The sequence below is a fragment of the Variovorax sp. YR634 genome (genome assembly GCF_900106655.1).
Classification (GTDB): domain Bacteria; phylum Pseudomonadota; class Gammaproteobacteria; order Burkholderiales; family Burkholderiaceae_C; genus Variovorax.
In genome coordinates this window covers 1-54614 of sequence record NZ_FNOL01000034.1, presented here as the reverse complement: position 1 = coordinate 54614, position 54614 = coordinate 1, and the positions used below count along the sequence as shown (strand labels likewise).

The window sequence follows — 54614 nt, the reverse complement described above, 5'->3', positions numbered from 1 at the left end:
CCATCGCCCAGTTCTACGACGACGGGCAAGCCATCGACGAGATCAATGGTGTTTGACGCGGTATCCGCGTCAAGATGACATGACCGGTCGCTTACCTGGCTTCCGCCTAGTGGTCACACTCTCCGCCAGCAACCCAGTATTCACGCGGGTTTGCGGGCAGGGCGGATACTTTGCCCCTTTTTTGCCCCTTTTATTGTTGTACTGAGCTGGTTCGTTTTGGGCTGCTTTGCACAAGCGTGGTTGACCTCCAGCGGGGCAGATGACACGGGACTGCCTGGCCCCCGCCTGCGCAGACGGCAATTGGACATGCCCGGGCGAAAATCGGCCACGCCAAGCCCGCTCTCTTGCCCTATCCGATTCGCCAAGCTCTCGTGACGTCCACCGAACTCAAGGGCTTCATCCTCACTCGCCACTGGCGGGATGCTCCCGCCGGCACGGAGATCGAGTACTGGCTGGCAACAGATGCGGGGCCGGTGAAAGTGATCCTGACCTCCCAGACCTCCGTCGCATTCGTCGCAACCCGGCACAGGGCGGCGGTAGAAGCGCACCTCATGGCCATGCCAGGCCTGCAGATGCGTGAGCTCGAGCTGAAGACTTTTCATCAGGAACCCGTCACTGGTGTCTATGCGAAGCACTTCCGCCAGCTCGGCCGGTTGATGCGCGCCCTCCAGGCACAGGGCGTTCCCCTGCTCGAAGCCGATGTGCGCCCGCACGATCGCTACCTGATGGAACGGTTCATCACCGCTGGCGTGCTGGTGGAAGGAGGGCGGGCAGACCGCTCCACCATCGTCGACTGCAAGCTCAAGCCAGCGCCCGAGTTCCGGCCGGTGCTGAAGGTGGTGTCGCTGGACATCGAGACCAGCCAGCACGAAGCGCTCTATTCGATTGCGCTGGACGGTACGCAAGACCGTGTCGTGTTCATGTTGGGCGAGCCGCCACCCGAGCCGAGCGAGCAGTCATCAGGGTCGGGTGGGCTCATGGACTTTTCGCTCATCTATTGCCCGACCCGCAAGGCCATGATCGAGAAGCTCAACGACTGGTTCGAGCGAAACGACCCGGACGTCATCATCGGCTGGAACGTCATCCAGTTCGACCTGCGAGTGCTTCAGAAGACAGCCAACGAGTGTGGGACGCAGCTCCTTCTGGGGCGGGAGCGGCGGCCCATCGAATGGCGCACCCATCCGGGCAAGCAGGGCTACCTGTTCGCGCCCATGCCCGGCCGGGTGATCATCGACGGCATCGACGCCCTCAAGGCCGCCGTGTGGAGCTTTCCCTCCTTCAGCCTGGAGACCGTCTCGCAAACGTTGCTGGGCGAGGGCAAGGCCATCGGCGACGAGTACGACAAGATGGCGGAGATCGAGCGGCGGTACCAGGAAGACAAGCCCGCGCTCGCGCTCTACAACATCCGGGACTGCGAGCTGGTCCTGCGCATCTTCGACAAGGCGAAGCTGCTTCAGTTCGTGATGGAGCGGGCCCAGACCACAGGCCTGCAGGCCGACCACTTCGGTGGCTCCATCGCCGCGTTCAGCCACCACTACCTGCCGCGGATGCATCGCCAGGGCTACGTGGCGCCGAACGTGGGCGAGATTGCGAGCAAGGCCTACCCCGGCGGCTACGTGATGGACTCGAAGCCGGGGTTCTACGACTCCGTCGTGGTGCTGGACTACAAGAGCCTCTACCCCTCGATCATCCGAACCTTTCTTGTCGATCCGGTCGGCTTCATCGAGGGCTCGAACGCTGGCGACGTGACCACACTCGTCAAGGGCCCGCAGGGAACTGTCTTCTCGCGCGAGAAGCACTGCCTGCCGGAAATCGTGACCACGCTCTGGCGCGCCCGGGACGAAGCCAAGCGGACGAAGAACGAGCCGCTGTCCCAGGCCCTGAAGCTGCTCATGAACTCCTTCGCCGGCGTGCTGGGTGCAGCCGACTGCCGTTTCTTCAATCCCAAACTGGTGTCCGCCATCACCCTTCGTGGCCACGAGATGATGAAGCTCACGCGCGAATTCGTGGAAGACCGGGACTACGAGGTCATCTACGGCGACACCGACTCCATCTTCATCTGGCTCAGGCGTACCCACACCAACGAGAACGCGCACGCCGTCGCGACCACCTTGGTGAGAGACATCAACGCGTGGTGGACGAACTCCCTTCGCGAGGAGCACGGCCTGCAGAACTTCCTCGAGATCGAGTTCGACACCCACTACAAGAAGTTCTTCATGCCGACCATTCGCGGCTCGGACGTGGGCAGCAAGAAGCGGTACGCGGGCCTGAGCGTCGACGCCAACGGCAAGGAGGAGATGGTCTACCGCGGTCTCGAGATGGCCCGCAGCGACTGGACCCCGTTGGCGCGCCAGTTCCAGGAGGGCCTGCTTTCGCGCATCTTTCACGACGAGCCCTACAAGGAGTTCGTGACCGACTATGCAGAGGCGCTGCTGGCGGGCAAGATGGACGACCTGCTCATCTACAGGAAGCGCCTGCGCCACCGCCTCGATGCTTACCTGGTCAACGTACCGCCGCAGGTACGTGCGGCAAGGATTGCCGACGATCACAACAGTCGGGTCAACCGACCCAGGCAGTATCAGAACGGCGGCTGGATCCGGTATGTCATGACTCGCAGCGGCCCTGAACCCATGGAGATTCGTCAGTCCCGAATCGACTACGAGCACTACCTGACCAGGCAGCTTCAGCCGATTGCCGATGCCATTCTTCAGCCCATTGGAGAAAGCTTCATGGCTTTGACGACGTCACAACGCGGGCTCTTCTAGCGAGATCGAATGGAAGTGCTCAAGGCCTCTTTAGCTTTTGAGGCGGCCGGTTGCCACTTCGACTGCGCGCTCCAGGAAGCAGCGAGTGCAGCCTCAGCTCCAGCGCGACCCAAGCGTAAGATTCCGGACTCCCCCTACAGACTCAAGAGAGGTCTCGTGCCTTCAATCGTCTCGGTCAATCAGCTTTCCAAGACTTACGCGTCGGGATTCCAGGCACTCAAGCGTGTCGATCTGGACATCCACCAAGGAGAGATATTCGCGCTGCTCGGCCCCAACGGGGCGGGCAAGACAACGCTGATCAACATCATCTGCGGCATCGTCAACCCGAGCGAAGGCACGGTGCTGGCCGATGGGCACGACATTGTCACCGACTTCCGGGCCGCACGCACGAAGATCGGGCTGGTGCCCCAGGAGCTGGCCACCGACGCTTTCGAAACCGTATGGGGCACGGTGAGCTTCAGCCGCGGCCTGTTCGGCTACTCGCCCAATCCGGCCCATATCGAGAAGGTGCTTCGCGACCTTTCCCTTTGGGACAAGAAGGACTCCAAGATCATGGCGCTTTCGGGCGGCATGAAGCGTCGCGTGATGATCGCCAAGGCGCTGTCGCATGAACCCCGGATTCTTTTTCTCGACGAGCCCACCGCCGGCGTCGACGTGGAGTTGCGGCGCGGCATGTGGGAGATGGTGCGCAAGCTGCGGGAAAGCGGCGTCACCATCATCCTGACCACGCATTACATTGAAGAGGCCGAGGAGATGGCCGACCGCATCGGCGTGATCCGCAAGGGCGAGCTCATCCTGGTGGAGGACAAGGCCGTGCTGATGAAGAAGCTCGGCAAGAAGCAATTGACGCTGAGCCTTCGGAACGCGCTGGCTGCCATTCCCGAAGCACTCGTCGGCCGCTACCAGCTCGATCTGGCCGACGACGGCCACTCGCTGATCTATACCTTCGACAAGCAGGGCGACGACAACCAGATCGCCGGCCTCTTGCGCCAGCTCGGCGAGCTCGGCATCGACTTCAAGGACCTGCACTCCTCCGAAAGCTCGCTGGAGGAAATCTTCGTCAGCCTCGTGAGGGGGCAAGCATGAACATGTACGCAATCCGCGCCATCTACCTGTTCGAGATGGCGCGCACGTGGCGCACGCTGATGCAGAGCGTGGCCTCGCCCGTGCTCTCCACGTCGCTCTATTTCGTCGTTTTCGGTTCGGCCATCGGCTCGCGCATGGTGGATGTCGACGGCATCGCCTACGGCGCCTACATCATCCCGGGCCTGGTGATGCTCTCGCTGCTGACGCAGAGCATCGCCAATGCCTCGTTCGGCATCTACTTTCCCAAGTTCTCGGGCACGATCTACGAGGTGCTGTCCGCTCCCGTCTCGTATGTCGAGGTCGTGTGCGGCTACGTCGGCGCGGCGGCGAGCAAGTCGATCATCCTCGGAGTCATCATCTTGATCACCGCCCGGTTGTTCGTGTCGTACGAGATCGCGCACCCGCTGTGGATGGTGGCGTTCCTCGTGCTCACCGCGGTGACGTTCAGCCTGTTCGGCTTCATCATCGGCGTCTGGGCTGACGGCTTCGAAAAGCTGCAGATCATTCCCTTGATGATCGTCACGCCGCTGACCTTCCTGGGTGGGAGCTTCTATTCGATCAACATGCTGCCGCCGTTCTGGCAGAAGGTCTCGCTGTTCAATCCGGTGGTCTACCTGATCAGCGGGTTCCGGTGGAGCTTCTACGGCGTCTCCGACGTGAGCCTGCCGATCAGCATGAGCGTGACGCTGGTTTTCCTGGCGCTGTGCCTGATCGCCGTGCGCTGGATCTTCAAGACCGGGTACAGGCTCAAGGTTTGACTACCGGCATGCGTAGCTGCCAGCGGCAAAAATATCCCCTGACTGGTAGGTCGCCTTCAGCGGATAGACGCAGAACGGCTGACCTTTGGCTGGCGCGGTAGCTGTCGCCGTGCTTGTCACATCGACGCGCCCGGGCTCGATGCCCTTTTCTACCCAGTCGGTCAACATCGCGTACTTGAGCGCCTCGCCCGGAACCGGTGGATTGGCGTCGACGTTGACGGTCCCATTCGTTCCGTAGTGACCCATCCCGGGAACGAGGTAGAGCTTGTAGAAAGAATTCACCGCAGCAAAAGTGCCGGCGGGTGGCGACTTCAATGAAGCGTTGAGTTGATTCGCCACGGCGGCGTAGTACTGGAGCAGCCCCTGATGGGGAATCAGATCGTCTGACTGGCCGACAAAGGTAATGAGCTTCCCGCCACGCGCTTGAAACGCCGTCAGATCCGGGTTGTCTGTGTTGATGCGGCTGAACTCGGTTTGAAGCGAATTTCCGCGATCGAAAATGCTGCCGAGGTCGGAATAGCTGAGGTTCTTCCAGCCGTCGACCCCGTTCCCCGTGGCATTGAGAAAACTCGGCGTTCCCAACGTGGGGTCCTGCCGAATAAGCGCAACCGTGTCCGTTGCCAGAGTCTGCGGATTCACCGGACCCAGAATCGCGCCGCCGCCAAATGGCGAAGTCGCAAGCGGCGCGCCGCGTGGATAGCCGTACCAAAGGTGCGACCCCGTCAGGCCGACGGCATATCCCGTGTCCGTCGCCGGAGCGGGCACCGATCCGTCCCGCGTCGGTCCGTACCAGACTTTATTGAGGCTCTGTGCTTGCGCACTTGAAATGCAGGTAGTCGGGTCCGTATTGCTGCCCCCGCTGCCAGTGCAAAGCACCTGCGGGTCCTGCTGCGGGTCGTATGTGCACTGAGAAGGGTCGATCAGGAACCCAAGATGTTTGCCACCGACCAGATCGCATGCGTTGAGCGCAGCAGAAGATACCGCATTGACTTGTGCAACGCTCATGGCGACACCGCCAAGATCGCGCTGCGTGATCAATTGGCCATAGAGCATGGCGGTGTTGAACCTGGTCCAGTTGATGGCCGGCGAGCTGGCAATGATTCCGTCGAAATCGCCGGGATACGCCTGAGCCTGCTTGAGCCCTTGGCGACCTCCCGTCGAGCTGCCGTGCCAGTAGGCGTATTTCGCGTCCGATCCGTAGTAGGCCCTGGCGAGCGCCTTGGCCTTTACCGTCATTTCATGAATGCCGCGCTCCGAGAAATCGGACCATCCGACGGTGTTCACTGTTCCATCGGGGTTCATCAGGAAGTCGCCGTTCGACACGGTGTGCCCTGTATCGGTCGTTGCGGATACGGCGCCCTCCACGCCGGCCACGTCCCAGGGGCTGGCGAGTGGACTGAACGAGATCACGTCCGGGGTGGTTTGGGTTCCACCCGCCCAACCGGTGCCGCCGATCAAATGAATCTTCTTGTTCCAGGCGACCTTGCCAGGCAGCCATATTTCGATCCCGATCCCGGTCGAGGTGGAGGGGGCGTCCGAAGGTCCGGTGTGTCCCGGCCCCACGATCAACTTCACCAGGCACAGGTCGCTTTGCGCAATGGGAGTCGTCGACGTTGCGGTGCCGGAAAGAAGGAGCGGGTCTCCCTTCTTGAATGACTTCGCCAGCAAGACCGAGGTGTTTGCGTCCGGCGTGAAGCCGGTCTTCATCGAGTCGTCGCATTCGAGGCTCTGAGCACCCGATACAGCGGCCGGAGGTGGCGCGGGAGGCAAGACCAGGCCGGGTGTCGAACTGCCGTCCCCGCTTCCGCCGCATGCCGTCAAGCCTGCAAGCAAGAGTGCGACCGCTGAAAGATGCCACTGATTGCAACGCCGATACCGCTCACTGGTCATTGTCTATCTCCGAGTTTCTTGTTCGGCGGGCAGAAATTGCACGGCCGCGCGGCGTGATTGACCGCCGCCGGCCGATTTCAATGTGCAAGCGAAATCCGGTCTTGCTCGTTCGACTCACTTTTGAACAAACGACCCTCATCGAAAACACTAGAGTGGCGGGGTTGTCGCGTCGGATCGCCCACGTCCTGGAGGAAATATGGTGTTCAAGCTAGGTCGGACTGCACTAGACGAAGCAGCGCGGAGTCGCGAGAACGCGAGTCTTCTTGCGCCATCGCTGACCGCCGCCTGGAACGGCCTGCCTTTCGCGTGGGTCGGTACCCCGGAGGGCCCCTGGACAAGCAGTTTCACCACGTTGGCGCCGACGCTGTCGCTGATCGAGTCCGGCGCCGTCACGTCACGCATGACCGTGGGCGGCCGCGGGTACGACCTCAATGCAAGCGCTGGCTCGTTGACGCTGTTCAATGCAGAAACACGAGTTCGGGTGAACCAGGTCGACTGCCGGGACGCCCGCCGACTGCTGCTTCCGCTCGATCTGACCGCGCTCGAACATCAAGGCCTGGAGCGAGAAGACCTGCTCGTGAATCTTCGGCAGGCCGTCGAGTTCTACGATCCCGCCCTGACCGCGGTGCTCCGGGCGATGCTGCGGGAAGTCAAGCGCGGCTGCCCCAACGGGTCTCTTTACGCCGAGTCGCTGAGCTGCGGCGTGCTGGCACACCTGATCCGAAGCCGCGGGCAGGCCCCGGTAAGAGAGCGCGGGAAACTGACGGAATGGCAATGGTCGCGACTGAACGAACTGATCGCGGAAAAGCCGATGAGTGAACTGACTCTCATGGAGCTATCGACAAGCGTCGGCATGAGCAAGTCGCAGTTTGTTCGCATCTTCAGGAAGTCCACGGGGACTTCCCCTCACCAGTTCATCGTTCACAAGCAACTCGAGGTCGCACGCGGGCTGATTCGTTCGTCGAACTCCACGTTGGTGGACGTGGTGGCGAAGGCGGGGTTTGCGAGCCAGAGCCACTTCACCCGCCTGTTCCGCGATACCTATGGCATCACGCCGGGAGAGTTCCGGCGAAAAGCTGGCAGTGCCCCCTCCCGTTGAGGCCTGCCAGCCTTGCCAGGGAAAACCTACTCGGCCGCCTCGTCTTCCTCTTCGTCGTCGGCTTCTTCAGCGCGACGAACCGTCACGAAGTTGGTAGCGTCTTCCACGAACGCCATGAGCTTTTCGTCGGGCGCCATTCCGCGCACTTCGGTCTGGATGCCGTCGCCATTCTTGTAGTCGACCTGCACCAGCGCAAAACAGGCCAGCGGCTCTTCCATTTCTCCTTCATCGCCGCCGTCGTACACGGCGACCCACCCTTCGGCGGGCATGATCTGAAGGATCTTCACGTCTTCCATCGAGTTACTCCAAGTTCAAACAAAGATTGCGCGGCGCAGCATATCCCATGGAAAGGGCTCCGAAGGGCCCGGGATCGGCACGCAGGATCAATCGCCATGCATGCAGGGACAAGAGAAATGCCACCCCCATTTCTAGAATTGCCGCAAAAGGGGCATCCATGTCACCGCAGCTCGTTCTTACCCACGCAAGATTGTTCGACGGCGATCGCTACTTCGGTGACGACCACCACGCCATCGGGATTTCAGACGGGAAGATTTCTTCCGTCGAACGAGGTGACGGCGAGGGGGCTGCAGGCCCAGACGTCCGTCGCGTGAACCTTGGGGGCCGGCTGGTGATGCCGGGCCTCATCGACGCGCACACGCATGCCACCGGAGCCAGTCTCGACGTCGGCGGCCTCGACAAGCTGCAACCGTCCTACCTCGCCCACTATGCCGGGCGCTATCTGCGCAACATGCTGCAGCAGGGCTTCACCAGCATCCGTGATGCTGGAGGAGGCGAGCAGGGCCTTGTCCAGGCGCTGCAAGAAGGGCTGCTCGAGGGGCCCCGCTATCTGATTGCAGGCAAGGCGCTGTCCCAGACCGGCGGACATGGCGACATGCGGGGACACCGGGCCGCCTCGCCTTGCAAGTGCGATCTTGTCGGGGCCTTCACGCGCGTGGTGGATGGAGAAAACCATGTTCGGGAGGCGGTGCGCGACCAGTTTCGCCAGGGCGCGAACCACATCAAGATCTTCGTCTCCGGCGGCGTGCTGTCGCCCACCGATCCCATCTGGTCGCAGCAGTTCAGCAACGCCGAAATCGCGGTTGCCGTGGAAGAGGCGGCGCGGTGGCGAAGCTATGTCATGGCGCATGCGCACACGAAGGAAGCCATCGTGCGGTGTGCCGAGCACGGCGTTCGCTCCATCGAGCACGCCAGCATGATGGACCGCGAGGCCGCGGAGATCGTCGCCCGCAAGGGCGCCTTCGTGGTCCCGACCCTGGGCATCGTCAAGCACATGCTCGACGGCGAGGTCCGGTTGCCTGCCGGCGCGCTCGACAAACTCAAGTACCTGGTGGACGCCATGTACGCAGCGATCGGGCACAGCGAAGAGGCGGGCGTCAAGGTCGGCCTCGGCACCGACTTGCTGGGTTCGCTACAGGGGCGGGAAACCCAGGAACTCGTCCTGCGCGGAGAACTGAGTTCATCGCTGAATGTGCTGCGCTCCGCGACCTCGGTGAATGCCGAACTGCTGGGCATCGGCGAGCAGGCGGGACGGATCAAGGCGGGCTTCGATGCCGATCTGATCGTCATGGACAAGAACCCCGTCGAAAACATCACGGTCTTTCGCGACCCCGCATCCACGGTGGTTCTGGTGATGAAGGCCGGCGCCGTGTGCCGCGACACATTGCGACTCCTTCCCGCCGATTCCGACGCCGGAATCGAGTCGTCGGCGGTGTCATGACTGTCTCCGCTGCAACCCCACAAACCGACTTGCTGACCCCATCCAGAGGCTGGTATGTCGTCTGCGTGTTCTGGCTGTGCGCAATCATTTCGTACATCGACCGGACGGTGGTCAGCATCCTCGTCGACGCGCTGAAGCACTCGTTCTCCATCGACGATGCGCAGATCGGATTGGTGCAGGGCTTTGCGTTCACGGTGTGCTACGCGGTAATGGGCATCCCGCTGGCACGGGCGCTGGACAAAGGGAACCGCGTGAGGATTGCCGGCGTCTGCGTGCTGGTCTGGTCCCTTGCGACCATTGCGTGCGGACTCGCTCCCAATTTCCATGCCTTCATGGCGGCGCGGGCGGTCACCGCGGTGGCGGAAGCCGGGCTGATCCCGGCCGCGCTGTCGATCTTCACCGACAGCTTCTCGCCGCGCCGGCTGGTGGGCAGAACATCCGTCTTCATGACCGCGCCCTTCGTGGGAGGCGGCCTATCGCTCGTGCTGGGCGGCCTTCTGCTCAGGGGGTTCACGCAGTCCGGCGGTCTGTCGCTGCCGCTTGTCGGCGCGTTGGAGCCTTGGCAAAGCGTTCTGGTGTGCGTGGGGGCGCCCGGCCTGCTGCTCGGCGCGGTTCTTCTCGCGACCGTGCGCGAGCCCGTTCGCCAGCAGCCATCGGCGCTGCCCACGGCCAGTGCCACTTTCCCCGGGGCTGTGAAGGACCGCGTCGGCTTCTTCGCGCCGTACCTGATCGGCGGCATGCTCGTCACGGTCGGCTTCTACTCGCAGTCGGCATGGGCGCCTTCGTTCTTCATTCGCGTTCATCACCTGGGCGCGGCCGATGTCGGGCGCATCCTGGGGCCCATCAACATCTTTTTCGGGTTGGGCGGTGCCTTGCTGGGCGGGGTGCTTGCAAGCAGGGCGCCCGACGAACTGGCTGCCCGGCGTATCGTCCAGATCGCAATGGGCGTGACGCTCGCGGTCGTTCCGCTCATTGCAGGAACCTACCTGGTGGCGAGCACGACATTGGCGATGGTGCTCTACGCCAGCACGGCGCTTTTGTTCGCGATGTACCTGGCGCTGTCGGCCATCCCGATTCAGGTGCTTGCGCCGAGGGCTTTCAGGGCGCAGGTCATCGCGGTGGCTGCATTCCTGAACACGGTGGGTGGGGGCGGGAGCGGTCCTTTCTTCACGGGCTGGGTCAGCGAGCGGATCGGGGGCCCGTCGATGATCGGCCATGGACTGCTGATCGTCGCCATCCCCAGCGCGCTGCTTGCCGGCGCGACGTTGTGGATGGCGTTGCGGTGGCTCAAGGCAAACGAGGACAGCTTCAGCCGAGCCGGGCGCGGCGACATGGCCGCCGAGCCTTCACCCCCCGAAGTCCATCAGCCTGCTCGCGCATAGCGGCGGCTGTAGCCTGGTCGGTCGATGCCCGCCTCTGACAGTCATCGATCTGCCTTCTGGCATGAGCGTGAAGCCCTCAGCCCTGCTTGCGCATCGCGAAGCAAGCCCCGGCCACGAGGATGAAGGCTCCGATGATGACCTTCTGCCAGGTGCTGGGCACTCCCGCCAGGATCAGCACGTTATTGATCAGCGTGACCAGCACCACGCCGAGCAGCGTGCCGCCCACGGTGCCGCTGCCGCCGGTGATGCGGGCGCCGCCGAGGATCACGGCGGCGATCACGTCCAGTTCGTTGCCCACCAGGTCGAAAGGATTGGCCAGCCGCGTGCTCGACACATGCACGATGCCCGCCAGGCCCGACAGGAAACCCGCGTACGCGAACACGAAGACGTGAACGGTGCGCAGGTTGTAGCCCAGCCGCTCCGCGATTGCCAGGCTGCCGCCGATGGCGTACACCGCGCGGCCGATCAGCGTGCGGTTCAGCAGCCACCAGGTCAGCACCGCCGCGCCAGCCAGCACCAGCACGGTGGCCGGCAGCACCGCGTGCAGGCCCTGCGGCGTGTCGAAGCGCCAGAGCGCGAGCTTGCCGAAGGCATCCATCGGCAGCGGCACGTTCATGAAGAACACGGTGCCGACAAAGGTCAGCAGGATGCCGCGGTACAGGTACTGCGTGCCGATGGTCACGATCAGCGAGGGCGCCTTGAGCCAGTGCACCAGCAGGCCATTGAGCACGCCGAGCACCGCGCCGCTGGCCGCACCCGCCACCAGCAGCAGCGCGATCGGCGCTTCCGGAAAGTAGTTCAGCACGAGCTTGGTGATGCTGTACATCGTGAGCGCGGCAATCGCCGCGAACGACACGTCGATGCCGCCCGCGGCCAGCACGATCAGCACGCCGAGCGCGAACAGGCCCAGCACCGTGCAGGCGCGCACGATGTCGAACAGCACCGGCAACTGGAAGAAGCTCGGGTTGATCGCGCCCACCACCAGGCTCACCAGCACGATCAGCGCCAGTGTGAAGACCGAGGGGCGCTGCGCGAGCCAGTGGCGCCAGGACGTGCGGGCCCGGGGCTCGGGCGCTGCGGGCACAGCGGTGGTGTGCGCTTGCATGGTGGAAGCCGTCATGAGAATGCGGGAGAGGGGGTGTCGGAAACCAGCGCGCGGTACAGCTCGCTTTCGGCCAGCCCTTGCGCGTCGAAGTCGTGGGCGATGCGGCCCTTGCGCATCAGAAGGATGCGGTCGCAGTTCTGCAGCAGTTCCTGCAGGTCGTCGCTGACCAGGATCACGCCCAGCCCCTGCTCGGCCAGCCGCTGCACGATGCGGTAGATGGTGTCTTTCGAGCCGACGTCCACGCCCACGGTCGGGCCGTGCAGGATCAGCACCCGCGGATCGATGGCGAGCCAGCGGCCGATGAGCACGCGCTGCTGGTTGCCGCCCGAGAGCGACTGCACCGGGCGGTCCACGTCGGGCGTAGCGATCTGCAGGTCGGCCACGGTGCGTTCGGCCAGCGCCTGGCACTGGCGCGCATCGAGCGCGCCGAAGCGCCCGCGCAGGCGGCCGAGCACGGCCGTGACGATGTTGTCGCGGATGGGCTTGTCGAGAAAGAGGCCTTCGCTGAGCCGGTCTTCGGGCACATAGCCGATGCCCTGGCGGATGCCGTCGGCCGGTGTCTTCAGCGTGATCTCCTTCGCTGCGAGCGAGATGCGGCCGCGGTCCGCGGCCTGCACGCCCGCGAGCGCCATCGCCAGCTCGTTGCGCCCCGAGTCGAGCAGCCCGGTGATGCCCAGGATCTCGCCCTTGTGCAGCGTGAAGCCCACGTCGCTGAATTGCGTGCCGCGGCCCAGCGCCTCGACCTCCAGCAGCACGTCGCCGTCGTGCGAGCGGTGACGGTAGCGGGCGCCGTCGAGCTGCTTGCCGGTCATCCAGTGCGCGAGCTCGGCCTTGGTGAAACCCTTGATCGGTCCCTGCGCGACCTTGGTGCCGTCGCGGAACACGATGGCCTGGCCGCCCATGGCCATGCACTCGTCGAGCTTGTGGCTCACGAACAGCACCGCCACGCCCTGCGCGCGCAGCGCCTCGACCACGTGCACGAGGTTGTCCACTTCCTTCTGCGTGAGCGAGGTGGTGGGCTCGTCCATGATGACCATGCGCGCGCGCGTGGCCACGGCGCGCGCGATCGCCACCAGCTGGCGCGTGGCAATGGGCAGTTCGTCGACGCGGCGCGCCAGGAAGGCTGCGTCGGTCGGCAGCTTCACCGTCTCCAGCGCACGCACGGCCGTGGCCGCGACCGCCTTGCCGTCGAAACGGCGCGCCAGCTTGCCGCCGGTGCTCACCAACTGCTCGCTGAGCGCGACGTTCTCGGCCACGCTCATGTTCGGCAGCAGGGACAGGTCCTGGTAGACCGTCTCGATGCCGAGCGTGAGCGCCTGAAGCGGCGACAGCGCATCGTGCGGCCTGCCGTCGATCACGATGCGGCCCTGGCTCGGCGGCTGCGCGCCCGAGATGATCTTGATCAGCGTGCTCTTGCCGCAGCCGTTCTCGCCGAGCAGGTGGTAGATCTCGCCGGCCTCGATCGTCAGGTCGATGCCGCGCAGCGCGTGCACGCCCGCGAAGCGCTTGTGCACGTCCTGCACCTCGAGAAAGACGCGGCGCCCCGTCGGCGCGGCCGGAAAGTGCGGAACGGGCGTGGAGGGCGCTGCTGCAAGGGTCATGGTTCGCAGGCTCAGAAGGCGTACTTCTTGTAGTTCTGCTTGTCGACCTCGACCCAGGCCTGGCCCGTGACGACGATGCCGACGCCTGGTCCCTTCTTGACCGAGACCTTGTTGTAGCCCGGCACGCCCATGTCGGTGCCGTCGGTGATGGTCTTGCCGTCGATCAGCATCTTGGCTGCCTTGTTCATGACGAGGCCGGCATCCTTCGGGTCCCAGAAGGCGATGCCACCGACCGCGCCCGACTCGAGGAACTTGGCCGCCTCGCTGGGCAGGCCCGTGCCGAACACGCAGACCTTGCCCTGCAGGCCGGCTTCTTCCACCGCGCGGCCGATGCCCAGCACATCGAGCGACGACGAGCCCTGGAAGCCCTTCAGGTCGGGGTGCTTGCGCAGCATTTCCTTGGCCTTGCCGTAGGCCTTCTCGGCGTCGTTGAGCGATTCGTTCTTGGCATCGACGAGCTGCATCTTGGGGTACTTCTTCGCGTTCGAGGCGCCGCCGTCGGCCCACTGCACCTGCGACTGGCTGCCCAGCGAACCCACCAGCGAGGTCCACTTGCCCTGCTGGCCCATGCAGGCGGCCAGGCGCTCGTTGATGCGCGCGCCGTAGGCCGTGTTGTCGAAGGCCTCGATGTCGACCATGGTGTTTTTCTGGTTGTCGGCCTCGTGCGTCACGACCTTGATGCCGCGTTCCATCGCGCGCTTGAGCACCGGCTCCAGCGTGGGCGGGTCCATCGAGACCACGGCGATGGCGTCGACCTTCTTGGCCACCAGGTCTTCGACCAGGCGCTGTTGCTGCGCGGCGTCCGACTGGGCCGGGCCGATCTGGCGCGTGGTCACGCCCGGCGTGCTCGCGCCGAATTCCTTCACCCCCACTTCCATGCGGTTGAACCAGCTGATGCCGGTGATCTTCACCACGGTGACGATGTCTTGCGGCTTGCCCTGCGCGTGCAGTGCCGAGGCAAAGGCCACGGTGGTGAGGGCGAGTGCGGTGCAGGCGATCTTTGTTTTCTTCAGCATGTTGTCTCCTAGCCCTCGGGGTTTCTTTGCGCCGCGCCAGGAGGGAGCTGGTGCGGCGGTGCGCTGGAGCGCGAAGTGGAAAGAAAGATGCGCAGGTCCTGCAGGCCGAAGCGCCCGTAGGCCAGGAAGAACAGCAGCAGCAGGCCCCAGGCGCAGTCGCGGAAGAAGTTGGAAATGCCCAGCAGGTTGAAGGTGCTCGACAGCAGCTGCAGCGCCACCGCCGAGAAGAACAGGCACACCATGCGTCCGTAGCCGCCCTGTGGCCGCACGCCCGCCATCACCGTGATGAGGATGGCGATCAGCAGGTAGGAGTTGCCGTAGTCCGACTTCACGCTCGCGGTGCGCGCGGCAATGATCACGCCGGCCACGGCTGCGAGGAATCCGCACAGCGCGTAGGTCGCGATCAGCATGCGGGCCTGCGAGATGCCGGCGTAGCGCGCCGCCTTGGCGTTGGTGCCGAGCAGGAACAGGCGGATGCCGAAGGGGCTTTGCCGCAGCAGCCAGCCGACGGCCAGCAGCATCACTAGGAAGATCACGAACGGAATCGGCACGCCCAGCACCATCTCGTTGCCGATGGCCGAGAGCGCCTCGGCATCGCCCACGCGCAGGCTGGAGCCACCCGTGAGCACCACTGCCAGGCCGGTGTAGAGCAGCTGCGTGCCCAGCGTGCAGAGGATGGGCGTGAGGCCCGCCTTCGCGATCAGCACGCCGTTGAGCAATCCACCGGCCAGGCCCACCGCCAGCGCGATGGCGGCGAACCAGCCGGTGTAGAGCCAGGGCGACACATCGGGCGCGGCCAGCTGCGGCGCGAGGGTGGCGGCCACCACGCCCGCCAGGTTGGCCAGCGCCACGCCCGACAGGTCGATGCCGCCGTTGCCCGAGATCATCGACAGCGCCACGCCCATGGCCAGCAGGCCGAGTTCGGGCAGCTGGCCGCCCATGGACTGGAAGTTGTAGACGTCGAGAAAGTCCCCCTTGGACAGCACTGTCGCCACCACGAGGATGAGGACGTTGATGCCGACCAGGAAGTTGAGTTCGCGGTCTGAAAACCTGAGCTTCATGGGCAGGGTCCTGTCAGGCGACGCGAGCCAGCAGCGCATCGACCTCGGCGCGCGTGGGCATCGAGGGCGCCGTGCCGGCACGTGTCACGGAGATGGCCGCGACCGCCGCGCCGAAGCGCGCCGCCTCGCGGGCAGTGGCGCCCTCGGCCAGCGCGGCCGCAAAGCCGCCGTTGAAGGCGTCGCCCGCGCCGGTGGTTTCCTTCACCGCGCCGGCGCGGAACACCGGAATGTGCTCGGAGCCGCTTGCGCTGTGCAGCAGGGCGCCCTTGTCGCCGAGCGTGATGAGCGCGCAGCCCACGCCCTTGGCGAGGAAGAAGTCGCCCGCGCGGCGCGCGTCCTCGATGGTTTCGACGGGTATGCCGCTCAGGGCTGCGGCTTCGTGCTCGTTGGGTGTGATGTAGTCGCACAGTGCGTAGAGCGCGTCGTCGAAGGGCAGGGCGGGCGCGGGGTTGAACACGGTGAGCGTGCCGGCCTCGCGGGCAATCTCCAGCCCGCGGCGCGCGGCGGCGGCCGGCTGCTCGAGCTGGGTGACGAACACGCGTGCGCCGCGGATCGCATCGGCTGCCGCGTCGACGTCGGCGGCGTCGATCAGCATCGCGGCGCCTGGCACCACGATGATGGCGTTGTCGCCGGTGACTTCATGAACGTAGATGAACGCCGCGCCGGTCGGCTGCGCCGTCACCTGCGGCGCGCGCGGCGTGATGCCCTCGCGCGACCACAGGGCGAGCGCGTCGTTGCCGAAGGCGTCCTGCCCCAGCTTGGAGATGAACGTGACCCCGGCGCCTGCGCGTGCGGCTGCCACGGCCTGGTTCGATCCCTTGCCGCCCGGGCCCATTGCGAAGCCAGAGCCGGCGATGGTCTGGCCCACGCCCGGAAGGCTGGACGCGCGAAACGCAAGGTCGGCAACGAAGATGCCGAGCACGGCGACGCCGTGCTGCCTGGAAGTGAGGACGGTCATGGGGTCAGGCCTGCGGCGCGAGCACGCCCTTTTTGAAGATGAAGCAGCCGTAGAAGCGGCGCTCGCCGGTGGCGATCACGCAGTAGGCGCGGCGCGCGGCTTCATAGAAGGCGAAGCGTTCGATCGAGCCCAGCGGGCGCGCGCGCCCCTCGGCGGCGTCGATCTCGCGCTGCATTTCCTGCTGCACCGGCGGGATCTCGTGCGGCTGGCCCATGATTTCCATGCGGCGCGCCGGATCGTCCACCGCCTCGTCGAGCGGCAGCACCGACAGGATGGCGCGCGCCGCTTCCGTGGTGCCCACGCCGTCGATGCGAAGCAGCCGGCCCAGCGTGGTCTGGCGCGCCACCGAGTCGGCCGGAAAGTTGGCATCGCACAGCACCAGTTCGTCGCCATGGCCCATGGCGCGCAGGGCGTACAGCACGTCGGCATTGAGCAGCGGATGGATGGACTTCAGCATGCGGACTCCTGGCGATGGAACGGTTCGGTTGGCTGCGATCTTAGGGAAAGAAAACGTTTGCGCAAACGTTTGCTATTGAGGGATTTCCCTTGGTTTTCGAGGCTTTGGAAGCACTGACAGCGCTCATTCGCCATAGGGAATCCAGATGTTCTTGACCTGCGTGGCATGCCGCAGGAACAGCGGGCCTTCGGCCGCCGCGCCGTCGTGCCAGTCGGTGGCCAGGCCGTGGTCGACCAGCGTGCGCTTGAGGTTGCCGATCGACAGCCGCTCCGCGGTGCGCGACAGCTCCTTCGCACCGAAGACCCACAGCGCATCGACGTCGTCGTGCTCGGCCAGCGTCTGCGCAAGGCCGGCGACAGGGCCGGTCACGAGGTTGACCACGCCGGCCGGCAGGTCGGAGGTTTCGAGCACCTGGTAGAAGTCGGTCGCGATCAGCGGATGCTTCTCGCTCGGCACGATCACCGTGCGGTTGCCCATGGCGAGCAGCGGCGCGAGCAGGCTCACGAAGGACAAGAGCGGCGCTTCGTCGGGGCACACCACGCCGACCACGCCGATGGCCTCGACGGTGGCCAGTGCCACGCCGCGCAGCGGCGGCATGTGCACCGTGCCTTCGTACTTGTCGGCCCACGCACCGTAGGCGAAGAGGCGGCTCACGGCGGCGTCGACTTCGGCCTGTGCGGCGCGCGCGGCCGCGCCGGTCAGGCTTGTGAGGCGCGCGGCGAATTCGCCGGCGCGCGCCGAGAGGTTTTCGGCCAGGTAGTAGAGCGCCTGCGCGCGGCGGTGCGGCGTGGCGCTCGACCAGCCCGTGGCGGCGCGCGCGGCGGCCACGGCGTTGCGGATGTCCTTGCGGTTGCCGGTGCCCACCTCGCCGAGCCGCTGGCCGGTGGCGGAGAACACGGGGTGCGAGAGCTCGCCATCCGGGCGCACCTGCTTGCCGCCGATGAACAGCTTGGCCGTGCGGTCGATGGCCGGAAGCCCCGCGGCGACCGGTGCCTTGTCTGCCTCGTTCGCAGCTTGGGCAAATGCAGTTGCCGGACGCGGCTTGCGCTCGGCCCATGCGCGCGGCTTCAGGTATTCGTAGCAGCCCTCGCGTCCGCCTTCGCGGCCGTAGCCCGATTCGCGGTAGCCGCCGAAGCCCACGCCCGCGTCGAACAGATTGGTTGCGTTGACCCACACCACGCCGGCCTGCAGCTGCGGCGCGATACCCAGCGCAAGGCCGATGGTCTCGCTCCACACGCTGGCCGCGAGACCGTAGCGCGTGTTGTTGGCCAGTGCCACGGCCTCGTCGGGCGTGCGGAAGGTCATGGTCACCAGCACCGGGCCGAAGATCTCTTCGGTCGCAACGGTGGAGGCAGGGTGCACACCCGTCAGCAGCGTGGGCGGAAAGAAGCTGCCGCCCGCGGGCAGCGCGCCCGGCGGCTGGTAGCAGACTGCGCCTTCGCGCACGCCGGTGGCCACCAGCGAACGCACGCGTTCGAGCTGCGAAGGGTCGATCAGGCTGCCGATGTCGATCGCCTTGTCCAGCGGCAGGCCCACGCGAAGGCTCTGCATGCGGCGCTTGAGGCGTTCGATGAAGTCGGCCGCAATGCCTTCCTGCAGCAGCAGCCGCGAGCCGGCGCAGCACACCTGGCCCTGGTTGAACCAGATGGCGTCGACCACGCCTTCCACGGCGGCATCGATGTCGGCGTCGTCGAACATGATGAAGGGCGACTTGCCGCCCAGCTCCAGCGTGAGCGACTTGCCCGAGCCGGCGGTGGCTTCGCGGATCAGGCGGCCCACGTCGGTCGAGCCGGTGAAAGCGATCTTGTCGACGCCTTCGTGCGCCACCAGCGCCGCGCCCGTGGCACCGTCGCCGGTCACCACGTTCAGCACACCGGCGGGCAGGCCGGTCTGCGCCGCGAGTTCGGCGAACAGCAGGGCGCTCAGCGGCGTGAACTCCGCGGGCTTGAGCACCACCGTGTTGCCCAGCGCCAGCGCGGGCGCGATCTTCCAGGCCAGCATCAGCAACGGGAAGTTCCAGGGAATGATCTGGCCGATCACGCCCAGCGGCACCTGGTCGGCGAACTCGCGCTCCTGCAGCTGGGCCCAGCCGGCGTGGTGATAGAAGTGGCGCGCCACCAGCGGCACGTCGAGGTCGCGGCTCTCGCGGATCGGCTTGCCGTTGTCCAGCGCCTCGACCACCGCGAGCAGCCGCGCATGGCGCTGCACCATGCGCGCCAGGGCGTACAGATGCCGTGCACGGCCGTGGCCGCCGAGCGCCAGCCAGCCGGGCTGCGCGGCGCGCGCCGCGGCGACGGCGGCGTCCACGTCCTGCGCGGACCCCTGTGCGATGCCGGCGAGCCGCTGGCCGGTGGCTGGTTCGGCCGTGTCGAAATGCGGGCCGGCCGATGCGGGGGTGAAGTGCCCGCCGATGAAGTGGCCGAAGCCTTCTGCATGGCGCGAGAGCCATTGGCGGGCGTCGGTGTCGCTCTCTGGCGCGGGGCCGTAGTCCATGGTGTCGAAATAGCGTGCGACGCTGCTGTTGCTGCTCATCGGGTCATCCGATCGGGTGGCGGTGGAAGGCCGAGTAGCGGCCCGTGACGTGGTGTTCCAGCTGGCGCTCGATGTCGGCCAGCAGGGTGGAGGCGCCGATGCGGAACAGGTCGGGCTCGAGCCAGGCGCGGCCCAGCTCTTCCTTCATGAGCACCTGGTAGTCGAGCGCGGTCTTGGCGGTGGAGACACCGCCGGCGGGCTTGTAGCCCACGCGAAAACCCGTGCGGGCTTCGTACTCGCGGATCATGCGCAGCATCACCAGCGTGACCAGCGGCGTGGCGTTCACGCCTTCCTTGCCGGTGGAGGTCTTGATGAAATCGGCGCCGGCCATCATGCAGACCATCGAGGCCTTGGCGACGTTGCGCAGCGTCTTCAGTTCGCCCGTGGCCAGGATGGCCTTCACGTGCGCATCGCCCGCTGCCAGGCGAAAGTCGCGCATCTCGTCGTAGAGCTTTTGCCACTGCCCGGTGAGCACGTGTTCGCGCGTGATGACGATGTCGATCTCGGCCGCGCCGTCGCGCACCGATGCTTCGATCTCCTTGAGCTTGAGCTCGTGCGGAATCAGCCCCGCCGGAAAGCCCGTGGACACCGCCGCCACCGGAATGCCGGTGCCCGCGAGCGCATCCACGGCCGTGGCCACGAAGCGGTGATAGACGCAGACCGCGCCGGTGTGCAGCGTGCGATCTGCAAAGCCCAGCGCGGCCAGCAGGTCGGGGCGCACGGGGGTCGCGGCCTTGGCGCACAGCCTGCGCACGCGCTCGGCCGTGTCGTCGCCGTTGAGAGTGGTCAGGTCGATGCAGGTGATGGCCTTGAGCAGCCAGCCGGCCTGCGCATCTTTCTTGACCGAGCGGCGACCGGGCAGCGTGGCCACGCGGCGTTCGGCGGCCGAGAGGTTGACGCGGATGTTGTCGAACCAGCCGGTGTCGAAGGGTTGCGCGGTGTTGCGCGCGATGGTGTGCGGCTTCTTGTCGGGCGCCATCGCCGCGGCGCCGGCAACGGCAGCCGGGGGCGAAGCGGCCGCGACGGTCGAGACGGGGCGCGAGCGCACCGCGCCGCTGGCGCGAACGAGGGAAGTGGAGGTCATGGAGTGAAGGGCGCCGGGGCGCGCAGGCGCCGCGTGAGCGGCAGGCAGGCAAGGGGCATGTCTTTGTCTCCGATCGTTGTGCAGACCGCCGTGCAGGGCCGGTGGCGCATTGGCGTGAATGTTATTTCAATAACATTTATCTGCGCAAGATGTTTTTGAAATAACATTTTTGATGCCCGATACTCAGGCGTGTGGACCAGAGGAACCAGAACATGCGAAAGACCGCCGGCGCCGAGGCCCGGGCCTTGCGCCTTGCAAAGATGCAGGAGCTCGTCGAGGCCGGCGGACCGTTGCCGATCAAGCAGGCCGCCCAGCGGCTGGACGTGACGGAAATGACGATCCGCCGCGACCTGTCGGCCGCCGACTCGCCGCTCACCGCCCTCGGCGGCTACGTGCTTGCGACCACGCTGCCGGGCGCCGACAGGTACTCGCTCGACGAGGCCAGCGACCAGCACGCAGCGCACAAGCGCGTGGCCTGCGAACGCGCCGCCACGTGGGTGCAGGCGCACGACAGCCTGTTCATCGACTGCGGCACCACCATGGTCCATTTCGCGGAGGCCTTGCCGCCCGACATGCCATTGAGCGTGGTGTGTTACTCCACGAACATCGCGTCGATCCTCAGCCGCCGGCCGAACACGCAGTTGATGCTGCTGGGCGGGCTGTACCACGCGTCGTCGGCCACGTTCTTTTCCGACGAGGGGCTGCAATATCTCAACCGGCTGGGCGTGAACAAGGCCTTCATCTCGGCCGGCGGACTGGACCTGGAGCGGGGCGCGAGCTGTTCCAATTTTCACGAAGTACCGGTGAAGCAGGCGGCGATCCGCAGCGCGTCGCAGAGCTTCCTGATCGTGGATGAAAGCAAGCTCAATCGCCTGCGGCCCGCTTTCTTCAGTCCGCTCGATGCGTTTGCGCGCATCGTGGTGGGCGGGGCGCCCGTGCCGGGTCTGCGCAAGCAGTTCAAGGATTTGCCGATCGAGTTTGCGCGGCCCACAACCGCTTGAATCAAGACGCGCCCGCAGTCGGCCGCAACGCAAAAGGCGGCTACAGCTTGAAAGCCTTCGCCATCTCCACCACCGCCTGCTTGTCGAAGGCATTGATCTCGTCGATCAACTCGTTGGTGAACAGCCGGTTCGGATCGCCCAGCTCTTCCGCCAGCTTGGGGTTCTTGCTGCTCTCGGCGGTCATCTCGATGTTGGCCTTCCACTCGGCCAGCGACGACGCGCCGATGCGCTGGTCGGGATCGTCCGGCCGGCGCATCCAGCTGTTCTTGCGGTCCTTCAGGACGAACGCCAGTTCCTTGCGAACCTCTTCCTCGCTGCGGCCCTTGGGCCGGCTCTCGGGGTACACGGCCCAGTGCAGGTCGATGCCGGCATCGAGGTTGTTGTGCGCAAAGATCGTGGACTTGGCGATACCGCGGAACAGCGCCACCAGCGCCTTGCGCTCTTCCTTCAACAGCTTGCGCGGCACGCAGATCCAGCCGGACCCCACCTGGGCGAACTTCGGCGTGATCGGTACGTAGCGCAGCCTGGTGCCGATCAGCTCGACGCGCGCCGCCGCGGTGTCGAAGCTCACCATCGCATCGACGCGGTCGTTGTCGATCGCCGCGCCGGCCGGCGCGCCGTCGCCGATGGCGATGTATTCGCACTTGTCGTCCTTCAGGCCCAGTTCGGCGAGCATGGTCCTGGTGACCACGATGCCGCTGTCACCCTGGCTGCGCACGCCGATGCGCTTGCCCGCCAGGTCTGCCGCCGACTTGATCGGGCTGCCCGGCTTCACCACGATCACGTTGGCATTGCGCGGCAGCCACTTGTACACGCTCACCAGGTCCAGCGTCGGGTCCTTGGCCATCGCCGGCAGCAGGATGCCGGGCACCGCAGGCCCGAAATCCACGTGGCCGCCGCGCAGGCTTTGCAGCGCCTGCGTCATGTTCGACATGTTGACGTACTCCACGTCCACGCCGCCGCGCTTGTAGAAGTTCAGCTTCGGATGCTGGCCCGCAGTCACGAAGCACTGCTGCGGGTCGTTGACCGCCGCGGTGTTCGCCACCTTCATCACGCGCAGGTTCTGCGCCAGTGCCGGCGGCCCGCCGGCGAGCCCGAGGGCACCCAGCCCCAGGCCGAAATCGCGTCGCGTCAACATGGTCCACTCCTTGCCGGCAGGGCGCCGGCCACGTTGGAAGAAAACAGTCGTGCGGCTGAGGCGCCCGCCGCACAAGGGCGGATCAAACGTTCACGGTGCGCTGCGAGGTGTCGGCAGGCATCCAGTGCAGCACCCGCCGCTGCACGCGGCGCAGCAGCCCGGTCAGCAGGATGCCGATGACCGAGAGAACGACGCATACCGCAAAGCTGCCGCCGGTGTCGGCCTGCGCCTCCATCTGCAGGATCAGCACGCCCAGCCCGGCCTGGGCGCCCACGAACTCACCCACCACCGCGCCCACCACGCTGAAGGCGGCGGCCATGTTCAGGCCGGCGAAGATGTAGGGCAGGGCGCTCGGGAACTTGGTCTTGCGGAAGATCTGCCAGCGCGTGGCGGACAGCGACCGCAGCAGGTCGATGCGGTCCGGGTCCACCGCCTTGAAGCCCGCGATGCCAGTCACAAGCACCGGAAAGAAGGTGAGCAGGCAGATGATCACCACCTTGGAGCTGATCCCGAAGCCGAGCCAGACCACGATGATCGGGGCCACCGCCACCTTGGGCACGCTCTGCAGCGCGGCCACGTAGGGCTCCAGCAGCGCTTCCAGCTTCGGCATTTGCGAGACCACGATGCCGATCGCCAGGCCGATGCCGCTGCCGATGAAGAAGCCCAGCAGGATCTCGGCGAGGGTCACGCCGCCGTGGTACCAGAAGCCGTCCTTCGCCATCGGCCCGGTGGCGAAGCCACGCCAGAGCGCGACTGCGATGTCGCTGACCGGCGGAACAAGGTGCCTGGGCAGCTTGAACCACCGCACGGCCGCTTCCCACGAGCCGAGCAGCGTGATCAGCAGCAGGATGGACTGCACGCGCGTGGAGGCCAGCGGGTTGGCGCGGCGCTGGCGCGGCGCCTTCTCGGGCCGGGCGACGACTGCGTCGGGCTGCGCGGTGGAATCGGAGGTCAACGTGGCGGTCGTCATGGCAGCGTCCTTTCAGTCGAATGAAGCGGCGTGCGAGAAGCGCTCGCGGATCGAGGCGGAAGCCGACGCGAAGGCCGGATGCGACATCGCTTCCATCGTTCGCGGCCGCGGCAGGTCGATGGGCAGCACGCGCTCCAGCGTGCCCGGGCGAGGCGACATCACGAACACCTTGTCGCCCAGGAACACGGCTTCGGGAATGGAGTGCGTGATCAGCACGACGGTCTTGCCGCTCTCCATCCAGATGCGCTGCAGCTCGAGGTTCATGCGCTCGCGCGTCATCGCGTCCAGTGCGCCGAAGGGCTCGTCCATCAACAGGATCTTGGGGTCGTGCAGCAGCGCCCGCGCGATCGAGGCGCGCTGCTGCATGCCTCCGCTCAATTGGCGCGGCAGCTTGTGCTCAAAGCCATCGAGGCGAACCATGTGCAGCAGTTGCATGGCGCGCTCGCGCGCCTTCTTCTTGTCCAGCCCGATCACCTCGGCCGGCAGCATCACGTTCTCGAGCACCGTGCGCCAGGGCAGCAGGATCGAACTTTGAAACACGACGCCCACGTCGCGCCGCGTGCCCTGGATCGGCTGGCCGTCGAGCATCACGCTGCCGACCTGGTAGTCGAGCAGCCCGGCCAGGATGCGCAGCAGCGTGCTCTTGCCGCAGCCGCTGGGGCCGACGATGGTGACGAAGCTGCCCTGCTGGATGCTGCAGTCGATCTGCTGGAGCGCGAGCACGCCTTCGCTGCCTGCGCCGAAGTGCTTGGACAGCCCCTCGATCCGGATGTAGTCGGCGCTGCTCTCCGCCTTGGGTGCCGCCTGCAAGAGGGTGGTGTTCATGCCTTGGCTCCTTCGGGCTTCAGGAAGCGGATGAGGTGATGGGCGAGAACCTCCGGCGCCTGCATGGCTGCCACATGGCCGATGGCCGGCAGCAGCACGGCATCGGCCCCGTGGATGCGGCCGGCCATGGCCAGCGTTACCGCAGCCGGCACCACGCGGTCGAGTTCGCCGGCCAGCACGAGCGTTGGTGCCACGATGTCCGCCACGCCGTTATCCAGGGCAGTCGCCACGGTGGCCGTTCGTCGCCGGGAGCGCGCCGACTCCGGCCGGGCATTCGCGAACACGCGCCGCAGTTCGGGCCGCTGCTGCAGATAGGCCTCTGGAAAGAACCAGATCGCCAATTCGTCGGCCGTGCCGGGCAGCCCGTGGCGCAGTTCGGCCAGGCGGCGCGCTTCAGGGCAGAGTTCTTCATACGGCCGCGGCAGCGGCCAGGTGCTGGCGAGCACCAGGTGATCGATCGAGCGTGGATGCAGCAGCGCCAAGGCCTGCGCCACCCTGCCGCCGAACGACGAGCCGAACACGTGCGCGCGCTTGAGCCCGAGTGCCTTGATGAACTGGTGTGCGTCGCCGGCCAGGTCCGCCAGCGTCGCCACGCGCTCGGGCCCTTCGGTGTCGCCGCAATCGCGCTGGTCGTACGAGATCACGGTGAAGTGCTTCGACAGGTGCGGCACCAGCGCGGCGAACATTCCGCGCGTGGCCTCTGCGCCATGCATCAGCACCAGCGCCGGGCCTTGGCCTTCGCGTTCGAAGGCGACACGCACTTCGCCGGCCTGAATGAAGTCGGTCATGCCGCACCGCCTTCTTCCTGATCCAGCCAGAAAGTCATCTCGATCTTCAGCCCGCGTGGGTCGTTCAGGAACAGCTGGTGAATGTCCCATCCGGGAATCGGCGCCTCGACGTATGGCACCCCCAATGCAACGAGGTGCTCGCGCATCTCCTTCAGTCCGCGCGACCGGAACGAGATGTGGTCGACGTGGCCCGTGACCGGCTGCCTCGCTGCGTCAGGCGTCGCAAGGTGCGCATACAGGTGAACGATCGGCTGACCCTCTGCGTAGAGCCAGGCGCCGGGCGCGGGGATCTCCGGCCGGGCTCCGACCTGCAGCCGCATCACGCGTGTGTAGAAGTCGACCAGCTGCGACAGTTCGTCCGGCGTGCAGCGGATCGTGTAGTGGTGCAGTGCGGTGACGGGCATGGCATCAGTCCAGCAGTCGGGCGAGAACGGCGGAGAGCTCGGCGGCGGGGTCCGACGGCGTCCACGGCATGCGGAATGCCACGTGCCCGTCCGGCCGCACGAGCACCGCGCCGCGCAGGCCGAGCAGCAGCCCGTCCTTCTCGTGGCTGTCTTCCAGCTGGTGTGCCTGCACTACTCGGCCGTTCTTGCCGGACACGGCGCGCGCCGCCTCCATCCACCCGTCTGCCTTGGGCCCTGCGACCAGCACGAACTCCCGGTCGAACCAGTCGAGCGTGGTGTGGCGCCGCGCCAGGTCCAGCCACAGATGCGGAAAGCGCGCACCCGGCCGGTCGGTGGGTTCGTACCAGCGCGGGCGCATCACGTGCCTGCCCGTGCCGTCGGGAACGACCGCGCCGTCTTCGTAGCAGAAGCCCAGCGACTGCCCGATGCTGTGGATGTGGTTGTCGCTGTCGCGGATCCAGAAGTCGATGCGGTCCTTGTTGCCCGAGCGCAGAGCCTCGTCGCACCGGGTGAAGCGCGTCGCGTTGTGCAGGCTGAAGTCGGCATTCGATTCGGCGATGGGGCGGCGCTCCTGCTCGTAGCTGTCCAGCAGGCGCGGGCCGGCGCGACCCGTCAGCACGAAGGCCAGTTTCCAGGCGAGGTTGTGCGCGTCCTGGATGCCGGAATTCATGCCGTAGCCGCCGTTGGGCGGAAAGCGGTGCGCCGAGTCGCCCACCAGCAGCACGCGGCCCTTGCGAAAGCTCGCGGCCACCTGGCGGCTCATGCGCCACACCGATCGGTTGATGACCTTCACATCGAGGTTGGAGACGCCGGAAACCGTGCGGGCGAGGCGCACGACTTCTTCATCGCTGCGCTCGCCGGTGCGCTCGTCCACCTCACGGCCCACGGGCAACAGATTGAGCCAGCGGTCCTTGCCGTTCGTGTTGAGCACGGTGGTGATGGGGTAGGGCGACTCCTTCGCGTAGACACGCCAGCCCGCGCACGTCTTGGCATCGCGCACATGGGAGAGGTCGGCCTGCCAGAACTCGTTGGCCATCACGGCGAGCGTGGCCGGCCCGCGCATCTCGATGTCGGCCTGCCGGCGCACCGAGCTGGCGGCGCCGTCCGCGGCGATCAGGTACTGGGCCTGCCAGGTGAGCATCTCGCCCGTGTCCAGCTTGCGGCCGCTCACGGCGATGCCGTCGGCGCCTTCTTCGTACTGCACGAACTCATGGCCGAACAGGAACTGGCCGACCTCGCTCTTGCGCGCATGGTCCAGCAGTTCCACCTCGACCGTGTCCTGCGACTGGATGATCTTCCAGCACGGCGAGTGGCCCACGTTGGGCTCGGGGTTGGTGCGGCCCCATTCGTGGCCGGTCATGGACTCGCAGAACGCGAAGAAGTCCGCGCCGTCAGGCAGCGCATGCCGCTTCATCAGCCCGTCGATGCCCCACTGCCGGAAGATCTCCATCGTGCGGGTGTACGTGCCGCGCGCCTTGGGGTGGTCGGTTGTTGTCGGGCTGCGTTCGAGCAGCACGAATTCGATGCCGAAGCGCTGCAGGAGAATGGCCATCGACAGCCCCACCGGGCCGCCTCCGACGATCACGACAGGAATTCTTGTTGGCATGGTCAGCTCTCCATCGGCGAAGTGAAGGACATATCGGTGAAGCGGTACGCGAGCCCGGGCGCGGCCGGCACCCAGCGCGCCGCAGCCAGCGCCAGGAGGCGGATGCCCAGCACTTCGTGCGGCTGCCATTCGGGGCGTGTGCCGAAGACATTGAACGTGGCGTAGCAGACGGTGCCCCGGAGCAGGGGAACGTTGATCACGCTCTGCAGGCCATACGGGCGCATCTGCTCGAAGTCGTCGAAATGCGGTGCCACGGCCTCTGCACCCTCCGCCACAAACACCCGGCCCTGCACGAAGAGGCACTGCGTCCACGGCGTGAGCGTCTTGCGCTTGGTGCCGCCCACCGGATGGCGCTCGGCCTGGGACGAATAGAAGCGGCGCAGCCGGATCTCGCCGGCCGGGTCGTGCGCGGTCGTCACGTTCTGCTGGATGCTGAAGATGCTTTCGCCTGCGATCAGGCTGCGCATGTGGTCCACCTGGCGCAGGGCTGCATCGGCACTTCGCGCCTCGGCGAGCGCGTCCAGCAGCTCGTTCGTGAGGGCCGTGGGCATCGATGCGGTGGCGATGGGCATGAAGAAAGTCTAGGCGCCGTAATTCACCGAAGTGCATTAAATTCTGATGACTCGATAACCTGGGAGTTATGGCCATGCCGACCGCCCGCGACCCCGCCGCCGACCTGCAGCACACACTGCTCTCCCGCCTGAAGCTGCGGCAGTTGTCGCTGCTGCAGGCCATCGATCGCCACCGCACGCTGGGCCGCGTGGCCGCCGAAATGCGGGTGAGCCAGCCGGCCATCACCAAGGCACTGCGCGAGGCGGAAGACATCTTCGGCAGCAAGCTCTTCGAGCGCACCAGCCGCGGCCTCGTGCCCACGCCGGCCGGAGAGGCCGTGCTGCACTACGCGCAGCGCTGGCTCGCGGAGCTGGAGGCCACCACGCGCGTGCTCACCTCACTGGAGGCGGGGCGCAGCGGACGCCTGCGGCTGGGCCTCACGCAGCAGGTGCCGCAACAGCTGCTGTCCACGGCACTCACTCACTTGCTGGACCGCACCCCGCGCATGGCGGTGATGACGCGCGAGGGCACGACGGACGAACTCGTCGCCGGCCTTGTTGCGCGCGAGCTCGATTGCGCGATCGGCCGTTCTTATGACGGTGATGCAACTGGGCTGGTGCAGGAGGCGGTCTACCAGCAGGAGCCCTGCCTGGTGGTGGCCGCGAAGAGCGTCAAGCGCCTGTCGCGTGGGCCTCTTGACTGGGCGCGACTGGCGCAGCTCGACTGGATCCTGCCGCCGCCGAACACGCCCATGCGCAGGACCTACAACGCGATCTTCGTGGGTGCCGGCGTGCAGCCCCCGGTGCCGATGCTGGAGACCACGTCGATCCGCAGCATGGAGATGGTGCTGCGGACCGAGCCGAACGCCATCGCCATCCTGGCGCGGGACGTGGTGGCCGACATGGAGCGCGCAGGGCACTGGGCGGCGCTGCCCTACAGGTTGAACTGGAACCTGCCGCCGGTGAGCTTCTTCACGCTGAAGGAGCTGGAAGGGCATCCGATGGTGCAGTCGCTGAGGGACGTGGTCGGCAAGACCGCGCGGGAGATGCAGCGCAGGACGGGGTGAGGAAAGGAAAAGGAAAGGAGAGGCCCTGCAGACATTCGGCATCGGCGAGACAATTGCCGCGCCTTTGTCCGCCCGGCGGGTGGCGGCAACAAATCCGAACCCTTCTGCGCATGTCAATCCCGCCCGCCGCCTCGACCTCTTCCCGCACGCCTTCGTTCTCCCTGTGGCGCATCGCCGTACCGGCCTTCGCCCCTTCGCTGTTGTTCGGGCTGGGTGAGGGCGCCATCCTGCCGATCGTGCCGCTGACGGCGCGTGGCCTCGGTGCTTCCGTGCCCATGGCCGCGCTGGTGATCGCGATGATCGGCATCGGCTCGCTGCTCAACAACATCCCGGCATCGATGATCACCATGCGCTGGGGCGAGCGCTGGGCCATCGTTGCGGCGGGTGTGTGGAGTGGTCTTGGCATGCTCCTGTGCGTGCTGACTTCGCATCTCGGCCTGTTCGCCACGGGGTGTTTCATGGTGGGCATGTCGCAGGCGGTCTACAACCTCGCGCGCCAGAGCTACATGACCGAGGCGGTGCCCATCGAATACCGCGCGCGGGCGCTGTCGACGCTGGGCGGCGTCATGCGCATCGGCATGTTCGCCGGGCCTTTTCTCGCGGCCGGGGCGGTGCACGTGTTCGGCCTGTCGGCGGCCTATGTGGTCGGCATCGTGGCGGTGATGGCGGCTGCGGCCATCGGCGCGCGCATCCCCGACCTCGAGGCGCCGCCGCTCCCGGCCGGGCAGGCGGCGCCGGCTTCGACGTCCGTTGTCTCGACGCTGCGGGATCACCGTCATGTGTTCCTCACGCTCGGTGTCGGCGTGGTGCTGGTCAGCGCGGTGCGCGCGTCGCGCCAGGCCGTGATCCCGCTGTGGGCCGACCACCTGATGCTTGCGCCCTCGGTGGCCTCGCTGATCTACGGCCTGGCCGGTGGTGTCGACATGCTGGTGTTCTACCCGGCCGGCAAGGTGATGGACAGGAAGGGCAGGCGCTGGGTCGCGGTGCCGTCGATGCTGATCATGGGGCTCGCAATGCTGCTGATGCCCCTGACGTCCGGCGTTCTCACGCTGTTGATCGCTGCACTGGCGATCGGCTTCGGCAATGGCATCGGCTCGGGAATGATCATGACCCTCGGCGCCGACCACTCGCCGCGTCACGGGCGCGCGCACTTCCTCGGCATATGGCGCCTGATGTCCGACATCGGCTCCTCGTGCGGCCCGGCGTTGCTGTCTCTGCTGGCGGGCGGCCTGTCCCTTGCCGCGGGAATCGCCGTCACAGGACTGATCGCCTTCGCTGCGGCGGGGACGCTGGCGTATTGGATTCCGCGCCACGGGCGCTGAATTCCACAAATTCGGCGGTGGTCAATTGCATGGCCCGCCAACTCGCACCAGGCCTGAGGGTCTCTGATTCCGCGTTCGCAATCGGGTCGGGGTAGGGCCGTGCCTCGGAGGATTCATTGATTCCGTGAATCTATTGCTGCCGAAAAACGGCGCACTTGACGCAGAAATTTCCGTCCAGGACTTCCCCGGCAGAACTCCATCTCCAATTTCCAAACAGGAAATTCCGGAGGCGAAGCCCTGCGCGAATCGATCTCCATTCGCTGGATGGCAAGGCTGAAGGTCTATCCGCAAGCTGCATTCCTAATTCTTTTCTAATTAGTTGCTAATCGTCTTCTAATTCTCCGGTCAGCTTGCGGTCAGTTAATTACGGAAGCAGAGAAATTACGGGTCGGCACGTGCTCCATGAATTGGATATTCATCGCTCTTTTGACACATGAATGTCACCCGTTATTTCTACATTCCTCCTCGATCTGGCGCTTCTTGCTGAAAAAGACGATGCCCAGCTGTCCCTTGCCGGTCGGTAAAAACCATCCATAACTCACTGCCCCAGGATATACATGCCAATTCTCAATAAAAAGGCTTTGCTCACGTCATTGACGACGGTTGCAGCTTGCGTGCTCGCCGCTTGCGGGGGAGGAAACGACGGGGGCGGCGGCTTCTTCCCGATCACCACTCCGCCCGCCAGCACTCCCGGCACGACCTTCAGCGGCGTGGTGACCGCCAGCGGCTACGTGCCGGGCAGCACCACGGGCAACCCGACCCTGAAGCCTGGCTACTACCAGAAGGCCACGGTCTTCGTCGATGCCAACGGCAATGGCGTGCTCGACAGCGGCGAAGTCTCGACCGTCACCGATGCCAGCGGCAAGTTCACGCTGACGACCACCCAGACCGGACCGCTGGTGGCCGATATCGGCACCGCCGCGATCAATACCGCGACCGGCGCTACCGTGGCCAGCCACCTGATCCTGCGCGCTTCGACCGCCCAGATCGCCGACCAGGGCGCGGGCAAGATCGTCATCAGCCCGCTGTCGAGCGAAGCGCAACGCCTGGTGGAAGCCAACGGCAGCAACTACGCGGCCGAAAAGGCCAACCTCGTCGCACGCCTCAACGGCCCGGCCTTCAATCTCGGCACGGCCGCGTTCACCGATCCACTGGCAGACGTCAACACCCTGGCCGGCGCGACCCAGTATGCGGCGCTATATGAAGACAACCAGCTGACCAACCGCTACACCTACGCGACGACCAAGCTCGACCGCAAGGACCTGTTCCCCGACAACCTGGCCGTCGTGGGCGGCGACCCTCGTCTCGCAGGCCTGTCGAGCGTGACGCTCACCAACAGCGATGGCACCAAGGCCACCCCCACGGTGCCGACGCAGAAGCAGGCGCCCATCACCTTCGCGCAGGCGCAGCAGGCGGCCTTCAACGTGGAAGGCGTGCCGGCTTACGACAACATCTTCGTCATCGTCGAGGAAAACAAGTCGACCGACGTGATCGTCGGCAACCCGCGTGCGGCCAACATCAACTACATCCTGAACAACTACAACCAGCTGAAGACGTACTACTCGACCGGCAACCCGTCCGAGCCGAACTACACCGCGCTGGGCGGCGGCGACGACTTCGGCATCACCGACGACAACTGGTTCGGTTGCGGCGCCGTTCCCGGCAGCCCCTACGAAATCAAGGACGTCGCATTTGCCGGTGGTGCGGCCTCCGACGGCCAGACCATGCCCGCTCAGGGCAAGCTCCCGCCGGCGAACAGCCAGAGCCGCTCCCATTACTCCGCAGCCGATCCGACTTGCGGTGACAACCCGACCGGCGGCACCGTGCACAACATCCCGGGCAGCAACCTGTTCACGGCGATGTCCAAGGCGGGCCTGACCATCCGCACCTACAGCGAGTCTATGAACCCCGGGCAGGACGTGCGCGCCGACAGCATCCTCGATAACGCCGTGACCGCCACGTACGACTCGAGCAAGCTCAAGGGCGCCACCAGCCTCGACGGCTCCGCTCCGCCCACTCTCGTCGGTTCCCCTAACTTCGCCGCGCAGGGCGGCCTCTACAAGGTCAAGCACGGCCCGTCGATCGCCTTCCAGGGCGCCCGCAGCCTGCCCGATTTCGTGGCCAACAACCGCACCATCTTCGGCACGCAGTACCAGGAAGCGGACTGGCTCAAGTCATCGATCTTCCCGGTTCCTGGCGGCTGGATCTACGACCAGTTCGGCAAGGACCTGGACACGGGCGATGTGGGCAACATCAACTTCATCGTTCCGGACCAGTGCGACGACATGCACGGTGTCGGCTCCGACACGAGCTGCGCGAACACCAACAACGACGGCCAGGCCGCCGGCACCGTGCGCGCCGACATCTACCTGGGCATGGTAGTCAACAAGATCCGCAGCTCGGCGCTGTGGAAGAACCCGCACAAGCGCGTCGCGATCGTCGTGATGTACGACGAAGGCGAAGGCGGCAGCAACGGCTCCTGCTGCGGCTGGAACGCGGGCGGCCCGACTTCCGGCGCGGCGCCGGTGACCGTGGACGCGAGCGGCAAGGCGACGGCCACCACCCCGCCGGCCAACTACGCCGGAGGCAACTTCGGTCACGGCAATTCGATCTTCGGCATCATGTCCAACCAGCAGGACGTGGGCACGGCGAAGAAGCAGGTTGCGGACAGCGATGCTTACAGCCACTTCGCGTTCCTGCGCACGCTGCAGGATATGTTCCAGATCGCCGACCCGGCCGTGGATGCGTCTTACCTGAACCGCACCAAATACACGGAAGCGTTCATCACGGCCAACATCCTTGCGCTGCCGGAATACCAGAACAGCGCGGACACGCACTTCGACTCCGTGCGGCCGATCAACCATGCCTATGTGATCCCGACCAACTACACCCAGAAGCTGTACGCGAACGACATCGTGGGTGTACAGGACGCCCTCACGGGCAAGCTGGAAGGCCAGATCACTCCGCAGGTGGGACCTGACGCGAGCCAGAACAACGTCTGGGCGACCAAGTAAGCAGAAAGCCGCCCGCCAAGAGGCGGCGTTCCAGGCGGAATCCTTCGCGGGGCCGCCTGGAACAGCTTTTTATGGCATTCGAGCTCGCGCAAGGCGAACTCATGCAAGGCGACATGGCAGCTCTTGCGAGATGCAACGGTGAATGATGAATCTGGCAATGGACAAGACAGTCCCGCTCGTCATGGCGCTCTCGGTAGCGCTATTGGCTTTGGTGGCTTGCGATGGCAAGAGCGCGGCAACGACGGCAGGCAGCACCACTGGCCCGCACAAGCCGCCCCTGAGCCTGGGCGCACAGGTCGGGCAGTTGGCTTTCTTCGACAAGAACCTGTCGAGCGGCAAGAACATGTCGTGCGCGAGCTGCCATGACCCGCAATACGCCTACGGTCCACCGAACAGCATCTCGGTGCAGCTGGGCTCCGACATCAAGCAGACCGGCGCGCGCGCCGTGCCCTCGCTGCGCTACAGGGAATCGACGCCGGCCTACGACGACAACGCGCCGAACCCCGACGGCGTGACCACCAGTTCGCCCGGCGGCGGCTTCATGGCGGATGGCCGTGCGGCGACGCTGGCGACACAGGCCGGAATGCCGCTGCTCAACCCGCTCGAGATGAACAACGCCTCCAAGGAGGCGGTCATGAAGGTGGTCCAGAGCAGCACCTATGCCGGCTTGTTCAAACAGGCTTTCGGCACCGATGTGTTCGACAACACCGACACCGCCTTCGACGCCCTCGGCCGCGCGATCCAGGCGCTGGAGACTGAAGACATCAGCTTTCACCCGTACAGCAGCAAGTACGACCTCCATGTCTTCAACAAGCTCGGCGGCACGCTGACGCCGGCCGAGCGGCGCGGCGAGGTTCTGTTTCACAGCACCGGCGTCACCAATTGCTCGGGCTGCCACTACACGGGCGCCAACTTCAATGGCAACACCGGCCTGATGACGGACTTCACCTACCAGGCCCTGGGTGCGCCGCGCAATGACAGGTCGATCCCGAACAATCCGGATCCGATTCCGGCCAACGACGACCCGAGATACTTCGACATGGGACTGTGCGGCCCCTACCGCACCGACCACATGCCCGCCACGCCGGACACGCCCAACCCGTACTGCGGCATGTTCAAGGTTCCCGGGTTGCGCAACGTGGCGACGCGGGGTGCCTTCTTCCATAACGGCGTGCTCCACTCGCTGGAGCAGGTCGTCAACTTCTACAACACGCGGGACACCAACCCGGAGTATTGGTACCCCGCCAACAACGACGGCTCCGGTGCGCCGCAGGCCAACCCGGGCTGGGCGTTGCAACCCACCCATGTGCCGGGCGCAACGGTCAACAAGTACAACGACCTGCCGCGCTCGCAGCAAGGCAGCATCGACGAGGAAGTGCCGCTGGGCACCGGCGAGGGCGGCGAGAAGACGCTTGCCAGCGGCACGCGGCCGCGCGCGCCCGGCTCCCCGCCGGTCATGACACCGCAACAGATCGCCGACCTGGTCTGCTTCCTGGGCACGTTCAGTGACGGTTACCAGCCTCCCTCCGCTGCACCGACCACGGGCAGGTGCGTGAAGTGAAGATGAACACAACCTCGGTCCTTGCCCGACGCGTCGGCGGCGTCGCGTCCCTGCTGGTGTTGCTGGCCTCGCTGGCCCTGCTCGCCGGCTGCGACAACGAACAGGCGCGCTTTCCGGATCGCGACAACTTCACGGCGACGGTCAACGACTATCTCGCGCAGCGCGGGCACGTCTGCCTGGCCAAATACGCCTGGCCGATCACGGTGCCGGCCGGATCGCACGAGCCCGATGCGCAGCAGATGCCGGTGCTCGAAAAGCTGGGCCTGGTGACCGGCAAGGATGTCGCCATCACCGTGCCGGCCCGCGAATACGCGCTGACCGATGCGGGGCGCAAGTACTACCTCCAGGTGCCCGTGGTGATCCGCACCACGACGCAGACGGTCACGCACCCGGCCGACTTCTGCGCGGCCACCCTGAGCCTGGATCGCCTGATCGGCTGGGACCCGCCGCAAACGCGCGACGGCCGCACCGCGACCTCGCTGCTCTTCACCTACCGCATCGCGCCCGATCCCTGGGCAACAGCGCCCGAAGTGCAGCAGGTCTTTCCGTTGCTGGCGCGCGCCATCCAGCGCGAAGGAACGATGCAGGTGCGCCTTGGCGTTCACCTCACGCGGCGCGGCTGGGTCGCGGACGAACTGGATGCGCACTAGGTCCGCGATCGCCATGCACTGCCTGCTACCCGTAAATCAACCAGAGACCCCATGAATCTCCGCTCCATCCGCCCGGGCCGGCACACCCGGACTTCGATCAAGACCCTGACGGGCATCGCCATCGTCTGCGCGCTGGCCGCGTGCAGCGCCAGCCACGACGCCAAGGCACCCACCGCCGAGAACCTCGCGGCTGCACTGGATGACCACCTGGCCCAGCGTGGCGACATCTGCCTTTCGATGTTCGACTGGCCGATCGACCTGACCGAAGCCGAAGCCGGCTCCGGTGCACGCCACGCCATCCAGTTTCCGGTGATGGAGCAATTGGGCCTGGTGCACAGCACCATCGTCTCCGTACCGAAGAGCAGCGAGAACCCGGACGGCGCGGTCAAGCGATTCGAGCTGACCGACGCCGGCCGCAAGTTCTACAAGCCGCATCCGTACGCAAACCACGGCACCGAGCACGCCAACGACTTCTGCGTGGCGCACCTCAAGCGCGAGAAGATCGTCGACGTCAAGGTCGATGCATCCGACGCAAGCCATCCGCTGGCGGTGGTGAGCTACACCTACCAGATCGACACGGTGCCGTGGATGCAGAACGCCGACGCACAGCGCGTGTTCCCGATGATCACGCGCATCACGAATGGCGCGGGCGGGCAGTTGCAACTGCGCCAGGGCTTCACGCTCGGCGACAAGGGCTGGGTCGCCCGGATGGGGCCGGTTTGACTCGCACCTGTGGTGCCTCATGAGCACCGTCATCCGCTTCTCGCCTGACCTGGGCCGCTGGCTCACGCACAACCTCAATGCCGGCCAAGCGCCGCACGCGTTGGTGGCCACCATGCTCAAGCAAGGCATGAACGAGCGCGCGGCGCAGGCCATCGTCGCGGCTTATGTCGATGCGCGCCAGCGTGGCGCAGCGATGCCGACCGACGCCATCGAACTGCCGAACGAGGCTTCATCCAGGCCCGTGGCACGACTTGCACCAGGTACGCGCATCCCGGCGGTCGACCGGGAGATCGTCGTGCACTCGCGCGGCGAAGACCCGGTCTTTGCCGCGCTCGGCAACGTCGTGGATGCCGACGAATGCAAGGGCATCATCGAAATGGCGCGCCCGCGCCTGAAGCCTTCCACGCTGGTCGATCCAACCAGCGGCCGCGATGTGGTGAGCGACAAGCGCGCCAGCTGGGGCATGTTCTTCCGCCTGGGCGAGAACGACCTGGTCGCCCGTCTCGATCGGCGCCTGTCGGCGCTGATGAACCTTCCGCTGGAAAACGGCGAGGGGCTGCAGGTGCTGTACTACCCGAGCGGCGCGGGCAGCGAGCCTCACTACGACTATCTGGCGCCCACCAACGCCGCCAACCGCGAATCCATCGCGCGAAGCGGCCAGCGCGTGAGCACCCTGGTGACCTATCTCAACGACGTGCAGGACGGCGGCCAGACCGTCTTTCCGCAACTCGGCCTGGCGGTTTCGCCGATTCGCGGCAATGCCTGCTACTTCGAGTACACCGATGAAAACGGCCGCGTCGACACGCGCTCCCTGCACGCCAGCGCGACCGTGACCCGGGGCGAGAAGTGGGTCATGACCAAGTGGATGCGCGAGCGCCGCTTCGTGGCCGCCGGCGAAGTCGCGAGGCCCTTCGCGGGGCTTTGAAGATCGTCTTCGTGCCCATCCGGATTTCTGCGGATCAGCGCAAGACCCGTTTCGAGGCACCGACGATCGTCAGCTCGACATAGCTCGATCCGTTGTGGTTGCGGTCGGAGAAGCGCACCACATATCCGCCGAGGTCGAGTTCGCGAAGCCCTTCGAGGCCTCGCACGAGGCTCTCGCGCGTCGGGGACGGACCGGCCTGCTGCAATCCTTCGACGAGCACCTTGGCGGAGACGAAGCCCTCCATGTGGTTGTAGCCGACCTCCACTGCCTTGCGGCTTGCAAGGTCGGAGAGCTCGCGCGCAAGCTTTGTGGCGTTGCCCCACGGATAGGGCATCACCTGGGCGATGGCGACGCCCTTGCTGCGATCGCCGAGCGCCTGAATCAGCTGCTGGGAGCTGACCACGGACAAGGCATAGAACTGCGCGCTCGCCCCGGACGATTGATAGGCCGCGATGAAGTCGCTCGTGACCTTGCCCGCCGTGGCCAGGATGATCACCGGCGGCCTGGAGCGCGCGAGGTCTTGCGCCGCCTCTTGCAGCCTGCTGCCATCGATTTCCAGCGGCGTTGCCGCCGCAAGCGCCACGCCACGTTTGGCGGCTGCGCTCTTGACGGCGTCGAGTCCTCCCGCGCCGAACGAGTTGTTCAGATAGGCCACGCCCACGCGATCGATGCCCAGGACGCTGAGGTGCTGCACGATCTTCTCGATCTCGTCCGCATAGCCTGCGCGCACGTTGAAGACGTATTTGTCGAGGCTGCTGCGCAGGACATCGGTTCCGGTGAAGGGCGCGATCAGCGGCACCTTGTACTCCCGCAATACCGGCAGCGCGGCCAGAGTGGTCGGCGTGCCCGCGAGATTGAAGAGCGCGAAAACGCCATTCTTCTCGATCAGCTGCCGCACGTTTTCTGCCGTGCGCTTGGGGTCGTAGGCGTCGTCGAGCGCGACGAGCCTGATCTGCCGCCCGTGCACACCGCCTTTGGCATTGACCTGCTCGAAGCACCACCTGGCGCCTTCCTGGAGTTCGCGCGTCAGCGGGGCGAGCGGGCCGCTCAGCTGGCACGACTGGCCGATCAGGATCTCGGTGTCTGCTTCGGCGCGTGGAGCCGGCGACGCCCATGGTGCGGCAACCAGCTCCGCCGCACCCACCCCCATGGCTTGCAAGGCCCGACGTCGCGTTGCCGTAGCTGCGGCCGTCACGGCGTGCAGGTGAAGCTGGCTGCAGAGTTGACGTCGCCCGTCCCGTTGTAGCGCGGATACTTCGGCGCCTCGCAGACCGGCATCGTGCGGGCCGTGGCGCCCACCCTGAAGTTGTAGGTCAGCTGATCCGGCGCCTTGCTGTTCTCCACCCAGTCGACGATGGCGCTGAGCCAGTCGACCTCGGCCAGGTTGCCGCCCGCCCCGTGGGTCGAAGCGGGAACGATGAACATGCGGGCGTTGGTGCGAGGGTCGGCCAGTCCGAACGTCTTGGCGACACCGGACATGGTGGTGAAGTTGCGAACGTGATCGTTGACCGACAGCAGCGGATCCCCTGCGTCGTGCCAGGAGAGCAGCTTGCGGCCCGATGCCACGTAGGCCGCGATGGCGTTCTTGTCATGGTCGGCGCCGATGCGTTGAAGGCCGCTGCTGAAGACGTAGTAGTCGCGGTTGATGTCGAAGGTGGCCAGGTTGGGGGCCGGCGCCGTGCCCGGGGGAGGCGCACCGAACCACAGCGGATCGTTCGTTGCCAGGAACGCGAAACCGCCACCCAGGCCGCCATAGCTCGTGACACCCAGCGCCGGCACGCCGGGAATGGGGGACGCAGGAGCGAAGTTGGTCCAGTTGTACTTGCTGTACGCAGTGGCGCCGGTGGCCAGCGTCAGGTCGCTGAGCAGGCCCGCGAGCGTGGGCACCTGCGCAGCCGACAGGCACAGGGTGGGGTCGGCATTCGCGCCGGGTTGGCCGCATTGCAGCGATGCGGCGGGGAGGGTGCACGCGCCAGGGTTGGCGAGGTAGCCATCGGTCGCGCCGTCGCTGGCGTCGCAGGCTGTCACTGCGGCTGTGTAGGCGGCGGCGTACTGGGTAGGGGTGATTTCGGCCGGCGTGGCCGCCTTGGCGGCCGTGTTCATCAGGCCGGTGACGGCCCCGCCCATGTCCATGGTTTCACAGCCGGCGACGATGCCGTCGAACTCCTGGGGCCAGCGCTGCGCGGCGATGTAGGCGTTGCGGCCGCCGTTGGAGCAGCCGTTGAAGTAGCTGTGGGTCGGCGCCTTGCCGAAGAAGGCCTTGGCGACGGCCTTGCCGAAGCGCATCGTGGTGCCCCCCGCGGCGTACGCATAGTCGACGGCCGACTGCTGGCCATCGGGCGTGCCGCTCACCCACACGCCCGGCGCGGCCTGCGCGGGAACGCTGGCCCGGTTTCCTCCGTTGGATGCCGCGTACACCGCGCCCTTCAGGGCGAGCGTGGGGTCGACCGCGGTCACGGCACCGCCCGCGTCCTTCGTCACCGCCGAGGGGATGCGTCCGTCGAAACCGCCGCCGCCCTGCTGCCAGTAGCGTCCGGTCCAGTTGTCCGGCACATCGATCTCGATGTCGAGGAAGGGCGCGCGCGTGCCGAGCACCTGGCAAAAGCCCGACGAATAGATCGGCGCCTTGGCCTCGAAGCGCGCAGTGCCCGTGACGGTCACGCCCTCGATGACCTGCCCGGTGAGCGCGTTGCAGGTGGCCTTGAGCTGCTCGGCGGTGGGACCCGCAGGCGGCGGCGGTGCAGGAGGAGCCGGTGCAGGCGCGGGTGCAGGAACGATCGGCAGAAAGCCACCGCCTCCTCCCCCGCCGCCGCCTCCGCAGGCCTGCAGGGCCAGGCCCGCAGCCAGCAGCAAGCCCTTGGGCAGCAGGGCTCGGGGGACACGTTTTTCGTCGCGCATGGTCGTCTCCAATGTTTGTTTTGTGCACCGGATATCCGGTGCATCTCGTTGGGTCGGGGTGATCGTCAAGGTACCGACCGACCGGTCGGTATTGAGCTGGGCGAGACTAACGCAGGAGCGCGAATACAGGCAAGCGGCGAAAGCTCGGGACTAACCCCTAAGATCGGCGATCGCGCTGCCGCCGCCTGGCGCAGGGCTCATCCATCCCGACCCATGACCGTTGACTCCCCCTCTTCCCGCCCGGGCGACCAGCGCAGCCTGATCGCCAGGAGCGCCGCCGAGCTGTTCGCCCGCAAGGGCTATGCAGCAACGTCGATGAACGAGATCGCTGAAGCCAGCCATCTGTCCAAGCCCGGCCTGTACCACCACTTCAAGGACAAGGCCGAGGTGTTGTTCTATATCGCGCACGGCCATGTCTCGCGCCTGGTCGACATCGTGACGGGGGTGGAGGCGCTGGACCTCGCTGCCGAGCAGCGGCTGCCCGAGCTGATCGAGGCGTTCATGCTCGAGTACGCGGAGGCGCAGAACGAGCACCGCGTGCTCACCGAGGACGTGCGCTTCCTGGACCCTGAGGCGCAAGCCCGCGTGCTCGACAAGGAGCGCACGGTGGTGCAGGTGTTTGCCGACGCCATTGCCGCGTCGCGCCCGGACCTGCACGATGCGCAGCTTCACAAGCTGCTGACGATGTTCCTGTTCGGCATGCTCAACTGGATGTTCACCTGGTTCAGGCCTGAAGGGCGCTTTACCTACGAGCAGATGGTGCCGATCGCGACTCAGCTGTTCGTCAACGGCATCTCAGGGATGGACATCGAGCCACGGAAGACAACCCGCAAGCAGTAGCGCGAGCAACTCGAGACCAATCTCTTCGGGATGCTTCGCATGAGCCGGGCTTTCGCCGGATACGGCGTCCCGCCGTGACTCAATAGACATCGCGGCGATAGCGGCCCTGCGCGACCAGATCGTCGAAGACCTGCTCACCCAGAGCCTCGCGCAGCGCCGAATCGACGCCCGGCGCCATGCCTTCGAGGCTGCCGCAGACATAGATCACGGCACGCTCGGCGACCCATTGCCGCAGCGCGTCGGCAGCTTCGCGCAACTGGTCTTGCACGTACCGGCGTTGGGCCTGGTCGCGGGAGAACACCAGGTCGACGCGCTCCAGCGCTCCGGCGGCCTGCCATTGCGCGATGTCCGTGGCGCAGAAGGAATCGTGCGCGGCGTTCCGTTCGCCGTAGACCAGCCAGTTGCGCCCGTGTCCTCGCCGCGCGCGTTCGCGAAGATGCGCGCGCAGGCCCGCGAAGCCGGAACCGTTGCCGATGAAGATGCACGGCGCCTCGTCGTCGACCAGCGCAAAACCGGGATTGGGCAGCAGGCGCAGCTCGATGGCGGCGTCAGCGGGAGCCGAGGCGGTCAGCCAGCCCGATGCGATGCCCAGCCCGTCATCGTGGCGGACCTGGCGCACCAGCAATTGCACGCAACCGTCCGTCGCGATCGATGCCACCGAGTAGCTGCGCGGCGCCAGCGGCACCAGTGTGTCGGCCAGCGCCTGCGCGGTTGCGGCGGATGTCGCTGTCGTAAGCGTGCTGCGAGACAGGGCATCTTCGAGCGTGCGCTCATGGCCATCGAAGCGGACGAGCGTTCGTCCGTCGAGCCCGGCGTCGCGCAGAAACCGCTCGACTGCGGGGCCGGCCTGGCGCGGCAGCAGTTCGACGAGTGTGCTTGGCTTCCAGGCTTCCGAATCGGGGCGGGCCAGTTCGATCTCGAAGAGGGGCGCGCCTTGACTGCCTGCGTTGAGCAGGGTGCGGCGCACGAGGCGCCACGGCTCGAAGGGTGCCACCTTCGGCTGGTGTCTTTGCCACGTGTCGACCTGCACGGCGAACGTGTCGGCCAGCGACTGCTGCCAGCGCGCGAGGGCGCCGGCATCGCCGTTGCTCACCTCGATCATCGGGAACAGCGCCTGCGCGCCATGGCCGCGCAGATCGTGGTCGAGCGCCCTGCCGAAGCCGCAGAAGTTGGCGTAGTGCCTGTCACCCAATGCGAGCAAACCGTAGTGCACGTTTTGCAAGCCCGACCCAGTCTGTCGCGCGAACTGGCGTGCAAAGGCGCGCAGGCTGTCTGGCGGATCGCCGTCGCCGAAGGTGCTGGCCACCAGCAGCACCTTGCGGTAGCGCTGCAGCGCATCCACGCTCAGGCGCACCAGTGGCTGCAGCACCACCGCGACGCCAGCCGATTGCAGCACCGCCGCCGTCTGCAACGCGATGCGCTCTGCATGGCCGGTCTGGGTCGCGAAGGTGAGCAGCACGGGCTCGGCGCCGTGGCTGTCCGGTGGCAGGGCCGGGCTGAGGCGTGCGCGTTCGTCGCGCACCGCGCGCTTCGTGCGTCGGCGCCCGAGATAGAGCATCCATCCCGTGATTGCGAACAGCGACAGCCCCAGGCTGCTGAGCGTCATCACGATGCGGCCCGGCAGGCCCCAGTAGGTTCCCATGTGCAGCGGATAGATGCTGTTGACCAGCCGGCCCGCCAATGGCTTGTCGGCGTAGCGTTCATGTTGCGTGGCTTCGCCGGTGACGGCGTCGAGATAGAGGCGGTTGCGTGCGCGCTCGTGCTCCGGCTTGGCACGCAGGTAGGTCGCTTCGATCTGCGTTGCGTTGCGCGTGGGCATGCGCAGCGTGACCAGGCTCCAGTCGCCGTTGGTTTCCTGCAGGAAGGATTGCCACACTCGTTGCAGGTCGGGCTTGGGCGCCGCAGTTGCCTTGGCAGCCGCGCCGCCGGCCTGCATGCGCTGCGTGCGGACCATGCGACCTTCGCCTGCTGCGTTGTCGACCAGCGTTCGCACACCATCGAAGCCCCAGTAGAGGCCCGTCAGGCTGGAGGCCAGGTACGCCAGCAGTGCAATGGTGCCGACCACCGCATGCAGGTTCCAGAGGAATGCGCGACCGGTGAGCGCGAAGTCCAGCTTCAGCCAGGCCCGCCAGGCAAGCGGCCGGCGCGGCCAGCGCAGATAGAGGCCCGACAACGCCAGGATCAACAGGCCCGTGGCCAGGGTGCCGGTGACGGGCTTGCCTGTGTCGCGGGGCAGCAGGAGCCATCGGTGCAGGCTTTCGACGAACTCGAAGAAGGCGTCGCCTTTCGGCTCGGGCAGCAGCTCGGCCGTCCATGGATCGACCAGCCGCACTTCGCCCTGGCGCTGGCCTTCCGGTGGGGCGAAATTGACGCGCGCCGGCCGCCCGGGTTCGGCAAACACGGTGAGCGTGACGATCCGGCGCTTCGGATGTGCCGCCTGCAGCTGCTGTGCCAGTGCCGCGGGCAACAGCGCCGTCGCGCCGCCCGGATTGGGCGCATGGCGCAGTTCGGGATTGATCGCGTCGATGATCTCGGCGCGAAAGGAGAGCGCGGCGCCGGTCAGCCCGATCAGCACGAGCACGGACCCGGCCGTGATGCCGATGAACCAGTGGATCTGGAACCAGGCGCGCCTCAGGAGGGCCATGTCGGGAAGTGGGGTTGGGGCCGCCGTGGGCGCGGCCGGGTTGTTGTTGGCGTCAGAGATCGATCTTCAGCGTTGCCTTGACCGAGCGCGGCGTTCCAACGGCCAGCCGCGTGCCGGCCGCCGCCCAGTAGCGCTTGTCGGCGACGTTGTCGATGTTGATCTGCCACAGGGTGCGCTTGCCGAACAGCTGCGTGACGTAGCGGGCGCCCAGGCCGAAGATGGTGTTTCCGCCGATGAACGCCTGGTTCAGGTCGTCCACCGGGCGCCGTCCCGTGTAGTAGGCCCCGCCATTGACCGACAGGCCCGGCACTGCCGCGATGTCGTACGAGAGGAAGGCGCTGGCCGTCTGCTTGGCGGTGTTCTCGGGCATCTTCCCGTTGTACTGCGCGTTGATGTCGCGGAACTCGGCGTCGAGCGATTGGGCCGAGAGTTGCCACGCGAGTGCGCGGGTCAGGCGGCCCTGTGCCGAGAGTTCGAGACCGCGGTAGCGCTGCCGGCCGTCGGCCACGAAGGTGTTGGCGCTGTTGGTGTAGGCGCCCGGGCGTTCGATGTCGAACAGGGCGCCGGACAGCAGCATGCCGCCGCTGGTGAGCCAGCGCAGGCCGATTTCTTTCTGCTTGCTCACGCCGGGCGGCATGTGGGCGTTCTGGTTGGTGGTGCCGGCGGGTGCGATTTCGCCTTCCTCGACGCCTTGTGCGTACGACACGTAGCCCACCAGGTCGGGCGTGAACTTGTAGCTGAGCGCCGCGAGCGGCGTGGTCTTGCGCACGTCGAAGGCGATCAGGGGGATCGTGGCGCTCGCGCCCTGCGTGCTCTCGAAGTGCGTATGGCGCGCACCGACCACCAGTTGCCATTGCGGCGAGAGGGTGATGCGGTCGAGTGCGTAAAGACCCAGTTCCTTGCTGTCCTGTGCCCCGGTGGTGGGCCGGGTCGGGAGCGCGGTCAGCGGCAGGTAGCCGATGACGACCGGGTTGTACAGGTTCTGCGCGGTACTCGCGCCGCCGTAGTTGCGCTGGTAGATCGGATCCTGAGTTTTCTTGCTCTGCGCGGCGCCGATGGTGAGTTCGTGCTGCAAGCTGCCGGTCGAGAACGTGCCGAACAGCTCCGTGCGGAACAGGTCGGAGGTCTGCTTCAGGCTCTGGTCGTTGCCGGTGATGCGGCCTGCGCCGGTCAGCACGTTGTAGTTGCTGAAGCTGGCGAGCCTGCGGTCGCGCTCGGCTTCGGAGTGACCGGCTTCCACCGTCAGCGCCCAGTTGTCGCTGAGCGAATAGTCGGCGCGCAACTGGGTGTTGGTGACTTCGGCGTCGAAGACCGCCCAGGCCGGGCCCAGCAGCCTGTTCGGGTCGGGCAGGGCTGGCAGGGTGATCACGCCGTTGACGGCCGCCGGCCTCGTGATGCCGGCCTGCTCGGTGATGCGCTTGCGGTAGTTTTCTACGTCGGCCTTGAGGGTGAGGCGGCTGTTGACGCGCCAGTCGAAAGCGGCCGACACGAACCGGCGATTGCCGTCTATGCCGTCGATGTTGGAGCCGACGCGGCCGCCGGCCGCGTTGATTCGCACCCCGAACTGGTTCTGGTCGCCGAACTGGCGCCCGATGTCGGTGGAGGCCTGCAAGGAGCCCTTGTCGTCGACGGTGAGGCCGACGGAAGTCACCGGCGTGCTGCCGGCGCGCTTGGTCACCAGGTTGATGATGCCGGCCGGCGTGGTGAAGCCGTAGTAGAGCGCCGAGGCCCCCTTCAGCACCTCGACACGCTCCTTGTTCTCCATGGGAATCTCGGAGACGTTGGGAATTGCGAGCGAGCCGTTGAGCCGGTAGTTCGTCCGGTTCTCGACCGCGATGCCGCGGATCACGAGCTGGTCGAAGGTGTCGCCGCCGTTCTGCTGGCGCGTCACGCCGGCGGTGTTGCGCAGCACGTCGTAGATACCTGTCGCGCCCTGGAGCTCGAACACATCGCTCGTGACCGTGTTGACCGTCGCGGGAACCTCCAGGATGTTGGCGCCCCGGAATGTGCCGGCCTCCACGGTGTTCGCGACGAATCCGTTGGTCGCGCTGGATTGCACCGTGACTGTGCTGAGCTGCCCGGACGCATCGGAGGCGGGATCGGGCGTTTGTGCGTGAGAGTGAGAAACGGCGCCCGCGAGCGCGAGTGGCGTTGCCAGAAGAAGCTTGTGCATGGAGCGTGCGAGCCCGCGCCGCGTGCAAGCGCGCAGTACTCAAAGAGAATTCACGCGAAGTTTATCTCATGCGTACGGATGAGAATCATTCTCTATTTGTGCGGGTGTCTTCGATGCGGAGTTTGCTGCTAGAGCTCGCGCCACCAGCGCCGCACCGTGTGCGGCTGGGCCAGCGACAGTTGTTCGCCCATGGCCGGTGTGGCCAACTCGATGCCGGCTGCTTCAGCCAGTGCCTGGATGCGGTCGAAGGGCTCGTGCCAGGCGTGCATCGCCAGGTCGAAGGTGCCGTTGTGCACGGGCATCAGCCAGCGGCCCTTGAGATCGAGATGGGCCTGCAGCGTTTCTTCGGGCTGCATGTGCACCTCGGGCCACTGTGCGTCGTAGGCGCCGGTTTCGAGCATCGTCACATCGAAGGGGCCGAAGCGCTCGCCGATGGTCTTGAAGTCGGCGTGGTAGCCGGTGTCGCCGCTGAAGAACAGGCGCAGGTCGCCGGCCATGATCACCCACGACACCCACAGGGTGCGATCGCTGTCGGTAAGGCTGCGCCCGGAAAAATGCTGCGCCGGCACCGCCACCAGCCGCACGCCCGCCACAGCCGTCTGCTGCCACCAGTCGAGTTGCTGCACCTTGGCCGCGTCCACTCCCCAGGCGATCAGGCGGTCGCCCACGCCGATGGGCGTGATGAACACATCCACCTTGGGCGCCAGCTTCATGATGGCTGCGTGGTCCAGATGGTCGTAGTGGTCGTGCGACAGGATCACGCCCTTGATGGGCGGCAGATCATCGATGGCAATGGGCGGCGCATGAAAGCGCTTCGGCCCCATCCACTGGAACGGTGATGCGCGTTCGGAGAACACCGGGTCGGTAAGCCAGAACTCGCCGGCGAGCTTCAGGAGCAGGGTGGAGTGCCCGAGACGGAACAGGCTCGCGTCGGGTGCGGCGGCCAGTGCTGCCGCGCTGAGGGGCTGCACCGGAATCGGCGCGCGCGGCACCGTGGTGTCGGGCTTCTGCGTCAATATGCGCCAGGCGATGGCGAGCGTCTTGGCGAAACCGGGTTCCTCGCGCGGCACGACGTTGCGGAACTTGCCGTCAAGCTGTCGCGGCGACGAGGCGCGAACGACGGGCTCGCTGCGGCGAAGGCAGAGGGACTGGTTGGTCATGCGGAGCACTCCGATCAAGAGGGAAGATAAAAAGTACACCACGCGGTGTAATTTTTCGGAGTGTACAGCGAAATTCAAAAAAGTAAACTCAGCGGTGTAAAATCTACCTATGACCCAGGCTATACGTCTTACCGACCGCAAGCGCGAGGCGATCGTCCAGGCCGCCATCGCCGAGTTCCGCGCCAGCGGCTTCGAGGCTACGAGCGTCGACAAGATCGCCGCCCGCGCCGAGGTTTCGAAGCGCACGCTGTACAACCACTTTCCGAGCAAGGACGAACTCTTCGCTGAGATCCTGCGCGTGCTGTGGGAAAGCGCCGCGAGCCAGGAAGAGCTGCCCTATCGCGCCGATGCGCCGGTGCGCGAGCAGTTGCTCGCGCTGCTGATGCAGAAAATGTCCCTGCTGGCCGACGACAACTTTCTCGACCTCGCACGCGTGGCCATCGCGGCTGCCATCCATTCGCCCGAACGCGTGCAGGAGATGATGAATCGCCTGGGCCAGAAGGAAGGCGGGGTGCTCGGCTGGATTCGCGCCGCACAGAAGGACGGCCGCCTGAAGGCAGGCGACGCTTCACTGGCCGCGCAGCAACTGGAGAGCCTAGTCAAGGGCGTAGCCTTCTGGCCGCAGGTCGCGCTGGGCCAGCCCAAGCTGGCGCCGCGTGCGCAGCGGCAGATCGCCAATGCGGCGGTAGACCTGTTCCTCAGCCACTACGAGGCATAAGCCAAGACTCGCGCTGCACGAGATTACGGCCGTTCGCGCCCGCAAGGTGCCGACGGCCGTAATTTCGTGCGTCACTTTCATCCCCGCCAACGCGGCTGCCGTCAACCCTCAAGAGCGGAAAACAGCTTCACCACTAAATACTTGACACCTAAACTATTGAGTCATAAATTTACGGCACCACGAGAGTTCGTGTGCGGCTTTCGGTGGCATCGCCCGTAACGCACTTGTTCAATCAGCAGCGCGCTGATGCGCGCATTCAGGAGTTGCAAATGTCCATGCTCAAGATCGCAAAGCTCTTCACCGCCGCTTTCGGCGCCGCAGTCATCGCAACGGGTGCGGCCAGCGCTGCCACCGCCACGACGGCAAAGCCCGGCATCGTTCTGGTGCACGGTGGTTTCGTCGACGGTTCCGGCTGGGAAGGCGTCTACAAGATCCTCACGAAGGATGGGTACGACGTCACCATCGTCCAGAACCCGACCATCTCGCTGGCGGACGACGTCGCCGTCACGAAGCGCGCAATCGCCGCCCAGAAGGGGCCGGTCGTTCTCGTCGGCCACTCGTATGGCGGTGTCGTCGTCACCGAGGCAGGCAATGACGAAAAAGTGGCGAGCCTCGTCTATATCGCTGCGTTCGCTCCCGACAAGGGCGAGTCGGTCGACTCGCTGATCAAGAACCCGCCGCCTGGCGCACCGGTTCCCCCGATCCTCCCGCCGGTCGACGGCTTCCTGATGCTCGACAAGACGAAGTTCGCTGCCTCTTTCGCAGCGGACGTGAAGGGCGAAACGGCCGCGTTCATGGCGAATTCGCAGGTACCGTGGGGTGTTGCAGCCCTCGCCGGCGCGGTGAGCGAACCGGCGTGGAAGTCGAAGCCGAGCTGGTACCTCGTGGCCAAGGACGACAAGATGATCCCGCCGCCTGCGCAGCGCAACATGTCCAAGCGCGCGGGTTCCGTCGTCACGGAAGTTTCAGGCAGCCACGCCGTCTACGTTTCGAATCCCAAGGCTGTTGCAGCGTTGATCAAGCAAGCCGCGAACAAGGTGTCTGTCGCCGCCACCAAGTAATGGATCCGGGCGCTGCCCGGTGCGACGCACCGGGCAGCGCCGTCAATCAGCGCTTGTGCTCGCGCGCCAACTCCTTCAGCGCGAGAAAGCCGTCTTCCAATGCAAGATCGAATTCGGGAAAGTTCTTCGGAGAGCGCGCCACCTGCACATCGATGATGTCCGTCTCCTTGCGCTCCATGAGCGTCCAGGAAAACGCGTGAGGTTCAACCTCGTCGATGATGACCCGGAGCTGGCTTGCCGGGACCATGGTGCGTTCCAAGGTGCGGCCTCCGGTGGAGTTTCAGTGTGCTGCCAGGACCTGCGCCTGATAGGACACATCCAGCAGCTTTCCCTTTCTCGCGTAGTAGCGGTCGAGCCGCCACTCCTTCAGGATTTCCATCGCAAGACTGAAGGTGCCGAGGCTCAGCGTGTAGAGGCTGGCAAGAGGGAAGTCGCCCTCGGATTCCAGGGCCAGCACCAGTCGGGCCAGAGTCAGGGACTCCTCGCCGTTCGGGTCGGCCGTGATGATCTGGCGTGCTTCTTTGATCGCGTTCATCGGGGTCCTTTGTGGGGTCTCTCGAGCGCTGTCACTGCGGCGAACCGCAGCCTTGGCCCACCGGCAGCCCCTTAGGCAATCTGTCTTGCCTTCAGGCTCGGCACCAGGGCGTTCCGGGTGGAGCGGCGCAGTCTAGCACCGGCTTTTCGTCAAGGGGCACGTGCTTTCGCATGTTTCAAAGCGATGCGTCGTTCCTTCGCATACCGCGCTCTCCGGATTTTTATATTCTTTTTACAGCCCGCTCCCAAGATTTATCCCTGTTTTTACGCGCGCCTGCAGAGACTCACTGACTTGTTTCGTTTGCAGGAGTGATGAATGGACATCGTGTGGATTGCCGCCATTGCGGTCATGTGGGTCGTAGTGGCCGAACTGGTAGTCGGGCTGCACAAGCTCGATACGCCCAAGGGAGAACGGCCATGATCGGACTTGAAGTCCTCTACGGGTTCGCCGGGCTTATCGCCGTGATCCTGTTCGCCTACCTCGTCTTTGCGCTCATCTGCGCCGAGGAGTTCTGATCATGAGTAGCTCGGCCTGGGGGCTTCTGGCCTTCTATCTCGTCGTGCTGCTGTTGCTTGCATGGCCGCTCGGACGTTTCCTGGCGGCGATGTGCAATGGCCATATGCCGCGTTGGACTCAACGCGTCGAAGCACCTCTCTACAAGCTTGCCGGGGTCTCGCCCGACAGCTCCATGCACTGGCGCAGCTACGCCTTTGCGCTGCTCGCGTTCAACGCGGTCGGTGCGCTGGCTGTCTATGGCCTGCAGCGACTGCAGGGCTGGCTGCCGTTCAACCCGGCGGGCATGACGGCCGTGTCGCCCGACTCGGCCTTCAACACCGCGGTGAGCTTCGTCTCCAACACCAACTGGCAGGGCTATGCCGGTGAATCGACCATGAGCTATCTCACGCAGATGCTCGGCCTTACGGTGCAGAACTTCTTCTCTGCCGCCACGGGCATTGCAGTGGCCTTCGTGCTGGTGCGCGGCTTTGCGGCGCGCCGCACCGACGGCAAGGGCTTCGTGGGCAACTTCTGGGTCGATGTCACGCGCATCACGACCTGGCTTCTGCTGCCGATCTCCTTCGTGCTCGCGATGCTCCTCGCGGGCCAGGGCGTGATCCAGAACTTCGACGCCTACAAGACGGTGGACACGCTCGAGACCACCGCCTTCCAGCAGCCGAAGAACGACGCCAACGGCCAGCCGCTGAAGGACGACAAGGGCCAGCCGGTGATGGAAGACGCCACCACCAAGACGCAGACGCTCGCCATGGGCCCGGTCGCTTCGCAGGAAGCCATCAAGATGCTCGGCACCAACGGCGGCGGCTTCTTCAATGCCAACTCGGCGCATCCGTACGAGAACCCGACGGCGTTTGCGAATCTGCTGCAGATGCTCGCGATCTTCGTGATCCCGGCGGCGCTGTGCTTCACCTTCGGCCGCGTGGTCGGCGACATCCGCCAGGGCTGGGCCGTGCTCGCGGCCATGACGGTGATCTTCGTCATCGCCGTGGTCGTGCTCACCCCCGCCGAGCAGGCCGGCAACCCGCTGCTGACGCCGCTGGGCGTCGACCAGGTGTCGAGCGTGCTGCAAAGCGGCGGCAACATGGAAGGCAAGGAAGTGCGCTTCGGCATCGACGCCTCGGCCCTCTTCGCCGCCATCACCACGGCCGCCTCGTGCGGCGCGGTGAACGCCATGCACGACTCGCTCACCCCGCTCGGCGGCATGGTGCCCATGGTGCTGATGCAGCTCGGCGAAGTGGTGTTCGGCGGCGTGGGCACCGGGCTCTACAGCATGCTGATCTTCGCGATCCTGGCGGTGTTCATCGCCGGCCTGATGATCGGCCGCACGCCCGAGTACCTCGGCAAGAAGATCGAGGTCTATGAGATGAAGCTCACCTCGGTCGCCATTCTTGTGACGCCGATCCTGGTGCTGACCGGCACGGCCGTTGCCGTGATCGCCGATGCGGGCAAGGCCGGCATCGCCAACCCCGGCGCGCATGGGTTCTCGGAGATCCTGTACGCGCTGACCTCGGCCGGCAACAACAACGGCAGCGCCTTCGCGGGCTTGTCGGCCAACACGCCGTTCTACAACGCGCTGCTGGCGGTCGTCATGTGGTTCGGCCGCTTCGGCGTGATCGTGCCGGTGCTCGCCATTGCCGGCGCGCTCGCCACCAAGAAGCGCCTTCCGGTCACGGCCGGCACCATGCCCACGCATGGGCCGCTGTTCGTGACGCTGCTGATCGGCACCGTGCTGCTGGTGGGCTTGCTCAACTACGTGCCGGCGCTCGCGCTGGGACCGGTCGTCGAGCACCTGATGCTGTGGGCGAAGTGAGGCCCGGACCATGACTACAAAGACCAATACTTCCCTTTCGCTGTTCGATGCAGCGCTCCTGCGGCCCGCCCTCTGGGCCTCCGTCACCAAGCTGAGCCCGCGGGTGCAGTGGCGCAATCCGGTGATGTTCATCGTCTACATCGGCAGCATCCTGACGACGCTGCTCTGGGTGCATGCGATGAGCTTCCCGGGCGACACCGGCATGAAGCCCGCCTTCGTGCTGGCCGTGACCATCTGGCTGTGGTTCACCGTGCTGTTCGCCAACTTCGCCGAAGCACTGGCCGAAGGCCGCAGCAAGGCGCAGGCCGCCTCGCTGCGCGGCCTGCGCAAGGACACCTGGGCCAAGAAGCTGCATGAGCCGCACCATGGCGCGCAGTGGCTGCCCGAACAGGCGCCCAACCTGCGCAAGGGCGACGTCGTGCTGGTCGAGACCGGCGACGTCATTCCGCTCGACGGCGAAGTCATCGAAGGCGTGGCCTCGGTCGACGAAAGCGCCATCACCGGCGAATCGGCGCCCGTGGTGCGCGAATCGGGCGGCGACTTCTCGGCAGTGACCGGCGGCACCCGCGTGCTGTCCGACTGGCTGGTGGTGCGCGTCTCGGTGAACCCGGGCGAGTCGTTCCTCGACCGCATGATCACCATGGTCGAGGCCGCCAAGCGCCAGAAGACGCCCAACGAAATCGCGCTCACCATCCTGCTGGTTGCGCTCACGCTGGTGTTCCTGATCGTCACCGCCACGCTGCTGCCGTTCTCGATATTCAGCGTCGGTGCATCCAATGCGGGAACCGTGGTGTCGCTCACCGCGCTGGTCGCGCTGCTGGTGTGCCTGATCCCGACCACCATCGGCGGCCTGCTGTCGGCCATCGGCGTGGCCGGCATGAGCCGCATGATGCAGGCCAACGTGATCGCCACCTCGGGCCGCGCGGTGGAAGCCGCCGGCGACGTCGACGTGCTGCTGCTCGACAAGACCGGCACCATCACGCACGGCAACCGCCAGGCCACTTCGTTCCTGCCCGCGCCCGGCATTCCGAAAGCCCGCCTGGCCCGCTCTGCGATGCTCGCATCGCTGGCCGACGAAACGCCCGAAGGCCGCAGCATCGTGGAGCTGGCCCGCCGCGACGGCCTCGACGCAGCGACGTCGGTCGAGGGCGCGCATTTCGTGCCCTTCACCGCGCAGACCCGCATGAGCGGCGTCGACCTGCCCGCTGCGCCCAACAGCCTCGACACTGATGCCATCCAGCTGCGCAAGGGCGCGGTCGATGCAGTGCGCCGCCACGTCGAGGCGCTAGGCGGCAGCATGGCGCCCGAGGTGCTGCGCGCGGCCGAAGAAGCGGCCCGTCGCGGCAGCACGCCGCTGGCCGTGGCCGAAGGCAACCGCGTGCTTGGTGTGGTCGAGCTCAAGGACATCGTCAAGACCGACATCAAGGAGCGCTTTGCCGAGCTGCGCCGCATGGGCATCAAGACGGTGATGATCACCGGCGACAACAAGCTCACGGCCGCGGCCATCGCAGCCGAAGCCGGCGTCGACGACTTCCTGGCCGAAGCCACACCCGAAGACAAGCTCGCGCTCATCCGCCAGTACCAGGCCGAAGGCCGCCTCGTGGCCATGACCGGCGACGGCACCAACGACGCCCCCGCGCTCGCGCAGGCCGACGTGGCCGTGGCCATGGGCAGCGGCACGCAGGCTGCGAAGGAGGCCGGCAACATGGTCGACCTCGACTCTAACCCGACCAAGCTGCTCGAAGTGGTGGAAACCGGCAAGGCGCTGCTGATGACGCGCGGCTCGCTCACCACCTTCTCGATTGCGAACGACGTAGCGAAGTACTTCGCCATCATTCCGGCGATCTTCGTATCGACCTATCCGCAGCTGGGCGCGCTCAACGTGATGCGGCTCGCGAGCCCGTCGTCGGCCATCCTGAGCGCGGTGATCTTCAACGCGCTGGTCATCGTGTTCCTGATTCCGCTGGCATTGAAGGGCGTGCGCTACCGGCCCGTTGGCGCCGCCGCGCTGCTGCGCCGCAACCTTGCCATCTATGGCCTGGGCGGCCTGGTCGTCCCCTTCATCGGCATCAAGTTGATCGACTGGCTTCTTGTAGCCGTCCATCTCGTCTGAGGAGTTCCCAATCATGAACAACAACGGCAATATCGTTCGCCCCGTGCTCGTGGTCTTTGCACTGCTGAGCGCACTCACCGGCCTGATCTATCCGATGGCCGTCACCGGCGCCGCGAAGGCGGTGTTTCCGTCGCAGGCGGCGGGCAGCCTGATCGTGCTCGACGGCACGACCGTGGGTTCCAGGCTCATCGGCCAGAACTTCAGCGACCCGAAGCACTTCTGGGGTCGTCCGTCGGCCACCGCGCCGCAGCCCTACAACGCGACCGCCTCGGGCGGCTCCAACCAGGGGCCGCTCAACCCCGCGCTGACCGATGCGGTGAAGGCGCGCGTCGAGGCGCTGCGCGCGGCCGATCCGGGCAACACCGCGCCGGTGCCGGTCGACCTCGTCACGGCTTCGGCCAGCGGGCTCGACCCCGACATCAGCCCCGCCGCCGCGCAATACCAGGCCGCGCGCGTGGCGCGCGTACGCGGCGTGCCGATCGAGCAGGTCAACGCGCTGATTGCAAGCAACACCCAGGCTCCGCTGTTCGGCCTGCTGGGCGAGTCGCGCGTCAACGTGCTGTCGCTCAACATTGCCCTCGACAAGGTGAAGTAAGGAGCGACGACTCCCGCGTCGCGCGAGCTGCACCATGGTGACTGACCTGTTCCACGTCCTTTGCGCGATGGCGGCGCTGTTCATTCCTCTGGGGTTCGCGTGGTTCATCGTGTCCCGCACTGCGCGCCGGCATGCGCGTGGAGCCAGGCGCAGGGAGTCCAAGGCAAGCGGTCCTGCTTCGCGCAAGGGCCCCACGCAACGCTAGCAGGCCTTGTCCATGCAAGATGTCATTCGCCCGGACCCCGATGCCCTGCTGGCCCAATTGCGAAACGACGAAGCGCGCGCACTGCGCGGCAAGCTGCGCATCTACTTCGGCGCCAGTGCCGGTGTCGGCAAGACCTGGGCCATGCTGAGCGCCGCGCAGCGCGAGCGCGCCACCGGCCGCGACGTGCTCATCGGCGTGGTTGAGACCCACGGCCGCACCGAAACCGCCGCGCTGCTCACGGGGCTGGAGGCGCTGCCGCTGCGCGAGCTGGA

Annotated in this window: 45 protein-coding genes and 1 pseudogene; 22 read left to right on the top strand and 24 right to left on the bottom strand. The window is 66.1% G+C overall.

The annotated features are described in order from the left end of the window. Positions 1–371 precede the first annotated feature (371 nt). The 3 genes from BLV60_RS32300 to BLV60_RS32290 are packed head-to-tail and all read left to right on the top strand — an operon-like array spanning position 372 to position 4609. The gene (locus BLV60_RS32300; protein ID WP_093059628.1) at positions 372–2765 is read left to right on the top strand and encodes a DNA polymerase II; all 2394 of its coding nucleotides are present in this window, start codon (positions 372–374) and stop codon (positions 2763–2765) included. A gap of 9 nt (positions 2766–2774) precedes the next feature. Continuing rightward, a complete protein-coding gene (locus BLV60_RS32295; RefSeq protein WP_093059618.1) occupies positions 2775–3851 on the top strand; it encodes an ABC transporter ATP-binding protein in 1077 nt (358 codons plus the stop codon). After that, a complete protein-coding gene (locus tag BLV60_RS32290; protein WP_093059616.1) occupies positions 3848–4609 on the top strand; it encodes an ABC transporter permease in 762 nt (253 codons plus the stop codon). Before BLV60_RS32295 ends, BLV60_RS32290 begins: the two co-directional genes overlap by 4 nt. On the opposite strand, the gene BLV60_RS32285 is transcribed toward BLV60_RS32290, so the two are convergent. Continuing rightward, the gene (locus BLV60_RS32285) at positions 4610–6316 is read right to left on the bottom strand and encodes a tannase/feruloyl esterase family alpha/beta hydrolase (protein ID WP_256329672.1); all 1707 of its coding nucleotides are present in this window, start codon (positions 6314–6316) and stop codon (positions 4610–4612) included. 379 nt (positions 6317–6695) lie between these two features. Here BLV60_RS32285 and BLV60_RS32280 point away from each other — a divergent pair, with 379 nt between their 5' ends. Continuing rightward, on the top strand, positions 6696–7598 hold the full coding sequence (locus tag BLV60_RS32280) for a helix-turn-helix transcriptional regulator (protein WP_093059612.1): 903 nt from the start codon (positions 6696–6698) through the stop codon (positions 7596–7598). 26 nt (positions 7599–7624) lie between these two features. On the opposite strand, the gene BLV60_RS32275 is transcribed toward BLV60_RS32280, so the two are convergent. Continuing rightward, on the bottom strand, positions 7625–7894 hold the full coding sequence (locus tag BLV60_RS32275; protein ID WP_093059610.1) for a hypothetical protein: 270 nt from the start codon (positions 7892–7894) through the stop codon (positions 7625–7627). Between the two features lie 158 nt (positions 7895–8052). Between BLV60_RS32275 and BLV60_RS32270 the strand changes: the two genes are divergently transcribed. Then, complete coding sequence (locus BLV60_RS32270; RefSeq protein ID WP_176929043.1) at positions 8053–9336, top strand: metal-dependent hydrolase family protein; 1284 nt, start codon at positions 8053–8055, stop codon at positions 9334–9336. 29 nt (positions 9337–9365) lie between these two features. Continuing rightward, positions 9366–10718 (top strand): MFS transporter, encoded by a 1353-nt coding sequence (locus tag BLV60_RS32265; RefSeq protein ID WP_176929041.1) that lies wholly within the window; start codon positions 9366–9368, stop codon positions 10716–10718. Positions 10719–10794: 76 nt separating this feature from the next. On the opposite strand, the gene BLV60_RS32260 is transcribed toward BLV60_RS32265, so the two are convergent. The 8 genes from BLV60_RS32260 to deoC all read right to left on the bottom strand — a co-directional run bounded on the left by BLV60_RS32260 (position 10795) and on the right by deoC (position 20427). Then, positions 10795–11838 carry an ABC transporter permease gene (locus tag BLV60_RS32260; RefSeq protein ID WP_093059604.1) on the bottom strand — a complete coding sequence of 348 codons (1044 nt, stop codon included), beginning with the start codon at positions 11836–11838 and terminating at the stop codon, positions 10795–10797. Next, the gene (locus BLV60_RS32255) at positions 11835–13424 is read right to left on the bottom strand and encodes a sugar ABC transporter ATP-binding protein (RefSeq protein ID WP_093059602.1); all 1590 of its coding nucleotides are present in this window, start codon (positions 13422–13424) and stop codon (positions 11835–11837) included. Before BLV60_RS32255 ends, BLV60_RS32260 begins: the two co-directional genes overlap by 4 nt. An 11-nt stretch (positions 13425–13435) precedes the next feature. Next, entirely contained in the window at positions 13436–14440 is a 1005-nt protein-coding gene (locus BLV60_RS32250) for a substrate-binding domain-containing protein (protein ID WP_093059600.1), read from the bottom strand. A gap of 8 nt (positions 14441–14448) precedes the next feature. Next, entirely contained in the window at positions 14449–15501 is a 1053-nt protein-coding gene (locus BLV60_RS32245; RefSeq protein WP_176929039.1) for an ABC transporter permease, read from the bottom strand. 13 nt (positions 15502–15514) lie between these two features. Next, positions 15515–16459 (bottom strand): ribokinase, encoded by a 945-nt coding sequence (gene rbsK / locus BLV60_RS32240; RefSeq protein WP_093059598.1) that lies wholly within the window; start codon positions 16457–16459, stop codon positions 15515–15517. Positions 16460–16463: 4 nt separating this feature from the next. Beyond that, the gene (locus BLV60_RS32235) at positions 16464–16916 is read right to left on the bottom strand and encodes an RbsD/FucU family protein (protein ID WP_093059596.1); all 453 of its coding nucleotides are present in this window, start codon (positions 16914–16916) and stop codon (positions 16464–16466) included. Positions 16917–17039: 123 nt separating this feature from the next. Then, the gene (locus BLV60_RS32230; RefSeq protein WP_093059594.1) at positions 17040–19448 is read right to left on the bottom strand and encodes an aldehyde dehydrogenase family protein; all 2409 of its coding nucleotides are present in this window, start codon (positions 19446–19448) and stop codon (positions 17040–17042) included. Between the two features lie 4 nt (positions 19449–19452). Continuing rightward, a complete protein-coding gene (gene deoC, locus BLV60_RS32225) occupies positions 19453–20427 on the bottom strand; it encodes a deoxyribose-phosphate aldolase (protein ID WP_256329673.1) in 975 nt (324 codons plus the stop codon). Between the two features lie 317 nt (positions 20428–20744). Here deoC and BLV60_RS32220 point away from each other — a divergent pair, with 317 nt between their 5' ends. Continuing rightward, complete coding sequence (locus tag BLV60_RS32220; RefSeq protein ID WP_093059624.1) at positions 20745–21533, top strand: DeoR/GlpR family DNA-binding transcription regulator; 789 nt, start codon at positions 20745–20747, stop codon at positions 21531–21533. A gap of 40 nt (positions 21534–21573) precedes the next feature. On the opposite strand, the gene BLV60_RS32215 is transcribed toward BLV60_RS32220, so the two are convergent. The 7 genes from BLV60_RS32215 to BLV60_RS34205 all read right to left on the bottom strand — a co-directional run bounded on the left by BLV60_RS32215 (position 21574) and on the right by BLV60_RS34205 (position 27836). Beyond that, entirely contained in the window at positions 21574–22671 is a 1098-nt protein-coding gene (locus tag BLV60_RS32215) for an ABC transporter substrate-binding protein (protein ID WP_093059590.1), read from the bottom strand. Positions 22672–22753: 82 nt separating this feature from the next. Further along, the gene (locus tag BLV60_RS32210; RefSeq protein ID WP_093059588.1) at positions 22754–23641 is read right to left on the bottom strand and encodes an ABC transporter permease; all 888 of its coding nucleotides are present in this window, start codon (positions 23639–23641) and stop codon (positions 22754–22756) included. 12 nt (positions 23642–23653) lie between these two features. Beyond that, a complete protein-coding gene (locus BLV60_RS32205) occupies positions 23654–24466 on the bottom strand; it encodes an ABC transporter ATP-binding protein (RefSeq protein WP_093059586.1) in 813 nt (270 codons plus the stop codon). Next, positions 24463–25254 (bottom strand): alpha/beta fold hydrolase, encoded by a 792-nt coding sequence (locus tag BLV60_RS32200; RefSeq protein ID WP_176929037.1) that lies wholly within the window; start codon positions 25252–25254, stop codon positions 24463–24465. The genes BLV60_RS32205 and BLV60_RS32200 overlap by 4 nt, the downstream gene beginning before the upstream one ends. Further along, entirely contained in the window at positions 25251–25658 is a 408-nt protein-coding gene (locus tag BLV60_RS32195) for a VOC family protein (RefSeq protein WP_093059582.1), read from the bottom strand. The genes BLV60_RS32200 and BLV60_RS32195 overlap by 4 nt, the downstream gene beginning before the upstream one ends. Before the next feature lie 4 nt (positions 25659–25662). Further along, positions 25663–27264, bottom strand: a complete 1602-nt coding sequence (locus BLV60_RS32190) for an FAD-dependent monooxygenase (protein ID WP_176929035.1) — start codon at positions 27262–27264, stop codon at positions 25663–25665. 2 nt (positions 27265–27266) lie between these two features. Beyond that, on the bottom strand, positions 27267–27836 hold the full coding sequence (locus BLV60_RS34205; RefSeq protein ID WP_143042668.1) for a GAF domain-containing protein: 570 nt from the start codon (positions 27834–27836) through the stop codon (positions 27267–27269). Between the two features lie 74 nt (positions 27837–27910). Here BLV60_RS34205 and BLV60_RS32185 point away from each other — a divergent pair, with 74 nt between their 5' ends. From BLV60_RS32185 to BLV60_RS32155, 7 genes are all read left to right on the top strand, one after another. Next, positions 27911–28882 carry a LysR family transcriptional regulator gene (locus BLV60_RS32185; RefSeq protein WP_176929033.1) on the top strand — a complete coding sequence of 324 codons (972 nt, stop codon included), beginning with the start codon at positions 27911–27913 and terminating at the stop codon, positions 28880–28882. A 110-nt stretch (positions 28883–28992) separates the two neighbouring features. Beyond that, positions 28993–30204, top strand: a complete 1212-nt coding sequence (locus BLV60_RS32180) for an MFS transporter (RefSeq protein ID WP_093059577.1) — start codon at positions 28993–28995, stop codon at positions 30202–30204. A gap of 557 nt (positions 30205–30761) precedes the next feature. Beyond that, complete coding sequence (locus BLV60_RS32175) at positions 30762–33218, top strand: alkaline phosphatase family protein (protein ID WP_093059575.1); 2457 nt, start codon at positions 30762–30764, stop codon at positions 33216–33218. Between the two features lie 157 nt (positions 33219–33375). After that, positions 33376–34779, top strand: a complete 1404-nt coding sequence (locus tag BLV60_RS32170) for a cytochrome-c peroxidase (RefSeq protein WP_093059573.1) — start codon at positions 33376–33378, stop codon at positions 34777–34779. Positions 34780–34781: 2 nt separating this feature from the next. After that, positions 34782–35429 carry a hypothetical protein gene (locus BLV60_RS32165; protein WP_176929031.1) on the top strand — a complete coding sequence of 216 codons (648 nt, stop codon included), beginning with the start codon at positions 34782–34784 and terminating at the stop codon, positions 35427–35429. 51 nt (positions 35430–35480) lie between these two features. Beyond that, positions 35481–36152 (top strand): hypothetical protein, encoded by a 672-nt coding sequence (locus BLV60_RS32160; RefSeq protein WP_093059571.1) that lies wholly within the window; start codon positions 35481–35483, stop codon positions 36150–36152. 19 nt (positions 36153–36171) lie between these two features. After that, entirely contained in the window at positions 36172–37077 is a 906-nt protein-coding gene (locus BLV60_RS32155; protein ID WP_093059570.1) for a 2OG-Fe(II) oxygenase, read from the top strand. Between the two features lie 34 nt (positions 37078–37111). Here the strand turns inward: BLV60_RS32155 and BLV60_RS32150 are convergent, their stop codons facing one another. Beyond that, positions 37112–38272, bottom strand: a complete 1161-nt coding sequence (locus tag BLV60_RS32150) for an ABC transporter substrate-binding protein (RefSeq protein WP_143042667.1) — start codon at positions 38270–38272, stop codon at positions 37112–37114. After that, a complete protein-coding gene (locus BLV60_RS32145; protein ID WP_093059566.1) occupies positions 38269–39975 on the bottom strand; it encodes a tannase/feruloyl esterase family alpha/beta hydrolase in 1707 nt (568 codons plus the stop codon). The genes BLV60_RS32150 and BLV60_RS32145 overlap by 4 nt, the downstream gene beginning before the upstream one ends. Positions 39976–40188: 213 nt before the next feature. Here BLV60_RS32145 and BLV60_RS32140 point away from each other — a divergent pair, with 213 nt between their 5' ends. Then, complete coding sequence (locus BLV60_RS32140; protein WP_093059564.1) at positions 40189–40815, top strand: TetR/AcrR family transcriptional regulator; 627 nt, start codon at positions 40189–40191, stop codon at positions 40813–40815. A 79-nt stretch (positions 40816–40894) separates the two neighbouring features. On the opposite strand, the gene BLV60_RS32135 is transcribed toward BLV60_RS32140, so the two are convergent. The 3 genes from BLV60_RS32135 to BLV60_RS32125 form a co-directional block, all read right to left on the bottom strand. Beyond that, entirely contained in the window at positions 40895–43459 is a 2565-nt protein-coding gene (locus tag BLV60_RS32135) for a PepSY domain-containing protein (RefSeq protein WP_093059562.1), read from the bottom strand. Positions 43460–43511: 52 nt separating this feature from the next. Then, positions 43512–45632 (bottom strand): TonB-dependent siderophore receptor, encoded by a 2121-nt coding sequence (locus BLV60_RS32130; RefSeq protein ID WP_093059560.1) that lies wholly within the window; start codon positions 45630–45632, stop codon positions 43512–43514. A 128-nt stretch (positions 45633–45760) separates the two neighbouring features. Next, positions 45761–46792, bottom strand: coding sequence for an MBL fold metallo-hydrolase (locus BLV60_RS32125; protein WP_093059558.1), 1032 nt, complete (start codon positions 46790–46792; stop codon positions 45761–45763). Positions 46793–46901: 109 nt separating this feature from the next. On the opposite strand from BLV60_RS32125, the gene BLV60_RS32120 reads away from it, so the two are divergent. Together BLV60_RS32120 and BLV60_RS32115 are read left to right on the top strand one after the other, a co-directional pair. Beyond that, entirely contained in the window at positions 46902–47510 is a 609-nt protein-coding gene (locus BLV60_RS32120; protein ID WP_093059556.1) for a TetR/AcrR family transcriptional regulator, read from the top strand. A 269-nt stretch (positions 47511–47779) separates the two neighbouring features. Further along, positions 47780–48571 (top strand): alpha/beta hydrolase, encoded by a 792-nt coding sequence (locus BLV60_RS32115; RefSeq protein WP_256329671.1) that lies wholly within the window; start codon positions 47780–47782, stop codon positions 48569–48571. Positions 48572–48617: 46 nt separating this feature from the next. Here BLV60_RS32115 and BLV60_RS34200 read toward each other — a convergent pair whose 3' ends face one another. Together BLV60_RS34200 and BLV60_RS32110 are read right to left on the bottom strand one after the other, a co-directional pair. Beyond that, the gene (locus tag BLV60_RS34200) at positions 48618–48830 is read right to left on the bottom strand and encodes a hypothetical protein (RefSeq protein WP_093081869.1); all 213 of its coding nucleotides are present in this window, start codon (positions 48828–48830) and stop codon (positions 48618–48620) included. Positions 48831–48851: 21 nt separating this feature from the next. Continuing rightward, a complete protein-coding gene (locus tag BLV60_RS32110) occupies positions 48852–49106 on the bottom strand; it encodes a hypothetical protein (RefSeq protein ID WP_093059554.1) in 255 nt (84 codons plus the stop codon). A gap of 416 nt (positions 49107–49522) precedes the next feature. On the opposite strand from BLV60_RS32110, the gene kdpF reads away from it, so the two are divergent. From kdpF to BLV60_RS32085, 5 genes and pseudogenes are all read left to right on the top strand, one after another. Then, entirely contained in the window at positions 49523–49621 is a 99-nt protein-coding gene (gene kdpF / locus BLV60_RS32105) for a K(+)-transporting ATPase subunit F (RefSeq protein WP_093059552.1), read from the top strand. A gap of 2 nt (positions 49622–49623) precedes the next feature. Next, positions 49624–51429, top strand: coding sequence for a potassium-transporting ATPase subunit KdpA (gene kdpA / locus BLV60_RS32100; protein ID WP_093059550.1), 1806 nt, complete (start codon positions 49624–49626; stop codon positions 51427–51429). Between the two features lie 10 nt (positions 51430–51439). After that, positions 51440–53542: a potassium-transporting ATPase subunit KdpB gene (gene kdpB / locus BLV60_RS32095; protein WP_093059548.1), complete on the top strand. Its 2103-nt coding sequence runs from the start codon at positions 51440–51442 to the stop codon at positions 53540–53542. Positions 53543–53555: 13 nt separating this feature from the next. Next, entirely contained in the window at positions 53556–54137 is a 582-nt protein-coding gene (gene kdpC / locus BLV60_RS32090; RefSeq protein ID WP_093059546.1) for a potassium-transporting ATPase subunit KdpC, read from the top strand. 217 nt (positions 54138–54354) lie between these two features. Continuing rightward, positions 54355–54614 (top strand): annotated as a pseudogene (locus BLV60_RS32085) (sensor histidine kinase KdpD); the annotation flags it as partial.

What these genes read in the sequence shown, in the direction of transcription:
- BLV60_RS32130 (WP_093059560.1), bottom strand. Translation starts at nt 45,632, where the DNA reads ATGCACAAGCTTCTTCTGGCAACGCCACTCGCGCTCGCGGGCGCCGTT.
- BLV60_RS32145 (WP_093059566.1), bottom strand. Translation starts at nt 39,975, where the DNA reads ATGCGCGACGAAAAACGTGTCCCCCGAGCCCTGCTGCCCAAGGGCTTG.
- BLV60_RS32290 (WP_093059616.1), top strand. Translation starts at nt 3,848, where the DNA reads ATGAACATGTACGCAATCCGCGCCATCTACCTGTTCGAGATGGCGCGC.
- BLV60_RS32210 (WP_093059588.1), bottom strand. Translation starts at nt 23,641, where the DNA reads ATGACGACCGCCACGTTGACCTCCGATTCCACCGCGCAGCCCGACGCA.
- BLV60_RS32125 (WP_093059558.1), bottom strand. Translation starts at nt 46,792, where the DNA reads ATGACCAACCAGTCCCTCTGCCTTCGCCGCAGCGAGCCCGTCGTTCGC.
- BLV60_RS32190 (WP_176929035.1), bottom strand. Translation starts at nt 27,264, where the DNA reads ATGCCAACAAGAATTCCTGTCGTGATCGTCGGAGGCGGCCCGGTGGGG.
- BLV60_RS32140 (WP_093059564.1), top strand. Translation starts at nt 40,189, where the DNA reads ATGACCGTTGACTCCCCCTCTTCCCGCCCGGGCGACCAGCGCAGCCTG.
- rbsK (WP_093059598.1), bottom strand. Translation starts at nt 16,459, where the DNA reads ATGACCGTCCTCACTTCCAGGCAGCACGGCGTCGCCGTGCTCGGCATC.
- BLV60_RS32110 (WP_093059554.1), bottom strand. Translation starts at nt 49,106, where the DNA reads ATGAACGCGATCAAAGAAGCACGCCAGATCATCACGGCCGACCCGAAC.
- BLV60_RS32235 (WP_093059596.1), bottom strand. Translation starts at nt 16,916, where the DNA reads ATGCTGAAGTCCATCCATCCGCTGCTCAATGCCGACGTGCTGTACGCC.
- BLV60_RS32180 (WP_093059577.1), top strand. Translation starts at nt 28,993, where the DNA reads ATGTCAATCCCGCCCGCCGCCTCGACCTCTTCCCGCACGCCTTCGTTC.
- BLV60_RS32245 (WP_176929039.1), bottom strand. Translation starts at nt 15,501, where the DNA reads ATGAAGCTCAGGTTTTCAGACCGCGAACTCAACTTCCTGGTCGGCATC.
- BLV60_RS32275 (WP_093059610.1), bottom strand. Translation starts at nt 7,894, where the DNA reads ATGGAAGACGTGAAGATCCTTCAGATCATGCCCGCCGAAGGGTGGGTC.
- BLV60_RS32255 (WP_093059602.1), bottom strand. Translation starts at nt 13,424, where the DNA reads ATGACCCTTGCAGCAGCGCCCTCCACGCCCGTTCCGCACTTTCCGGCC.
- BLV60_RS32200 (WP_176929037.1), bottom strand. Translation starts at nt 25,254, where the DNA reads ATGACCGACTTCATTCAGGCCGGCGAAGTGCGTGTCGCCTTCGAACGC.
- BLV60_RS32165 (WP_176929031.1), top strand. Translation starts at nt 34,782, where the DNA reads ATGAACACAACCTCGGTCCTTGCCCGACGCGTCGGCGGCGTCGCGTCC.
- BLV60_RS32115 (WP_256329671.1), top strand. Translation starts at nt 47,780, where the DNA reads ATGTCCATGCTCAAGATCGCAAAGCTCTTCACCGCCGCTTTCGGCGCC.
- BLV60_RS32215 (WP_093059590.1), bottom strand. Translation starts at nt 22,671, where the DNA reads ATGTTGACGCGACGCGATTTCGGCCTGGGGCTGGGTGCCCTCGGGCTC.
- kdpA (WP_093059550.1), top strand. Translation starts at nt 49,624, where the DNA reads ATGAGTAGCTCGGCCTGGGGGCTTCTGGCCTTCTATCTCGTCGTGCTG.
- BLV60_RS32250 (WP_093059600.1), bottom strand. Translation starts at nt 14,440, where the DNA reads ATGCTGAAGAAAACAAAGATCGCCTGCACCGCACTCGCCCTCACCACC.
- BLV60_RS32185 (WP_176929033.1), top strand. Translation starts at nt 27,911, where the DNA reads ATGCCGACCGCCCGCGACCCCGCCGCCGACCTGCAGCACACACTGCTC.
- BLV60_RS32260 (WP_093059604.1), bottom strand. Translation starts at nt 11,838, where the DNA reads ATGACGGCTTCCACCATGCAAGCGCACACCACCGCTGTGCCCGCAGCG.
- BLV60_RS34205 (WP_143042668.1), bottom strand. Translation starts at nt 27,836, where the DNA reads ATGCCCATCGCCACCGCATCGATGCCCACGGCCCTCACGAACGAGCTG.
- BLV60_RS32205 (WP_093059586.1), bottom strand. Translation starts at nt 24,466, where the DNA reads ATGAACACCACCCTCTTGCAGGCGGCACCCAAGGCGGAGAGCAGCGCC.
- BLV60_RS32270 (WP_176929043.1), top strand. Translation starts at nt 8,053, where the DNA reads ATGTCACCGCAGCTCGTTCTTACCCACGCAAGATTGTTCGACGGCGAT.
- BLV60_RS32195 (WP_093059582.1), bottom strand. Translation starts at nt 25,658, where the DNA reads ATGCCCGTCACCGCACTGCACCACTACACGATCCGCTGCACGCCGGAC.
- BLV60_RS32295 (WP_093059618.1), top strand. Translation starts at nt 2,775, where the DNA reads ATGGAAGTGCTCAAGGCCTCTTTAGCTTTTGAGGCGGCCGGTTGCCAC.
- BLV60_RS32170 (WP_093059573.1), top strand. Translation starts at nt 33,376, where the DNA reads ATGGACAAGACAGTCCCGCTCGTCATGGCGCTCTCGGTAGCGCTATTG.
- kdpF (WP_093059552.1), top strand. Translation starts at nt 49,523, where the DNA reads ATGATCGGACTTGAAGTCCTCTACGGGTTCGCCGGGCTTATCGCCGTG.
- BLV60_RS32175 (WP_093059575.1), top strand. Translation starts at nt 30,762, where the DNA reads ATGCCAATTCTCAATAAAAAGGCTTTGCTCACGTCATTGACGACGGTT.
- kdpB (WP_093059548.1), top strand. Translation starts at nt 51,440, where the DNA reads ATGACTACAAAGACCAATACTTCCCTTTCGCTGTTCGATGCAGCGCTC.
- BLV60_RS32155 (WP_093059570.1), top strand. Translation starts at nt 36,172, where the DNA reads ATGAGCACCGTCATCCGCTTCTCGCCTGACCTGGGCCGCTGGCTCACG.
- BLV60_RS32230 (WP_093059594.1), bottom strand. Translation starts at nt 19,448, where the DNA reads ATGAGCAGCAACAGCAGCGTCGCACGCTATTTCGACACCATGGACTAC.
- kdpC (WP_093059546.1), top strand. Translation starts at nt 53,556, where the DNA reads ATGAACAACAACGGCAATATCGTTCGCCCCGTGCTCGTGGTCTTTGCA.
- BLV60_RS32120 (WP_093059556.1), top strand. Translation starts at nt 46,902, where the DNA reads ATGACCCAGGCTATACGTCTTACCGACCGCAAGCGCGAGGCGATCGTC.
- BLV60_RS32160 (WP_093059571.1), top strand. Translation starts at nt 35,481, where the DNA reads ATGAATCTCCGCTCCATCCGCCCGGGCCGGCACACCCGGACTTCGATC.
- BLV60_RS32280 (WP_093059612.1), top strand. Translation starts at nt 6,696, where the DNA reads ATGGTGTTCAAGCTAGGTCGGACTGCACTAGACGAAGCAGCGCGGAGT.
- BLV60_RS32220 (WP_093059624.1), top strand. Translation starts at nt 20,745, where the DNA reads ATGCGAAAGACCGCCGGCGCCGAGGCCCGGGCCTTGCGCCTTGCAAAG.
- deoC (WP_256329673.1), bottom strand. Translation starts at nt 20,427, where the DNA reads ATGGCGCCCGACAAGAAGCCGCACACCATCGCGCGCAACACCGCGCAA.
- BLV60_RS32135 (WP_093059562.1), bottom strand. Translation starts at nt 43,459, where the DNA reads ATGGCCCTCCTGAGGCGCGCCTGGTTCCAGATCCACTGGTTCATCGGC.
- BLV60_RS32285 (WP_256329672.1), bottom strand. Translation starts at nt 6,316, where the DNA reads ATGAAGACCGGCTTCACGCCGGACGCAAACACCTCGGTCTTGCTGGCG.